38 protein-coding genes, 2 tRNA genes and 3 pseudogenes (2 of these 43 only partly in view) are annotated in these 57,671 nt (G+C 74.3%); 21 read left to right on the top strand and 22 right to left on the bottom strand.

All coding sequences use genetic code 11. The annotated features are described in order from the left end of the window. A protein-coding gene (locus ACZ5NW_RS04150) for a non-ribosomal peptide synthetase (protein WP_468742144.1) crosses the window boundary here: on the top strand, positions 1 to 1,403 show its 3' end. Its footprint begins 1,984 nt before the window's first position; the window shows 1,403 of its 3,387 coding nt (coding positions 1,985–3,387); the start codon falls outside the window, past its left edge; the stop codon is at positions 1,401 to 1,403. A 74-nt stretch (positions 1,404 to 1,477) separates the two neighbouring features. Here the strand turns inward: ACZ5NW_RS04150 and ACZ5NW_RS04145 are convergent, their stop codons facing one another. Next, on the bottom strand, positions 1,478 to 2,332 hold the full coding sequence (locus ACZ5NW_RS04145) for an ABC transporter permease (RefSeq protein WP_468742143.1): 855 nt from the start codon (positions 2,330 to 2,332) through the stop codon (positions 1,478 to 1,480). Then, a complete protein-coding gene (locus ACZ5NW_RS04140; RefSeq protein WP_468742142.1) occupies positions 2,329 to 3,345 on the bottom strand; it encodes an ATP-binding cassette domain-containing protein in 1,017 nt (338 codons plus the stop codon). The genes ACZ5NW_RS04145 and ACZ5NW_RS04140 overlap by 4 nt, the downstream gene beginning before the upstream one ends. A gap of 65 nt (positions 3,346 to 3,410) precedes the next feature. On the opposite strand from ACZ5NW_RS04140, the gene ACZ5NW_RS04135 reads away from it, so the two are divergent. Further along, on the top strand, positions 3,411 to 4,061 hold the full coding sequence (locus tag ACZ5NW_RS04135) for a TetR/AcrR family transcriptional regulator (RefSeq protein WP_468742141.1): 651 nt from the start codon (positions 3,411 to 3,413) through the stop codon (positions 4,059 to 4,061). Between the two features lie 206 nt (positions 4,062 to 4,267). On the opposite strand, the pseudogene ACZ5NW_RS04130 reads toward ACZ5NW_RS04135, so the two are convergent. From ACZ5NW_RS04130 to ACZ5NW_RS04120, 3 pseudogenes are all read right to left on the bottom strand, one after another. After that, positions 4,268 to 11,121: pseudogene (locus ACZ5NW_RS04130) on the bottom strand (SDR family NAD(P)-dependent oxidoreductase); the annotation flags it as partial. A 465-nt stretch (positions 11,122 to 11,586) separates the two neighbouring features. Next, positions 11,587 to 16,392: pseudogene (locus ACZ5NW_RS04125) on the bottom strand (SDR family NAD(P)-dependent oxidoreductase); the annotation flags it as partial. 141 nt (positions 16,393 to 16,533) lie between these two features. Continuing rightward, positions 16,534 to 25,947 (bottom strand): annotated as a pseudogene (locus ACZ5NW_RS04120) (type I polyketide synthase); the annotation flags it as partial. 77 nt (positions 25,948 to 26,024) lie between these two features. On the opposite strand from ACZ5NW_RS04120, the gene ACZ5NW_RS04115 reads away from it, so the two are divergent. Then, complete coding sequence (locus ACZ5NW_RS04115) at positions 26,025 to 26,696, top strand: 4'-phosphopantetheinyl transferase family protein (protein WP_468742140.1); 672 nt, start codon at positions 26,025 to 26,027, stop codon at positions 26,694 to 26,696. A 49-nt stretch (positions 26,697 to 26,745) separates the two neighbouring features. On the opposite strand, the gene ACZ5NW_RS04110 is transcribed toward ACZ5NW_RS04115, so the two are convergent. The 5 genes from ACZ5NW_RS04110 to ACZ5NW_RS04090 form a co-directional block, all read right to left on the bottom strand. Then, the gene (locus ACZ5NW_RS04110; protein ID WP_468742139.1) at positions 26,746 to 28,092 is read right to left on the bottom strand and encodes an NAD(P)/FAD-dependent oxidoreductase; all 1,347 of its coding nucleotides are present in this window, start codon (positions 28,090 to 28,092) and stop codon (positions 26,746 to 26,748) included. Between the two features lie 4 nt (positions 28,093 to 28,096). Continuing rightward, positions 28,097 to 28,369 (bottom strand): acyl carrier protein, encoded by a 273-nt coding sequence (locus ACZ5NW_RS04105; protein ID WP_468742138.1) that lies wholly within the window; start codon positions 28,367 to 28,369, stop codon positions 28,097 to 28,099. Positions 28,370 to 28,412: 43 nt separating this feature from the next. After that, a complete protein-coding gene (locus ACZ5NW_RS04100) occupies positions 28,413 to 29,894 on the bottom strand; it encodes an amino acid adenylation domain-containing protein (protein WP_468742137.1) in 1,482 nt (493 codons plus the stop codon). Continuing rightward, positions 29,891 to 31,036 (bottom strand): acyl-CoA dehydrogenase family protein, encoded by a 1,146-nt coding sequence (locus ACZ5NW_RS04095; RefSeq protein WP_468742136.1) that lies wholly within the window; start codon positions 31,034 to 31,036, stop codon positions 29,891 to 29,893. The genes ACZ5NW_RS04100 and ACZ5NW_RS04095 overlap by 4 nt, the downstream gene beginning before the upstream one ends. Positions 31,037 to 31,301: 265 nt before the next feature. Beyond that, positions 31,302 to 32,075 carry a thioesterase II family protein gene (locus tag ACZ5NW_RS04090; RefSeq protein WP_468742135.1) on the bottom strand — a complete coding sequence of 258 codons (774 nt, stop codon included), beginning with the start codon at positions 32,073 to 32,075 and terminating at the stop codon, positions 31,302 to 31,304. 201 nt (positions 32,076 to 32,276) lie between these two features. On the opposite strand from ACZ5NW_RS04090, the gene ACZ5NW_RS04085 reads away from it, so the two are divergent. Continuing rightward, positions 32,277 to 34,361: an acyl-CoA dehydrogenase family protein gene (locus tag ACZ5NW_RS04085; RefSeq protein WP_468742134.1), complete on the top strand. Its 2,085-nt coding sequence runs from the start codon at positions 32,277 to 32,279 to the stop codon at positions 34,359 to 34,361. A gap of 336 nt (positions 34,362 to 34,697) precedes the next feature. After that, positions 34,698 to 35,393: a class I SAM-dependent methyltransferase gene (locus ACZ5NW_RS04080; RefSeq protein WP_468742133.1), complete on the top strand. Its 696-nt coding sequence runs from the start codon at positions 34,698 to 34,700 to the stop codon at positions 35,391 to 35,393. Between the two features lie 81 nt (positions 35,394 to 35,474). On the opposite strand, the gene ACZ5NW_RS04075 is transcribed toward ACZ5NW_RS04080, so the two are convergent. After that, positions 35,475 to 35,548: transfer RNA gene (locus ACZ5NW_RS04075), tRNA-Pro, on the bottom strand. A 99-nt stretch (positions 35,549 to 35,647) separates the two neighbouring features. Between ACZ5NW_RS04075 and ACZ5NW_RS04070 the strand changes: the two genes are divergently transcribed. The 3 genes from ACZ5NW_RS04070 to ACZ5NW_RS04060 all read left to right on the top strand — a co-directional run bounded on the left by ACZ5NW_RS04070 (position 35,648) and on the right by ACZ5NW_RS04060 (position 39,165). Next, positions 35,648 to 36,166: a DUF309 domain-containing protein gene (locus tag ACZ5NW_RS04070; RefSeq protein WP_468742132.1), complete on the top strand. Its 519-nt coding sequence runs from the start codon at positions 35,648 to 35,650 to the stop codon at positions 36,164 to 36,166. 79 nt (positions 36,167 to 36,245) lie between these two features. Further along, the gene (cobF, locus tag ACZ5NW_RS04065; protein WP_468742131.1) at positions 36,246 to 37,019 is read left to right on the top strand and encodes a precorrin-6A synthase (deacetylating); all 774 of its coding nucleotides are present in this window, start codon (positions 36,246 to 36,248) and stop codon (positions 37,017 to 37,019) included. A 61-nt stretch (positions 37,020 to 37,080) separates the two neighbouring features. Next, the gene (locus ACZ5NW_RS04060; RefSeq protein ID WP_468742130.1) at positions 37,081 to 39,165 is read left to right on the top strand and encodes an MDR family MFS transporter; all 2,085 of its coding nucleotides are present in this window, start codon (positions 37,081 to 37,083) and stop codon (positions 39,163 to 39,165) included. A gap of 74 nt (positions 39,166 to 39,239) precedes the next feature. On the opposite strand, the gene ACZ5NW_RS04055 is transcribed toward ACZ5NW_RS04060, so the two are convergent. After that, a complete protein-coding gene (locus tag ACZ5NW_RS04055) occupies positions 39,240 to 39,986 on the bottom strand; it encodes a cobalt-precorrin-6A reductase (protein WP_468742129.1) in 747 nt (248 codons plus the stop codon). Between the two features lie 258 nt (positions 39,987 to 40,244). Between ACZ5NW_RS04055 and ACZ5NW_RS04050 the strand changes: the two genes are divergently transcribed. Both ACZ5NW_RS04050 and ACZ5NW_RS04045 read left to right on the top strand, forming a co-directional pair. Further along, positions 40,245 to 41,123 carry a methylenetetrahydrofolate reductase gene (locus tag ACZ5NW_RS04050; RefSeq protein ID WP_468742128.1) on the top strand — a complete coding sequence of 293 codons (879 nt, stop codon included), beginning with the start codon at positions 40,245 to 40,247 and terminating at the stop codon, positions 41,121 to 41,123. A gap of 40 nt (positions 41,124 to 41,163) precedes the next feature. Next, positions 41,164 to 41,955: an HAD-IIA family hydrolase gene (locus ACZ5NW_RS04045; RefSeq protein WP_468742127.1), complete on the top strand. Its 792-nt coding sequence runs from the start codon at positions 41,164 to 41,166 to the stop codon at positions 41,953 to 41,955. Here the strand turns inward: ACZ5NW_RS04045 and ACZ5NW_RS04040 are convergent. Both ACZ5NW_RS04040 and ACZ5NW_RS04035 read right to left on the bottom strand, forming a co-directional pair. Further along, positions 41,941 to 42,714: a sulfite exporter TauE/SafE family protein gene (locus ACZ5NW_RS04040; RefSeq protein ID WP_468742126.1), complete on the bottom strand. Its 774-nt coding sequence runs from the start codon at positions 42,712 to 42,714 to the stop codon at positions 41,941 to 41,943. The genes ACZ5NW_RS04045 and ACZ5NW_RS04040 overlap by 15 nt on opposite strands. Positions 42,715 to 42,815: 101 nt before the next feature. Beyond that, complete coding sequence (locus ACZ5NW_RS04035) at positions 42,816 to 44,003, bottom strand: thiolase family protein (RefSeq protein ID WP_468742125.1); 1,188 nt, start codon at positions 44,001 to 44,003, stop codon at positions 42,816 to 42,818. 167 nt (positions 44,004 to 44,170) lie between these two features. Here ACZ5NW_RS04035 and ACZ5NW_RS04030 point away from each other — a divergent pair, with 167 nt between their 5' ends. From ACZ5NW_RS04030 to ACZ5NW_RS04015, 4 genes are all read left to right on the top strand, one after another. Then, on the top strand, positions 44,171 to 44,980 hold the full coding sequence (locus ACZ5NW_RS04030) for an alpha/beta hydrolase (RefSeq protein WP_468742124.1): 810 nt from the start codon (positions 44,171 to 44,173) through the stop codon (positions 44,978 to 44,980). 112 nt (positions 44,981 to 45,092) lie between these two features. Continuing rightward, entirely contained in the window at positions 45,093 to 45,341 is a 249-nt protein-coding gene (locus ACZ5NW_RS04025) for a WhiB family transcriptional regulator (RefSeq protein WP_468742123.1), read from the top strand. Beyond that, a complete protein-coding gene (locus tag ACZ5NW_RS04020; protein WP_468742122.1) occupies positions 45,338 to 45,820 on the top strand; it encodes a Dps family protein in 483 nt (160 codons plus the stop codon). Before ACZ5NW_RS04025 ends, ACZ5NW_RS04020 begins: the two co-directional genes overlap by 4 nt. Positions 45,821 to 45,891: 71 nt before the next feature. Continuing rightward, on the top strand, positions 45,892 to 46,221 hold the full coding sequence (locus tag ACZ5NW_RS04015; RefSeq protein ID WP_468742121.1) for a DUF3140 domain-containing protein: 330 nt from the start codon (positions 45,892 to 45,894) through the stop codon (positions 46,219 to 46,221). Positions 46,222 to 46,251: 30 nt separating this feature from the next. On the opposite strand, the gene ACZ5NW_RS04010 is transcribed toward ACZ5NW_RS04015, so the two are convergent. Both ACZ5NW_RS04010 and ACZ5NW_RS04005 read right to left on the bottom strand, forming a co-directional pair. Next, a complete protein-coding gene (locus ACZ5NW_RS04010) occupies positions 46,252 to 47,496 on the bottom strand; it encodes an amidohydrolase (protein ID WP_468742120.1) in 1,245 nt (414 codons plus the stop codon). An 86-nt stretch (positions 47,497 to 47,582) separates the two neighbouring features. Further along, a complete protein-coding gene (locus ACZ5NW_RS04005; RefSeq protein WP_468742119.1) occupies positions 47,583 to 48,464 on the bottom strand; it encodes a Cof-type HAD-IIB family hydrolase in 882 nt (293 codons plus the stop codon). Positions 48,465 to 48,659: 195 nt separating this feature from the next. Between ACZ5NW_RS04005 and ACZ5NW_RS04000 the strand changes: the two genes are divergently transcribed. The 5 genes from ACZ5NW_RS04000 to ACZ5NW_RS03980 are packed head-to-tail and all read left to right on the top strand — an operon-like array spanning position 48,660 to position 53,028. After that, the gene (locus ACZ5NW_RS04000; RefSeq protein WP_468742118.1) at positions 48,660 to 49,469 is read left to right on the top strand and encodes an SAM-dependent methyltransferase; all 810 of its coding nucleotides are present in this window, start codon (positions 48,660 to 48,662) and stop codon (positions 49,467 to 49,469) included. A 16-nt stretch (positions 49,470 to 49,485) separates the two neighbouring features. Next, positions 49,486 to 50,886 (top strand): type I glutamate--ammonia ligase, encoded by a 1,401-nt coding sequence (locus ACZ5NW_RS03995; RefSeq protein WP_468742117.1) that lies wholly within the window; start codon positions 49,486 to 49,488, stop codon positions 50,884 to 50,886. A gap of 1 nt (position 50,887) precedes the next feature. Next, positions 50,888 to 52,027, top strand: coding sequence for an amidohydrolase family protein (locus ACZ5NW_RS03990; RefSeq protein ID WP_468742116.1), 1,140 nt, complete (start codon positions 50,888 to 50,890; stop codon positions 52,025 to 52,027). A gap of 15 nt (positions 52,028 to 52,042) precedes the next feature. Further along, a complete protein-coding gene (locus ACZ5NW_RS03985) occupies positions 52,043 to 52,582 on the top strand; it encodes an NUDIX hydrolase family protein (RefSeq protein WP_468742115.1) in 540 nt (179 codons plus the stop codon). A 5-nt stretch (positions 52,583 to 52,587) separates the two neighbouring features. Then, positions 52,588 to 53,028 (top strand): (2Fe-2S) ferredoxin domain-containing protein, encoded by a 441-nt coding sequence (locus ACZ5NW_RS03980; RefSeq protein ID WP_468742114.1) that lies wholly within the window; start codon positions 52,588 to 52,590, stop codon positions 53,026 to 53,028. A 92-nt stretch (positions 53,029 to 53,120) separates the two neighbouring features. On the opposite strand, the gene ACZ5NW_RS03975 is transcribed toward ACZ5NW_RS03980, so the two are convergent. Further along, positions 53,121 to 53,194: transfer RNA gene (locus ACZ5NW_RS03975), tRNA-Pro, on the bottom strand. Between the two features lie 137 nt (positions 53,195 to 53,331). Between ACZ5NW_RS03975 and ACZ5NW_RS03970 the strand changes: the two genes are divergently transcribed. Then, complete coding sequence (locus ACZ5NW_RS03970) at positions 53,332 to 54,039, top strand: transketolase (RefSeq protein ID WP_468742113.1); 708 nt, start codon at positions 53,332 to 53,334, stop codon at positions 54,037 to 54,039. A 46-nt stretch (positions 54,040 to 54,085) separates the two neighbouring features. Continuing rightward, complete coding sequence (locus ACZ5NW_RS03965; RefSeq protein ID WP_468742112.1) at positions 54,086 to 55,006, top strand: transketolase family protein; 921 nt, start codon at positions 54,086 to 54,088, stop codon at positions 55,004 to 55,006. 36 nt (positions 55,007 to 55,042) lie between these two features. Here ACZ5NW_RS03965 and ACZ5NW_RS03960 read toward each other — a convergent pair whose 3' ends face one another. From ACZ5NW_RS03960 to ACZ5NW_RS03940, 5 genes are all read right to left on the bottom strand, one after another. Continuing rightward, positions 55,043 to 55,402, bottom strand: coding sequence for an MmcQ/YjbR family DNA-binding protein (locus tag ACZ5NW_RS03960; protein WP_468742111.1), 360 nt, complete (start codon positions 55,400 to 55,402; stop codon positions 55,043 to 55,045). Between the two features lie 30 nt (positions 55,403 to 55,432). Then, positions 55,433 to 55,966, bottom strand: a complete 534-nt coding sequence (locus ACZ5NW_RS03955) for a GNAT family N-acetyltransferase (protein WP_468742110.1) — start codon at positions 55,964 to 55,966, stop codon at positions 55,433 to 55,435. Next, complete coding sequence (locus ACZ5NW_RS03950; protein WP_468742109.1) at positions 55,963 to 56,541, bottom strand: helix-turn-helix domain-containing protein; 579 nt, start codon at positions 56,539 to 56,541, stop codon at positions 55,963 to 55,965. Before ACZ5NW_RS03950 ends, ACZ5NW_RS03955 begins: the two co-directional genes overlap by 4 nt. A gap of 93 nt (positions 56,542 to 56,634) precedes the next feature. Then, the gene (locus ACZ5NW_RS03945) at positions 56,635 to 57,537 is read right to left on the bottom strand and encodes a LysR substrate-binding domain-containing protein (protein WP_468742108.1); all 903 of its coding nucleotides are present in this window, start codon (positions 57,535 to 57,537) and stop codon (positions 56,635 to 56,637) included. A 49-nt stretch (positions 57,538 to 57,586) separates the two neighbouring features. Then, positions 57,587 to 57,671, bottom strand: the 3' portion of a protein-coding gene (locus ACZ5NW_RS03940) for a glycine C-acetyltransferase (RefSeq protein WP_468742107.1). Its footprint extends 1,109 nt past the window's final position; only the last 85 of its 1,194 coding nucleotides appear in the window; its start codon lies beyond the right edge, outside the window; the stop codon is at positions 57,587 to 57,589.

Here is a 57,671-nt window from a genome sequence, read left to right as displayed (position 1 = left end):
CGGCCACCCCGCCCGCGACCGGGCCCGACCCGGCCGACCTGGCGTACGTGATCTTCACCTCCGGATCGACCGGTACGCCGAAGGGCGTCATGATCGACCACCGGGCGGCGGCCAACACGATCCAGGACCTCAACGAGCGCTACCGCGTCACCCCGGACGACCGCGTGCTCGCGCTGTCCGCCCTCAGCTTCGACCTCTCCGTGTACGACCTCTTCGGTTTCCTGGCCGCCGGCGCCGGTGTCGTCATGCCGGAGCCCGGCCGGGCACAGGAGCCGCGGCACTGGAGCGAGCTGGTGGACCGGCACCGGGTGACGCTCTGGAACACCGTGCCGGCCCTCGTCCAGGCGTGGATCGACGCGCACGACCCGGCCTCGCCCCCGCCCGGACACGGGCTGCGGCTGGTCATGATGAGCGGCGACTGGATCCCCGTGGCACTGCCCGACCGGATCCGCGCGATCTACCCCGAGGCCCAGGTGATGAGCCTGGGCGGCGCCACCGAGGCGTCCATCTGGTCGATCCACTACCCGATCGGCGAGGTGCCCCCGGAGTGGTCACGGATCCCCTACGGCAAGGCGCTCGCCAACCAGACCATGCACGTGTACGACCAGTGGCTCGAACCCAGCCCCGTCTGGGCGACCGGTGAGATCTACATCGGCGGCAGCGGGGTGGCCCGCGGCTACTGGGCCGACCCGGAGCGGACGGCGGAGCGGTTCATCGTGCATCCGCGCACCGGGGAGCGCCTCTACCGGACCGGTGACCTCGGGCGCTATCTCCCCGGCGGGGACATCGAGTTCCTGGGGCGCGAGGACTCGCAGATCAAGCTCAACGGCTACCGCATCGAACTCGGTGAGATCGCGGCCCCGCTGCGGCGGCACCCGGGCGTGCGGGAGGCGCTGGTCGCCGTGGACGCCAATCCCCGGACGGGCCGCCGCCAGCTGGTCGCCTACCTGGTGCCCGAGGACGGGGAGGCCGTCGCGGGGCGGCCACATCCCGACGCCGCCGCGCTGCGGGCCGTACTGGAGGAGGCCCTGCCGGAGTACATGGTGCCGCGCCACTACCTCGTCATCCCGAAGGTGCCGCTGAGCGCCAACGGCAAGGTCGACGTCTCGGCCCTGCCCGCCCCGAGGGAGGAGCAGGCACCCGGCAGGACGTCCGCGCCGCAGGACGATCTGGAGCGCACGCTGCTGCGGTTCTGGCAGGAGGTCCTGGAGCGCGACGACTTCGGGACGGAGGAGAACTTCTTCGAACTCGGCGGGGACTCGCTGCTCGCGATCGGCGTCCTGGAACGGATCGCCAAGGAGTTCGGCACGGCCGAGAGCCAGGACGAGGGCCTGCGCAGGCTCTTCGACCATCCCACGGTGGCCCGCCTGGCCGCCGCCATGAGGGCCGGGGACACGTCCTGACAGCTGGTACGCCCCCACCCGGAGCCGGTGGTCGCCGGTTCCGGGTGGGGGGGCGTGGTGTCGAGGAGCGCGGCTCAGCCCTGCTTGCTGTAGAGGCGCAGGGCGATCGGGGCGGTCACGAGGGTGATGACGGCGGTCGCGGCGAGGGACCAGGTGACCGCGCCGCCGGCGCTGCCGGTGTCGTTCATCAGGTCCCGGGCCGCCGTGGCTACATGGCTGAGCGGGTTGACGTCGACGAACGCCTCCAGCCAGTCGGGCATGGTGCTGGGCTGGACGAAGATGTTGCTGGCGAAGGAGAGCGGGATCAGCACGGCGTTGGCGATGCTGAGGACGACGGCCGGGTCGTGGATGACCAGAGCGAGCGTGGACCACACCAGGGACAGCGCGAGCCCGAAGGCGATGACCAGGGCGACCGCGGCGAGCACGCCCAGCGGACCGCCGTCGGGGCGGTAGCCCATGATCAGGCCGAGCACGATCACGATGGCGGACGCGAAGAGATAGCGGGCGGCGTCGCTGAGCAGGCCGCCGAGCACGAAGGCACCGCGCCACACCGGCAGGCCGCGGAAGCGGTCGAAGGCCCCGCTCTGCACGTCCTGGGCGAGCCGGGCCCCGCCGTACATGGTGACGATGGCGATGCTCATGCTGAGCACGCCGGGCAGCAGCGTCTTGAGGTACTCCCCGGTCGAACCGCTGATGGCACCGCCGAACAGGTAGGTGAACAGCACGGTGAACAGGATCGGGATGGCGGCCGAGTCCACCAGCTGCTTGGGGTCGTGCTTGATCTTGAGCATGGCGCGCCTGCCGAAGGTGACCGAGGCGGCGAGCGCCCCGGCACGGCGGCGGGAGCGTCCCGAGGCGAGCAGGGCGTCGATCGGGTCGGCGTCGGCCTCGGTCGCGGCGGGGCGCGTGGAGGCGGCAGGGGTGGTCATGCGTTCTGGTCCTCGTGGTCGGGGGTGGCCGGAGCGGTCCGGTGGCCGGTGAGTGCGAGGAAGGCCTCGTCCAGGCTGGGCTGGCCGAGGGAGAGGTTCTCGACGCCGACCCCGGCGTCGGCGAGTTGGGTCATCGCGCGCCCGACCAGCCGGCTGACGTCGGTCGCCTCGGCGGGCGTGGCGAGCAGCACGGACAGGGCGAGCGGGTCGGCGGCGGGCCGGACCGTCCCCTCCAGGGCGCCGGACAGGATCTGCAGCGCCCGGGGACGCTGCTCGCCGTCGAGGAGGCGCAGATGCAGGGTGCCCGAGCCGACGCGGGCCTTGAGCTGGGCGCTGGTGCCCTCGGCCACGATCCGGCCGTTGTCGATGACCGCGATCTGCTCGGCGAGCTGGTCGGCCTCCTCCAGGTACTGGGTGGTGAGCAGCACCGTCGTGCCGGCCGCGGCGATCCGGCGGACCAGCTCCCACACCTGGTTGCGGCTGCGCGGGTCGAGACCGGTGGTCGGCTCGTCGAGGAACAGCAGGTCGGGGGTGACGATCAGGCTGGCGCCGATGTCGAGCCGGCGGCGCATGCCGCCCGAGTAGCCGCCCACCGGGCGGTCGGCCGCGCGGGTCAGGTCGAACGCGACGAGCAGGTCGTCGGCGCGCTGTCTGCTGGCGGCCCGGGACAGACCCTGGAGCCGGCCGAGGATCAGCAGGTTCTCGTATCCGGTGAGGTCCTCGTCGAGCGAGGCGAACTGTCCGGTCACCGCCACCCGGGCGCGGATCGCGTCCGTCTCGGTCAGCACGTCGTGGCCGAGGACGCGGGCGGTGCCGCCGTCCGGCCGGGTCAGCGTGGCCAGGATGCGGATCGTGGTCGTCTTGCCCGCCCCGTTGGGGCCGAGGAACCCATAGACCTGACCGCGCCGGATCGTGAGGTCGATCCCGTCCAGTGCCCGGTTCTCTCCGTAGACCTTGACCAGACCGCGCGCCTCGATCGCCGGGTCGTCTCCGCCCGAGCTCTTCTTTGACATACCGTAAGAGTTAGCTATCTCTGACAGCTTGTCAAGGTTACGAACGACGGCATACCCTTCCTGAAATGGTCGACACGCAGCACACCGCCACGCCGCCCCGTCGCCGCCGGTCCGACGCCCGGCGCAGCATCGACGCCATCCTCAACGCGGCCCGGGTCGTGCTGGGCGAGCGGCCCGACGCGAGCATGGAGGACATCGCCGCGACGGCCGGCGTCACCCGCCAGACCGTCTACGCGCACTTCCCCTCACGCGACGCGCTGGTCGCCGCCCTCGTGGAGGCCGCGGCCGCCGAGTACGCGGGGCTGCTCGACGACGCGGCGCTGGACACCGCCCCGCCCGCCGACGCGCTGGTCCGGTTCCTGGACGCGAGCTGGCGCTTCCTCGGCCGCTATCCCCTGCTGCTGAACGCCACCGCGGCGCGGATCCCGCGGCCCGACAGCGACCCCCACGACGTCGTGCCCCCGCGGCTCGAACGGATCATCCGGCGGGGCCAGCACGCGGGCGACTTCGACCCGTCCCTGCCGGCGTCCTGGCTCGCCGCGGCCGTCATGGGCCTTCAGCACACGGCGGCCGCCCAGATCGCGACGGACCGCCTCACGCACGCCGAAGCGGAGGCGCTGTGCCTGGAGAGCACCCTGCGCCTCTGCGGAGGGACGGCACACCAGCAGGCCGGGGCCACCCGAACGGGCTCCGACGGGGGATCCCGGGCCGGCTGAGGAAGGGGCTCGGTCGGCGCATTCCCGGCCGGCTGATCATCGACCACCTGCGGCGGGCCCGACCGGGGATCTCCGACCACGTGAGCCGGCCCCGCCACATGAGCTGGACCCCGCCACATGAGCCGGGCCCCGACCGGCGGACCCGGGCACGGGGGCCCGGATGGGCCCGGTGTCCGTGGTGCGGGCCCGCCGGTCAGGGGGCCTCGTCACGGGGTGTCGGGCAAGTCCCCGTCGATGAGGGCGAAGAGCTCGTCGTCCGTGGCGGAGTCGAGGGCGGTCTCGTCGGCGTCCCGCGACGGCGTCCCGTTCGCCGGGCGGGTGTCGTCCCAGCGGCTCAGCAGGGTCTGCAGGCGCCGGGTGACCCTGCCCCGCAGCTCCTCCTCCAGCCCACCCCGCAGCAGCGCCTTCTCCAGGCTCTCGATCTCGTCCAGCACCGGTGCGGACCGCGGCGCCGCCTCGGCGGTGAGCCGGGTGCGCAGGTGCTCGGCGAGCGCGGCCGGGGTGGGATGGTCGAAGACCAGGGTCGCGGGGAACCGGCAGCCGGTCGCGGCGGCCAGCCTGTTGCGGACGTCGACGGCGGTGAGCGAGTCGAACCCGAGATCGCGGAACGGGGTGTCCGGGTCCATGCTCTCCGCGTCGCCTCCGCCCAGCGCGATCGCGGCGTGCGACCGGACGAGCTGGAGCAGGAACTGCTTCTGCTCGGCCTCCTTCAGCGACGCCAGCTGCCGCGTGAGGCCCTCGGCGGGATCGGCCGTGGCGACCCGGGGCTGGACCGGCGCGTTGATCAGCCCCCGCCAGAGCGCCGGGAGGGCACCGTCACGGGCGAGGGACCGGAGCCGGCCCGCGCGGACGGCGGACGCCAGCAGCACGGGCTCGGCGGACCCGCGCGCCGCGTCGAACAGGGTCAGCGCCTGCTCGGTCGGCAAGGGGGCGAAGTACCCGCCGATGCGGGCCCGGTGGGAGCTGGTGATGTCGGCGGTGAGCCCGCTGGTCTCCGCCCACAGGCCCCACGCGATCGACACCGCCGGCAGCCCCATGGCCCTGCGGTGGCCGGCGAGCGCGTCGAGGAAGACGTTGGCGGCGGCGTAGTTGCCCTGCCCCGGAGCACCGGTCAGCCCGGCGCCGGAGGAGAACATCACGAACTCGGCGAGGTCGGCCCCCGCGGTGAGCTCGTGCAGATGCAGGGCCGCGTCGACCTTGGGCCGCATCACCGTGTCGATCATGTCCGGGGTGAGGGAGGGCAGGATCCCGTCGTCGAGGGCCCCGGCGGCGTGCACCACCGAGGTCAGCGGGTGTGCGGCCGGAACCGCGGCGAGCGCGCGGGCGAGGTCGGCCCGGTCGGCGACGTCGCACGCGACGATCTCCACCTGGGCGCCCAGCCCGGTCAGCTCGGCGCGCAGCTTCTCCGCGCCGGGTGCCTCGGGACCGCTGCGGCTGACCAGCATGAGGTGCCGGGCACCCCGCTCGGCGAGATGGCGTGCGACGAGACCGGCGAGGGTCCCGGTGCCGCCGGTGATGAACACCGTCCCCTCGGGGTCCGGCGCCGGCGGAACGGTCAGCACGATCTTGCCGACGTGCCGGGCCTGGCTCATGAACCGGAACGCCGGGACGGCCTGGCGGACGTCCCACGTGGTCACCGGCGGCAGTTCGAGTGCGCCGGTGCGGAACAGGTCCAGGATCTCCGCCAGCATCTCCTTGACGCGGTCCGGCCCCGCCTCGCGCAGGTCGAAGGCCCGGTAGCCGACGCCCGGGTGGGCGCCGGAGACGGCCTCGCCGTCGCGGATGTCCGTCTTGCCCATCTCGATGAAGCGTCCGCCGGGCCGCAGCAGCCGCAGCGAGGCGTCGACGAAGTCCCCGGCGAGCGAGTTCAGCACCACGTCGACGCCCTGTGCGCCGGTGGCATCCGCGAACCGCTGCTCGAACTCCAGCGTGCGGCTGGACGCGATGTGCGCGTCGTCCAGCCCGGCGGCCCGCAGGACCGGCCACTTGGCGGGGCTCGCGGTCGCGAACACCCGGGCGCCGTGGTGCCGGGCGAGCTGGATCGCCGCCATGCCGACCCCGCCGGCCCCCGCGTGCACGAGCACGCTCTCCCCGGGGCGCAGTCCGCCCAGGTCGAAGAGGCCGAAGTGCGCGGTGAGGAAGGCCACCGGCACCGACGCGGCCGCCTCGTACGACCATCCCTCGGGGATCCTGGCCAGCAGCCGGTGATCGGTCACCGCCACCGGCCCGAAGGCGTTGGTCCAGAACCCGAGGACGCGGTCGCCGGGCGCCAGGTCGGGCACGTCGGCACCGACGGCGGTGACCACGCCCGCGCCCTCGCTGCCCAGCTCCGTCTCGCCGGGGACCATCCCCAGGGCGGTGACCACGTCACGGAAGTTGAGTCCGGCCGCCCGCACGGCCACGCGTACCTCGTGCGGGCCGAGCGGTCCGGCGGGCGCCGGGCACTCCGCGAGCGTTAGGCCCTCCAGTGTCCTGGCGCCGGTGGCCTCCAGGCGCCAGGCGGCGGCGCCGGCGGGCGGTGTCAGGCTGTCGCCGCTGTCGGCCTGGGCCAGCCGTGGCGCCAGCAGGTCACCGGACCGGGCCGCGAGCTGGGGTTCGTCGCAGTCCGCCAGCTCCGCCCAGGTCCGCGCCGTCGCGGCGTCGTCGGGGGACGTGCCGTCGTCGACGAGGACGAACCGGCCGGGGTGTTCGGTCTGCGCCGTGCGCACCAGCCCCCAGACGGCGGTCGCGGCCAGGTTCGCGGCGTCGTCCTCGGCGCGCGCGGTGACGGCGCCCCGCGTCCTGACGACCAGCCGGCCGGCGCCGAGGCTGTCGTCGGCCAGCCAGCCCTGCACCACCTGGAGCGCGGCGGCGGTGACCGTGCGGACCCGGGCGGCCAGGTCGGCGGCGCCGCTGCCGCCGTCGGACGCGGGGGCGCTCCACACCACCAGGTCGGGCGCGGGGGTTCCCGCCGCGATCGCCGCCCGCAGCGCGGCCAGGTCGCGGTAGGTGTCGACGCCCGCGCCCGTGGCGGCGAGCCCCTCGGGGACTCCCGTCCCGTCGGCGTCGAGCACCGCCCAGCGGTGCCGGTCGGCCGCCGGGCCGGACCCGGACCGGGTGACGGGTGCCCAGGTGAGGCGGAACAGCGCGTCGCGCGTCGCTCCCGCGGTCGCGGCGAGCGGTTGTCCGGCCGACGCCGGCCGCACGATGACGGTTCCCACCGACACGACGGGCCGCCCGTCGGGGTCGGCGGCGGTCAGCGCCACCCGGTCCGGTCCGATGCGCCGTACCTTGACCCGCAGGTCGGCCGCCCCGGGCGCCACCAGGGCCACGTCGCTGAACACGAACGGCAGCCAGATGCCCGCCTGCGCGTCCGCGTCCGGGCCGTCTCCGGAGACGAGGATGCCGGCCGCCTGCGCCGCCGCGTCCAGCAGCGCGGGATGGATGCCGTACCGGCCGGCCTGGTCGCGCTGCTGGGAGGGCAGGCCGACCTCGGCGTAGACGTCGTCGCCGAGCCGCCAGGCCTTGCGGATCCCGCGGAAGGCCGACCCGAAGCCGTAGCCGCGTTCGGCGTATCCCGCGTAGAGCCGGTCGGTGGGCAGCGGCTCCGCGCCGGCCGGGGGCCAGATCACGAGGTCGCCGAAGTCCTCCGCGCCGGGCGTGCCGGTCAGCGCGCCGGCCGCGTGGGAGGTCCACTCGCCGTCGAGGGAGGCCTCCCCGGGCCGCGAGTACACGGTCACCGGGCGCTTGCCCAGCTGGTCCGGGGCGCCGGCGACGACCTGGACCTGGACCGCGCCCGCCGGCGGGATCACCAGGGGGGCCTCCAGGGCCAGTTCCTCGATTCCCGGACAGCCGGCCTCGGTCGCGGCCCGCAGCGCGAGTTCGACGAACGCCGTGCCGGGAAGCAGCGCCCGGCCGTCGACCTGGTGATCGGCGAGCCACCGGTGGGTCTGGAGCGACAGGCGGCCGGACAGCACCACGGAGTCGCTGCCGGCGACGTCGATCGCGGCGCCGAGCAGGGGGTGCTCCCCGGCGCGCAGCCCCGCCCTGCCGAGGGCGTCGCCGGACGGGGCCGTGGGGTCCTGCCAGTAGCGGCGCCGCTGGAAGGCGTACGTCGGGAGGGTGACGTGTCCGCCCGGGCGGTGGCCGAGCAGGGTGTTCCAGTCGACCGGTACGCCGCCGACGTAGGCCTGCGCGACCGAGCCGAGGAAGTCGTCCAGGCCGCCGCGGTCGCGGTGCAGCGTGCCGAGGACGACCGCGGAGGCGTCCGCGTCGGCGACGGTCTCCTCCAGGCCGAGGGTCAGCACCGGGTGCGGACTGGCCTCCACGAACAGCTCGTACCCCCGGTCGAGGAGGGTCCGGGTGACCTCGTCGAAGCGCACCGGCTGGCGGAGGTTGCGGTACCAGTAGTCCGCGTCGAGTTCGGCGGTGTCCAGCTGTCCGCCGGTGACCGCCGAGTAGAACGGGATCCGCGAGGGGCCGGGGGTGATGCCCTTCAGCTGCCCGAGCAGCTCGTCCCGGATCCGCTCGACCTGCGGCGAGTGGGAGGCGTAGTCGACCGGGAGGCGCCGTATCCGGATCTCGGAGTCCTGGTGTTCGGCCAGCAGTTCGGCCACGGCGGCGCTGTCGCCGGACACCACCACGGATCCGGGCCCGTTGACGACGGCGATCGCCAGCCGGCCGTCCCAGCGGGACACCAGCGCCTCGGCCTCGTCGCGCCCCACGCCCAGCGACACCATCGCGCCCTGCCCGGACAGCGACGCCAGGGCGGCGCTGCGCAGCGCCACCACCCGCGCCGCGTCCTCCAGGGACAGCCCGCCCGCCACACAGGCGGCCGCGATCTCGCCCTGGGAGTGTCCGACCACGGCGGCGGGCACGATGCCCGCGTGCTCCCACAGCGCGGCCAGCGACACCATGACGGCGAACAGCACCGGCTGGACGACGTCCACGCGCTCCAGGTCCGGGGCGCCGGGAGCGCCCCTGAGCACGTCGCGCACCGACCAGCCGGTGAACGGGGCCAGCGCCTCGTCGCACGCGGCGAGCCGGTCGCGGAACACCGGAGCCGTCTCCAGCAGCCCGAGCGCCATCCCCTGCCACTGGGACCCCTGCCCGGGGAACACCAGCACGGCCTCGCCGGAACGGGTGCGGGCCACGCCCTGGACCGTTCCCGGCCCGGGTCGTTCGGCGGCCAGCGCGTCCAGGCCGGCGAGCAGCTCGGCGCGGGTGGTGCCGAGGAGGACGGCCCGGTGGGTCAGCGCCGACCGCCGCAGCAGCGCGGCCGCGACGTCCCGGGGGTCGAGTTCGGGCCGGGTCTGAAGGAACTCCGCCAGCCGCGCGGCCTGTGCGCGCAGCGCGGGCTCACCGCGCCCCGACAGCACCCAGGGCACCACGGCGGACCCGCCCGGTTCCGCGTCGGCGGCGGGCGTCTCCTCCGGCTCGGGTGCCTGTTCCAGGATGAGGTGGGCGTTGGTGCCGCTGATACCGAAGGAGGACACGCCGGCCCGGCGCGGCCGCCCGGTGTCGGGCCACGGCCGCGCCTCCACCGCCAGCTCCACCGCGCCCGCCGACCAGTCGACGTGCGGGGTCGGCTCGTTCACGTGCAGCGTCGCCGGAACCACTCCGTGCCGCATCGCCAGCACGAGCTTCATCACGCTCGCCGCGCCGGCGGCGGCCTGGGTGTGGCCGATGTTCGACTTCACCGATCCCAGCAGCATGGGCCGGTCCGCGGCCCGGGCCCGCCCGTAGGTCGCGAGCAGGGCCTGCGCCTCGATCGGGTCGCCCAGCGACGTGCCGGTCCCGTGCGCCTCCACGACGTCCACGTCCGACGCGGGCACACCGGCGCGCGCCAGGGCGGCCTGGATGACCCGCTGCTGCGACGGCCCGTTCGGCGCCGTCAGCCCGCTGGACGCGCCGTCCTGGTTGGTGGCCGAGCCCCGTATGACGGCGAGGACCTGGTGTCCGCGGCGCCGGGCCTCGGACAGGGTCTCCACGAGCAGCAGGCCGACGCCCTCCGCGAAGCCGAATCCGTCCGCGCCGGACGCGAACGCCTTGGACCGCCCGTCCGGCGCCAGCGCGCGCATCCGGCTGAACTCGACGAACACCTTCGGGCTGGACATCACGGCCACCCCGCCGGCGACCGCCATGGTGCACTCCCCCGACCGCACCGCCTGGCAGGCGTGATGCAGCGCCACCAGGGACGACGAACACGCCGTGTCGACGGTCACGGCCGGGCCCTCCAGCCCGAACACGTACGCCAGCCGCCCCGAGACCACGCTCGGCGTGGTGCCGGTGACGACGTACCCCTCCACGCCCTGCGGGTAGTCCGAGGGTCCGGCGCCGACGAACACGCCGGTGCGGCTTCCCTTCAGGCTCGCCGCGTCCACCCCGGCGTCCTCGAACAGCTCCCAGCAGGTCTCCAGCAGCAGCCGCTGGCGCGGATCCATGGACAGCGCCTCGCGCGGGGAGATCCCGAAGAACGCCGCGTCGAACTCGGCGGCCCGCTCCAGGAACCCGGCCTCGCGGACGTACGACGTCCCCGAGTGGTCCGGGTCGGGGTCGAACAGCCCCTCCAGGTCCCAGCCCCGGTCCTCCGGGAAGCCGCCCACCGCGTCGCGGCGCTCCATCAGCAGCCGCCACAGCTCCTCGGGGGAGGCCACCCCGCCCGGATAGCGGCACGCCATGCCGACGATCGCCACCGGCTCGCGGAGCTTGGCCTCCAGCTCGTCGTTGCGCAGGCGCAGACGCCGGGTCTCCTTGACCGATTCCCGCAGCGCGCTGGTGATTTTCTCGATCGATGTCGTCACTGGGACCCTCACTCTTCGGTGCTGTGCACGGCGCGGATGAGTTCGTCGACATCCATGGCGTCGACCGCGGTGATCTCGTCGTCGTCGCGGTCGGGGCGGCCGTCGTCGCCGTCGTCCGCGTCCGGCACGTCGTCCGCCGGGCTGATCTGCTCGTTCAGCCAGCGGGCGAGCTCCATGGGCGTCGGGCAGTCGAAGATGAGCGTCGCGGGCAGCCGCAGGCCGGTCGCCGCGGCGAGCCGGTTGCGCAGCTCGACGGCCGTCAGCGAGTCGAAGCCCATGTCCAGGAAGCCGCGGTCGGGGTCCAGCGCGTTCACCGAGCCGTGGCCCAGCACGGCTGCGCCGTGCTTCCTGACGAAGGTGACGAGCGCCTGGCGCCGCTCGGCCGGGGCGAGCCCGGCGAGCTGTTCGGCGAGTGCGCCGGAGGCGTTCTCCTCGCCCGTGTCGGCGGCCGGCCGGCCGCCGCGCGGCACCAGCCCGCGCATCACCGCGGGCAGCGACCCCTGCTCGGCCTGGGCGCGCAGGGCGCCCCGGTCGAGCCGGGCGGCCACCAGCAGCGGCTGCCCGGACCCGACCCCCTGGTCCAGCAGGGCGAGGGCCTCCGGGACGGACATGGCGGACGCGCCGGCCCGGGCGAGCCGGTCGCGGTCCTGGCCGCCCATGCGGCCCGTCATGCCGCTCTCGGGCGCCCACAGACCCCAGGCCAGCGAGGTGGCGGCCTGTCCGCGGGCGCGCCGGGCCGCGGCGAGCGCGTCGAGGAACACGTTGGCGGCGGCGTAGTTGGCCTGGCCGGCGTTGCCGGTCACGCCGGCGGCCGACGAGAACAGGACGAACATGCCGAGGTCGAGGTCGCGGGTGAGCTCGTCGAGGTGCGCGGCGGCGTCGACCTTGGGCCGCAGGACGGCCTCCAGACGCTCACCGGTGAGGGAGGTGAACACCACGTCGTCGAGCACGCCCGCCGTATGGACCACGGCGGTGAGCGGACGGTCCGCCGGTATCCCGGCCAGCAGGTCGGCCAGGGCCGCCCGGTCGGCCACGTCGCACGCGGCGAACGTGACGTCCGCGCCCAGCTCGGCGAGTTCCCCGGCCAGCCGGTCGGCGCCCGGCGCGGCGGCGCCCTGGCGGCTCGCCAGCAGGATGTGGCGCATCCCCCACGGGCCGGCCAGGTGCTTGGCCACCAGGGCGCCCAGGGTTCCGGTGCCGCCGGTGATCAGTACGGTGCCCTCGGGGTCGGGGGCGGGCGGGATCGTCAGGACGAGCTTGCCGACGTGCCGGGCCTGGGCCATGAAGCGGAAGGCTTCGGGCGCCTCGCGGATGTCCCAGTCGCGGGTGGGCAGGTGTGTCAGGGTGCCGTCGCGCAGCAGCCGGACGACCTCGGTCAGCATCGACCGCATCAGCTCCGGGCTCGTGTCCCGCACGAGGTCCACCTGGCGGTAGACCACCCCCGGGTGGGCGTCGGCGATCTGTTCCGGGTCCCGGGGATCGGCCTTGCCCAGCTCGACGAAGTGGCCGCCCTTGGGCAGCAGCCGCAGCGAGGCGTCGATCAGCTCGCCGGTCAGCGAGTTGACGACCACGTCGACTCCGGTGCCGCCGGTGGCGGTGAGCATCCGGTCGGCGAACCCGGCGTCCCGCGACGACGCGATGTGGTCGTCGTCCAGGCCCATGTCCCGCAGCACGTCGTGCTTGGCGGGGCTCGCGGTGGCGAAGACCTCGGCGCCCAGATGGCGGGCGATCTGGACCGCCGCCATGCCGACACCGCCGGTCGCCGCGTGCACCAGGACCCGCTGCCCGGCGCGCACGCCGACCGTTTCGACCAGGGCGAACCAGGTGGTCAGGAACACGGAGGGGACGGCGGCCGCCTGCTCGTAGGACCAGTCCTCGGGGATCGGGGCGAGCCAGCGGTGGTCGGTGACCGCTTCGGTGGCGAACGCGCCGGGGATCATGCCCATGACCCGGTCGCCGGGCTTCAGTCCGGTGACGTCGGGACCGACCGCCTGGATGACGCCGGCCCCCTCGCCGCCGATGAAGTCGCCGCCGCCCGGGGCCATCCCGAGCGCCACCATGACGTCGCGGAAGCTGAGGCCGGCCGCCCGCAGCCGCACCCGCACCTGGCCGGCGGCCGGCGGCTCGCCGGTCTCGGGGCAGGGCGCGAGGGACAGGGCGTCGAGCACGCCGGAGCGGTCCGGTTCGAGCCGCCACCGGCCGCCGAGCGGCGCGGAAAGCCCGGACCGGGTGGCGCCGAGGGCCGCCAGCCGGGGTATCAGCGCCGCGCCGTCACGGATCGCGAGCTGCGGCTCGTCACCGGCCAGCGCCTCGGCCAGCGTGGGCACGCCGTCCGGGCCGTCCAGGTCGGCGAGGACGATACGGCCCGGGTTCTCCGTCTGCGCCGAGCGGAGCAGGCCCCACACGGGCGCCGCGGTGAGGTCCTGGACCTCGCCGGCCTCGCCGGCGGCGACCGCCAGATGGGTCACCACGACGAGCCGGGCGTCCGCCGTCCGGTCGTCGGCCAGCCAGGCCTGGACGTCGCGCAGCACCGCGGCGGTCAGGTCGGAGGCCGAGCCGGGCAGCTGGGCGCCGGCCGCCGCCGTACAGGGCAGCACCACGAGGCGGGGGCACGGCGCGCCCTCGGCCAGCTCGGCGAGCAGGTCGGCCATGCCGGGACGGGGGTCCGTGGAGATCCCGGACGCCCGCAGCCCCTCGGCCAGGCCGAGCGTGTCCTCGCCGAGGAGCGCCCAGCCGTCGCCGGCGTCGCCCTCGGGCTTCGGCGGCGCGATCCAGTCCAGCGCGAACAGGGAGCGGTCGGCCGGGGTCGCGGACCGGGCGAGCTGTTCGGCGGGGACCGGCCGGGAGACCAGGCGTTCGATCACCAGGACCGGGTCGCCGGTCTCGTCCGCCGCGCTGATCGTCACCGTGTCCGGTCCGGCCGGCGCGACCCGCACCCGCAGGTCCCGGGCACCGGGCGCGTACAGCGACACCCCGGTCAGGCTGAACGGCAGCAGCACCGTCCGGCCCTGGTCGTCGCCGCGCGCGGTGGCCGGGGCGAGCAGCATGGTCTGCAGCGCCGCGTCGAGCAGCGCGGGATGGACGCCGTAGCGGCCCGCCTCGTCGCGCACCGGGGCGGGCAGCGACACCTCGGCGTACACCTCGTCGCCCTTGCGCCACGCGCGGCGCAGCCCGCGGAAGGACGGCCCGTAGACATAGCCGCCGTCCGCCTCCGCCGCCGCGTAGAAGGCGTCGGGGTCCAGCTCCAACGGCTCGGCGCCGGGCGGCGGCCACGCGGCCGCGCCGGCGGGGACGGGGCGGTCGTCCGCCGCCAGGAGCGCCGACGCGTGGCGCGTCCACTCCCCCGGCTCGCCGTTTCCGGTGTCCGGCCGGGTGTAGACGGCCAGCGGCCGGTGTCCGGCGTCGCCGGGCGGGCCCACGACCAGCTGGACGCCGACCGGGGTGTCGCCGTCGAGGAACAGCGGTGCTTCCAGGGTGAGTTCCTCGATCCGGGGGCGGCGCGCCTCGGCGCCGGCCCGCAGGGCCAGCTCGGTGAAGCCCGTCGCCGGCAGCAGGCAGACCCCGTTGACGCCGTGGTCGGCCAGCCACGGCCGGGTGTCGGCGGACAGCCGCCCGGTGAGCACCAGGCCGCCGGTGTCCGCCAGCTCCACCGCGGCGCCGAGCAGCGGATGGTCCTGCGTCGCCACGCCGAGGGCCGTCGGGTCCACGGCGGCCCGCTCGTGGTTCTTCCAGAAGCGCTGCCGCTCGAAGGCGTAGCGGGGGAGCTCGACCCGCTTGCCGCCGGGGATCAGGCGGGCCCAGTCCAGGTCCGCGCCGTTCACCCACGCCTCGGCCAGCGAGGCGGCGAAGCGGGCCATGCCGCCCTCGTCGCGGCGCAGCGAGCCCACCGTCACCGGCTCGGCGGAGTCGTCCGCCGAGGTGGCGGTGTCCATGACGGCGGCGGTCAGCACGGGGTGCGGGCTGGCCTCGACGAAGAGGGTGAAGCCGTTGTCGAGGAGCGCCCGGGTGACGCGTTCGAACAGCACCGGCTCGCGCAGGTTGCGGTACCAGTACTCGGCGTCCAGCCCGGTGGTGTCGGCCGGCTCTCCGGTGACCGCCGAGTAGAAGGGGATCCGCGCGCGCTGCGGGGTGATGCCGTCCAGCGTCGCCAGGAGGTCGTCGCGCATCTGCTCGACCTGCGGCGAGTGCGAGGCGTAGTCGACGTCGATGCGCCGGATCCGGATGCCCTGCCGTTCGCACTCGGCGGTCAGTTCGTCCAGCGCGTCGGTGTCGCCGGCCACGACGAGCTGCGAGGGGCTGTTGACGGTCGCGATCGACACCCGGCCCCGCCACGGGCCGAGCAGGGCCGCGACCCGCTCCTCGCCGGCCTGCACCGACGCCATGCCCGCGGAGCCGGTCAGCCGGGTCAGCGCCGTCGCGCGCACGGCCACCACCTTGGCGGCGTCCTCCAGCGACAGCGCGCCGGCCACGTACGCGGCGGCGATCTCGCCCTGGGAGTGACCGACCACCGCCGCGGGGCTCACGCCGTAGTGCTGCCAGAGGCGCGCCAGCGAGACCATCACCGCGAACAGGGCGGGCTGCACCACGTCGACCCGGTCCAGTCCGGGCGCCCCCTCCGACCGGCGCAGCACCTCGGTCAGCGACCAGTCGGTGTACGGCGCCAGCGCCCGCTCGCACTCGTCGACGTACGCGGCGAACTCCGGGGAGCTGTCGAGCAGTTCGGCGGCCATACCGGCCCACTGGCTGCCCTGTCCGGGGAAGACGAAGACGGCGCGCGGCTTGCGCTGCGCGGTGCCGTGCACCACGCCGGGGTCCGGCTCGCCGTCGGCCAGCCGGGCCAGGCGGGCGAGGTAGTCGTCGCGCTCGGCGCCGAGCACCACCGCGCGGTACGGCAGCGCGGCTCGCGTGGAGGCCAGGCTCCAGCCGATGTCGCGCGGCCGCGCCTCCGGGTCGTCCGCGAGCAGTCGGCGCAGCTTGCCGACCTGCCCGCGCAGCGACACCGGGGAGGCGGCCGAGACGGGCCATGGGACGGTCGTGCCCGCGTCCACCGCCTCGGTGGGGGCCGGACCTGGTTCCGTCTCGGGTACGTGGTCCGGCTCCGGCGCCTGTTCGAGGATGATGTGGGTGTTGGTGCCGCTCATGCCGAACGCGGACACGCCGGCCCGGCGCGGCCGCCCACTGTCGGGCCACGGCTGCGCCTGCACCGCCAGCTTCACGGCGCCCGCCGACCAGTCGACGTGCGGGCTCGGCTCGTCCACGTGCAGCGTCGCCGGCACCAGCCCGTGCCGCATCGCCATCACCAGCTTGATCACGCCCGCCGCGCCGGCGGCCGCCTGGGTGTGGCCGATGTTCGACTTCACCGACCCGAGCAGCACCGGCCGGTCCGCGGGACGGCCCTGGCCGTAGGTCGCCAGCAGCGCCTGCGCCTCGATCGGGTCGCCCAGCGACGTGCCGGTCCCGTGCGCCTCCACGACGTCCACGTCCGACGACGTCATGCCGGCGCGCGCCAGGGCGGCCTGGATCACCCGCTGCTGCGACGGGCCGTTCGGCGCCGTCAGCCCGTTCGACGCGCCGTCCTGGTTGACGGCGGAGGCCCGGATCACGGCGAGCACCTCATGGCCGTTGCGCCGCGCCTCGGAGAGCCGCTCCACGAGGAACAGCCCGACGCCCTCGGCGAGGCTCATCCCGTCCGCGGCGGCGGCGAACGCCTTGCACCGCCCATCCGGCGCGAGCGCGCCCAGCCGGCTGAACTCGATGAACTCCTTCGGGCTCGACATCACCGCCGCGCCACCGGCCACCGCCATGGTGATCTCGCCCGACCGCAGCGCCTGGCAGGCCAGGTGCAGCGCGACCAGGGACGACGAGCACGCGGCGTCGAGCGTCATCGCCGGGCCCTCCAGCCCGAACACGTACGACAGCCGCCCGGACATCACACTGCCGGTGCTCCCGGTCGCGGCGTAGCCCTCGGCCCACTCCGGGACCTGCGGCGCGCCCGTCACGTAGTCGGTGGGGTTGGCGCCGATGAAGACGCCGGTGCGGCTTCCCTTCAGGGTCGCCGCGTCGACCCCGGCGTCCTCGAACAGCTCCCAGCAGGTCTCCAGCAGCAGCCGCTGGCGGGGGTCCATGGCCAGCGCCTCGCGCGGGGAGATCCCGAAGAAGCCCGCGTCGAAGTCCGCGACCCCGTCGAGGAAGCCGCCCTCGCGGACGTACGCGGTCCCCGGGTGATCCGGGTCCGGGTCGAACAGGGTGAGGTCCCAGCCCCGGTCCTCCGGCAGCCCGGCCACGGCGTCACGGCCCTCCATCAGCAGCCGCCACAGGCCCGCCGGGGACACCACGCCGCCCGGATAGCGGCACGCCATGCCCACGATGGCCACCGGCTCGCCGTCGTCGGCCGGGAGGTCCAGGGGCTCGGCGGCCGGCGCGGCCAGCTCACCGAGGGCCAGTTCGAGCAGGTGCCCGGCGACGGCCGTGGCGGTGGGGTAGTCGAACGCGAGGGATGTGGACAGGCGCAGCCCGGTGGCCGTGTTCAGCCGGGTACGGAACTCGACCGCGGTGACCGAGTCGGATCCCATGTCCGTGAACGGGCGGTCGGGGTCGACGTCGGCGGCGCGTTCGTAGCCGAGGACGGCCGCGGCCTCGGTGCGGACCAGGTCGAGCACCGCCCATTCGCGTTCCGACTCGGCCAGGTCGGCCAGCAGCCGGCCGAGGGCCGTCGCCCCGTCCGCGCCCCGGCCGGACGCCCCGTCGGCGGCGGCCCGTACCTCGGGCAGGTCGTCGAGGAGCGGCCGGGGACGGGCCGCCGCGAAGAGCGAGGCGAACCGGTCCCACTCCACGTCGGCGACCACCACGGAGGTGTCGTTCTGGTCGAGCGCGCGCCGCAGGGAGCGCAGCGCCTGGTCGGTGTCCAGCAGCGGCAGCCCCTGCCGTTCCGACTGGCCCGCGAGCATCTCCAGCACCGCCGGGTCGTCGTCCTCGTCGTCGACGTCCCCGAACGGGTTCCAGACGCCCCAGGCCACGGAGGTGCCCGCCAGGCCCCTGGCGCGGCGGCGGACGGCCAGCGCCTCCAGGTACGCGTCGGCGGCCGCGAAGGCGCCGTGGTCGGCCGCGCCCCAGACGCCCGCGACGGACGAGTACAGGACGAAGGAGTCCACGGTGTCCGCGGCGTCCTCGCCCAGCAGCTCGTCCAGGACGCGCGCCCCGGTCGCCTTGGCGCGCAGCGCGTCGGCGAGCCGGGCCGGTGGGGTCTCCGTCATCGGCGCGCGCTCGGGAACGACGGCCGTGTGGACGACGGTGCGGACCGGCCGTCCGGCGGCCCGGGCCTCGCCGAGCAGGGCCTCCATCGCGGCGCGGTCGGCCACGTCGCAGGCCGTGATGGTCACCGAGGTGCCGGACCGCGCGAGTTCCGCGCGCAGCGCGGCGGCGCCCGGGGCGTCCGGGCCCCGCCTGCCGGTGAGGATGACGTGCTCCGCTCCCGAGGCCGCCAGCCACCGGGCCAGGCGCCTGCCGAGCCGGCCCGTACCGCCGGTGATCAGCACGCTGCCGCCGTCCGGCTGCCAGGTACGGGGCGCGGGCCGGTCGGCCACCGCGTCCCGCACCAGCCGCCGCACGTGCACCCCGCTGTCGCGCACGGCGACCTGGTCCTCCGCGCCCAGCCCGCCGGCCAGCACCGAACACAGCCGCTGTAGCGCGTCCTCACTGGGGGAGGCGGTGGAGCCGGGCAGGTCGATGAGCCCGCCCCAGCGCTGCGGGAACTCCAGGCCGGCGACCCGTCCCATGCCCCACACCTGGGCCTGCGCCGGCGATCGCAGGTCTGCGCCGTCCGCGCCGTCCACACAGACGGCACCGCTGGTCACCAGCCACATCGGGATGTCGGCCGCCACGTCGGCGAGTGCCTGGACGAGGGCCAGCGTGCCGGCGGTGCCCGCCGGAACGTCCGGGAACTCCTCGTGCGGGCGCTCGTCCATCGCCAGCAGCGACAGCACACCGGCCGCGTCCGCCGCCGCCCCGTCGCGGAGCAGTCCGGCGAGGTGCTCCCGGCCGTCGCGCGCCGGGTCCAGGGTGAGCCGCTGGGCGTCCGCGCCGCGCTCGGCGAGGGTCCGGCACACGGCGTCGGCGCAGTCGTGTCCCGGGCCGGTGGGGGGCGCCACGACCAGCCAGGTCCCGCTCAACCCCGGCTCGTCCGTCTCGGCGGCGGGCCGCCAGTCGACGCGGTAGCGCCAGGCGTCGAGTTCCTCGCCCGCGAGGTCCGGGATCGCGGTCGGCTCCGCGTCGTGCCCGGCGAAGACCGGCCGCCAGTCCACGTCGGCGCCGTGGGTGTACGCCTCGGCGAGCGAGGTCAGGAAGCGGCCGGTGCCGCCGTCGTTCCTGCGCAGGGTGCCCTGGGCCCGGGCGTCGCCGCCCGTGTCCTCGACGGTCTCCTCGATCGCCGGGGTGAGCACCGGGTGCGGGCTGGCCTCGATGAACAGGCCGTGGCCGTCGGCGAGCAGCGCGCGCACCGCGTCCTCGAACCGGACGCGCTCGCGGAGGCTGCGGTACCAGTACTCCGGCCCGAGTTCGCCGGTGTCCAGCAGGCCGCCGGTGGCCGAGGAGTAGAACGGCACCTTCCCCGGCCGGGGCGTGATCCCCGCGAGGACATGGCCGAGCCGGTCACGGAGCTGCTCGACGTGCGGCGAGTGCGAGGCGTAGTCCACGTCGACGCGCCGGAACCGGACGCCGTCGCGCTCGCAGACGTCGGCCAGTTCCTCCAGGGCGCCGACGTCACCCGCCACGACGACGCTGCCGGGCCCGTTGACCGCGGCGATCGACAGACGGCCGTCGAAGCGGCGCAGCAGCGCGGTGACCGCCTCCGCGCCGAGGGCGATCGAGGCCATGCCGCCCTGTCCGGACAGGCGGGTCAGTTCGGCGCTGCGCAGCGCCACGACCCGGGCCGCGTCCCGCAGCGAGAGCGCGCCGGCGACGTACGCGGCGGCGATCTCGCCCTGCGAGTGACCCGCCACGGCGGCCGGTGTGACGCCGTAGGAGCGCCAGAGCTCGGCCAGCGAGACCATCACCGCGAAGAGCGTGGGCTGGACGACGTCGACCCGGTCGAGCGAGGCGGCGCCGGGCTCCCCGGCGATCACCGCGGCGAGCGACCAGTCGGTGAACTCGGCCAGGGCCTCCCCGCACGCGCGCATCTGCTCGGCGAAGGCCGGTTCGGCGGCCATGAGGTCGGCGGCCATGCCGGGCCACTGGGCGCCCTGGCCCGGGAACACCAGGGCGGTCCTGAGGTCGTCGCCCGCGGTGCCCTGGATCAGGTGGGCCGAGGTCCTGCCCTCCGCGAGCGCGGTCAGCGCGTCGTCGAAGGCTCCGGTGTCGCCGGCCAGGACGACGGCGCGGTGTGCGGCCCGGCCCGGCAGCGCGGCCAGGGACGATCCGACGTCGAGGGGGCCGAGTTCCCGGTCGCGGGCCGTGAAGTCCCGCACCGCGGCGGCGCGGGCCCGCAGGCCGGTGGCGCTGGCGGCGGACAGCACCCACGGGACCGGCGGCCGGTCGTCGGGGAGTTCGGGCGCCTCGCGGTACCAGAAGCGGCGGTGCTGCCACGGGTAGGCGGGCAGGCTGACGGGCCGGCGCGCGGCCTCGGGGGGTGCGGGGACGGCGCCGGTCACGAACAGTTCCGCGGCGGTGGCGGCGAGCCGGTCCAGCGGGTCGTCGGCGTCCACCGCCACCCCGAACCGGGCGGCCGGCGCGTCGGGCAGGTCGCGCGGCAGGACGTCGACGAGCGTGTCCACGCCCGCGTCCGCGAGGTCGTCGGCCAGGTCCTGCGACCGGTCGGCGGGCGCCTCCCGGCGGGCGCGCAGCGCCAGGTCGTCGGGCGACAGGGCGGGGCCGTCGCCGTCGGCCGGCACCTCGGGTACGCGTCCGGGCCGCAGGACGACGCCGGACGTCCGCCCGGCGGCGAGGCGCAGCGCGTCGTCGAGGTCCAGCCGTCCGGCCGCCCAGGCGGCGCCCACCTGGCCCGCGCCCTCACCGATCACGGCCTGCGGCGCCAGTCCGACGCCGGCCCACAGCCGGGCCGCCGCGACGTGATGGCACAGCAGGTACGCGGCCGGCAGCTCGGCCGACGGCTCGGCGAACGGGTCGACGGTCGCGCCGGTGAGCGCGGTGAGGCGTTCGGCGCAGGAGCGCAGGGTCGCGGCGTACTCCGGCAGCTCGGCCAGCCGCTCGCGCAGGGCGGCGGACGGCGGCTCGGCACCGTAGCGGAATCCGACGGTGCGTCCGGTCCCGTCGGGGACCTGTCCCGTGCGGGCGGCCGGTGTGCCGGTGCCTCGCGCCGCCGCCTCCAGGGCCGCCGCGAGGGCGGCGGCGTCCCGGCCGGTGACGGTGAGCCGGTGGCTCAGCCAGGTGCGGCGGTAGGCGGCGGTGAAGACGATGTCGTCCACGTCGTCCGGGGTCCGGCGCAGCCGGGCGGCGAGGCGTCCGGCGGCCTGGCGCAGCGCCGGCTCCGACGCCGCGGTGACCATCAGGACGTACGGGGCCCGGCGGGGCGCGGCCGGAGCCGGCTGCGGAACCTCCGGTGGCTGCTCCACGACCACGTGGGCGTTGCTGCCGCTGAACCCGAACGAGCTCACGCCCGCGCGCCGCGGGTGGTCCCGGCGCGGCCACTGCCGCCGCTCGGTGACCACCGAGACCGGCAGTTCCTCCCAGTCGATGTGCGTGGAGGGCCGGTTCAGCGGGTGGGGCGGGAGCTCGCCGTGGTGCAGCGCGAGGATCACCTTGAGCAGCCCGGTGACACCGGCGGCGGCCTCCAGGTGCCCGATGCCGGCCTTGGCGGCGCCGATCAGCAGGGACTCGTCCGCCGTGCGGCCCGGTCCCAGTGCCTCGGCGAGGGCGCGGACCTCGATCGGGTCGCCCAGGGGCGTGCCGGTGCCGTGGGCCTCGACGTAGTCGACGTCGCGGGGTGCCCAGCCCGCGGCCTCGATCGCCCGCTGGATGACGGCGACCTGCGCGGACGCGTTGGGCACGGTCATGCCGCCGCTGGCGCCGTCCTGGTTGACGGCGGTGCCGCGGATGACCGCGTAGACGCGGTCGCCGTCCCGGCGGGCCGCGCCGAGCGGCTTGAGGATGACCGCCGCCGCTCCCTCGCCGCGGCCGTAGCCGTCGGCCGCGTCGTCGAACGTCTTGCACCGTCCGTCGGGGGCCAGGGCGCCGGCCCCGGACATGGAGACCGACACGGTGGGCGCGACGATCACGTTGGCGCCGCCCACGACGGCGATCTCGCAGTCCCCCTGGCGCAGGCCCTGGCACGCCAGGTGGACCGCGGTCAGGGACGACGAGCACGCGGTGTCGACGGCGATGCTGGGGCCGCTCAGCCCGAGGAAGTACGACAGGCGTCCGACGGCCGCGGCGAATGTCGTGCCGGTCCCGTAGAAGTGGTCGACGTCGGCCATGTCCCGGGTGAGCAGCTGCGCGTAGTCGGTGGTGTTGAGGCCGAAGTAGACGCCGGCGTCCCGGCCGTCGCGCGCGGGCTGGCCGGCGTCCTCCAGCGCCTCCCAGGCGACCTCCAGCAGCAGGCGGTGCTGCGGATCGAGCGACTTGGCCTCGCGCGGCGAGACCCGGAAGAACTCCGCGTCGAAGCCCTCGACGTCGTCGAGGAAGCCGCCGCGCAGGGGGACGTCGGGTCCTGCCTCCGCCCAGATGGGGTCGGCGCGGCGGGCCGCCGGCATGTCGCGGACCGCGTTGCGGCCCTCCGCCAGCAGCTCCCAGAACTGCTCCGGCGAGCTCGCGCCGGGCAGCCGGCACGCGATGCCGATCACCGCGACGGCGTCGTCGTCCGGCCCGTCGTCGTCCGCGGGGCCGCCGGACGCGACGGCCCGCGCGGCCGTTCCGCTCGCGCCGTCCGCCACCGGGGCGGCCTCCGCCAGGAACGCGCTGAGCTGCTCGATCGTCGGGTGCTCGAAGACGATCGTGGTGGGCAGTTCCAGGCCGAACTCGGCGGACAGGCGGTCCCGCAGCTCGACGGCGGTGAGCGAGTCCAGGCCCTGGTCGAACAGGCCGCGCCGCCGCGCGAGCGGCTGGTAGCCGGAGAGCCCGAGCACCGCCGCGACCTGCTCCTCGACGCGCCGCAGCGCACCGCCGACCGCGCGCGACAGCCCGGCCGGGGCGGGCCCAGGCGGCGCGGTCATGGGGGCGGGTACGGAGACGGGTACGGCCTGCGCGCCACTGGGGCTCGGTACGGAGACCCCGCCGGGTGCGCCCGGTACGCCCGCTGTGCCGTTCGTGCCCGGGGCTGCCGCCGTGTCGTCGATACCCGGGGCTGCCGCCGCGCCACCCGTGAGCGGGGCCGAGTCGGCCGTCGGGTGGGCCAGCATCTCGCCGATCACCTTGCCGTCGCCGTCGAGCAGGCTCAGGCGCACCCGGGCCGGCGCCGTGGCCTCCGCCGGGCCGCGCCCCTGCTCGCCGGGCTCGACCCCCGGCAGCCAGTACGTGTCGCCGCCCCAGGAGGGCACCGGCAGCGTCCGGTACCGGCCCGGCGTTCCGGTGATCTTCGTCCAGTCCACGTCGACACCGCTGACGTGGAGCCGCGCGACCGTCTTGTGCAGCACGAGCAGCCCGGACTCGTCGCGGCGCAGGGTGGCCGTCACCGGCCCCCGGCGGTCACGGCGGCGGACGGCGTCCGCGAGCGGCCGGACCAGCGTGGGGTGCGGGCCGATCTCGACGAGCGCCCGGTCGCCCTCGGCGAGCAGCCGGTCGATCGCGGGCCACAGGAGGACGGGGTCGGTGAGGTTGCGTTCCCAGTAGACGGCGTCGCGGCGCACGTACGGGTCGTCGGGGAGCACGCTGGAGAGCAGCCGCACCGAGGGCGCGGCGGCGGTGAGACCGTCCAGCGCCTCCCGCAGCAGCGGGCCGCACTCGGCCACCACGGGGCTGTGGAAGGCGTAGTCGCCGGACAGCCGCTTGCATCGCAGGCCGCGCCCCTCGACCGCCGCCGCGGCCGAGTCGATGGCGTCCGCGGGGCCGCTGAGGACGACCGCGTCGGGCCCGTTGACGGCGGCGACCACCACCGGCAGGCCGGTGTCGGCGATCATCGCCTGGACGGTGTCGTGGTCCGCGCGGACCGCGAGCATGGCACCCCGGCCCGCCGTCTCCTGGAGGATCCGTCCTCGCAGGACGGCCAGCCGTACGGCGTCGACGCGGGAGAGAGCGCCCGCCGCGTGGGCGGCGGCGATCTCGCCGACGCTGTGGCCGACGACGGCCTCGGGCCGGACGCCGCAGTCGGCCAGCCAGCCCGTCAGCGCCATCTGCACGGCGAACAGGGCGGGTTGGGCGATGTCGGTCCGGTCGAGCCGGCCGTCCGCGCCGCGACGCAGCTCGTCGATCAGTGACCAGGGGGCGTCCCGCCGGATCAGGGCGTCGCACTCGTCGAGGGTCTCCCGGACCACGGGCGAGGCGTCGTACAGGTCCATCGCCATGCCGGGCCACTGCGCGCCCTGGCCGGAGTACACGAACACCGTGCCGGGGGCGCCCTCGGGGTCCACGGCGCCGACGTACGCGCCGTCCGGCGATTCGTCGGACTCGGCCAGCGCGGCGGCCAGTTCCTCCGGTCCGGCCGCGACGGCGGCGAACCGGTGCCGTTCGTGGGTGCGCCGCGTGGCGGCGGAGGCGACGAGGTCGCCGAGCCCGTCGGCCTCGGCGGTCACCCGCTCCCCCATCGCGGCGATCTGGTCGGCCAGGCCGGCCCGGTGGTGGGCCGAGGCGAGCAGCACGTAGGGGCCGGCCGGGCGGTCGGCCGCGGGTTGGGTCGCGGCGGGCTCGACGCCTTCGGCGATCACATGGACGTTGGTGCCGCTGAGTCCGGACGAGCTCACGCCGACGCGCAGCGGCCGGTCGGTGTCGGCCAGGCTGACGGTGCCGAGCGGCACCTCCAGGGTGCCGCGGTCCCACGGGACGGCCGAGGTGAGCCGGTCGAGGCCGGGCTGGGCGGGCACCTCGCGCGCGTTGACGACCCACAGGCCCTTCAGCAGGCCGGCGATCCCGGCCGCGCCGTCGGTGTGTCCGAACACCGCCTTGTTGGAGCCCACGTAGAGGGGCCGGTGGGCGGGGTCGCGGTCCTTGCCGAAGACCTCGTCCAGCGCCATGAGTTCGACCTGGTCGCCGAGCGGGGTGCCCGTGCCGTGGGCCTCCACGTAGTCGAGGTCGGACGGGCCGAGGCCGGCGCCGCCGAGGGCGGAGCGCAGCAGGTCGGCCTGGGCGAGGCCGTTGGGCGCGGTGATGCCGAGGCTGTGGCCGTCGTGGTTGGCCACCGACGCGCGGATGACGCCGTAGATCCGGTCCCGGTCGGCGACGGCGTCGGACAGGCGCTTGAGGACGAGGACGCCGCATCCGTCACCGCGCAGGATGCCGTCGGCGTCGGCCGCGAAGGGCCGACATCGCCCGGTCGGCGAGATCGCGCCGATCCGGCTCATGAAGACGCTCAGCTCGGGCGTGATCATCAGGCTGACGCCGCCGGCCAGGGCGATGTCGGACTCGCCGGACCGCAGGCTCTGACTCGCCAGATGCACGGCGAACAGCGAGGAGGAGCAGGTGGTGGTGAGCGAGGCCATCGGGCCGTGCAGGTCGAAGGTGTAGGCCAGCCGGCCGGCCGCGAAGCTGAACTCGGTTCCGCTGGCGTAGTGCGGCCCGATGCCGCGGATGCCGAGCGTCTTGGTGTGCAGCGTCGCGTAGTCGTGGGCGAACATGCCGAAGAACGCGCCCGTGCGGGTGCCGCGCCAGGCGTCGGCGGGCCGCCCGGAGTCGCTCATCGCCTCCCAGGCCACCTCCAGCATCAGCCGTTGCTGGGGGTCCATCGCGTTCGCCTCGCGCGGCGCGACCCCGAAGTAGGAGGCGTCGAACCGGTCGATCTCCTCCAGGAAGCCGCCGACATGGCTGGCGGTGCCCTGGCCGGTGCCGTCCGGGTCGGTGTGGGCGCGGTCCCAGCGGGTCGCGGGGACGCTCCGGAAGACGGGGGTCGCGGACCTGAGGGCCGCGCCGAAGGAGTCGAGATCGCGGGCGCCGCCGGGGAACCGGCAGCCGACGCCGACGACGGCGATCGGTGTGGCGTACGGGCTCGTCAGCGGTCGTTCTGCCATTGAAGATTGTCCTTGCTCTACAATGATCTTCCGCAATGTCGGCATCGGGATCCCGTGGGATACCGGGAGGGCGACCGATGGGTGAGCCGCACCTCGGAGGGGTCGGCCACGTCGCCGTCTGGGTGGCGGTGGGCGCGGCGCCCGGGGGCGAGCCGCTCGGCCTGGACCAGCGCGCGGGGAGATTTCGCCGGACGCGGGCCACCGCGCATCGGGTCGGCCGGCATCTGGTCGAGGCGTACACATCGTGTCCGCCGGACCGCCAGGCCTGGGAGCGCGACGAACGGGGGCGCCCGCTGGTCGTCGACCCGGGCGGCCTGCACGTCAGCCTCAGTCACGCCGAGGCCGTGGTGGCGGCGGCCCTGTCGTGGGACGCTCCGGTGGGTGTCGACGTCGAGCGGCTGCGCCCGGTGGCCGACCGCGACGCGCTGGCCCGGACCGCGCTGTCCGAGACCGAGCGGCGGGCGGTGGACGAGCTGCCGGAGGCGCTCAGGGACGCGCAGCTGCTCCGTTTCTGGACGCGCAAGGAGGCCGTGGCGAAGGCCCTCGGTACGGGCCTCGCCACGGACCTGCGCGGCATCGTCACGACGGTCCACGGCGCTGTGGTGTCGCTTCCCGACGAGTGCGGCGACATCTCCGCGTGGTCGCTGACCGATCTGCCCGTGCGGGACGGGGTGATCGCCTCCGTCACGGTGCGGGCGCCGGGCGCCCGGGTGCTGACCCGGACGCTCGCGCTCCCGGACGAGGGCTGAACCGGCCGCAGCGGTCACGACCCGGAGCTCCTCGCGACGTCCACCGGGGCTAGAAGGCCGGGGCCAGGACCGGGGCGCGGAGCGTGCCCAGGTACGAGTGCCACAGGTGGGACGGGTCCTCCTCGACGGCGGTCACCGTCTCCCGCATGACCCGCAGGACCTCGGGCTCCTCCTCGTCGTAGAGGTCGCCCTGGAGGAGGCGGATGATGTCCAGCCGGTAGCGGGGGTCCTGCACGAAGGTGGTGAACAGGATGTTCAGCCGGTAGTAGACCGAGATGAACTCGTACCAGTTGCGGACGCCGTTGCGGATCGTCTTCTCGAAGGTGGCGAAGCGGGCCCGGGAGAAGTCGTCGGCCTCGGCGGCCTGGACGATGTCGTGGCAGGCGAGGCGCGCGCTGTTGAGCGCGACGCTCACTCCGCTGGAGAAGATCGGGTCGACGAAGCGCGCGGCGTCGCCGATCAGGACGTACCGGTCGCCGCAGACCTGCTTCATGGCGTAGCTGTAGTCGCCCTCGACCTTGAAGTCCGTGACCTGCTCGGTCTTCTTCAGCGCCTCGTACAGGTCCGGGCGGCTCTCCACGAAGCTCCAGAAGAACTTGTCCCGGTCGAGGTTGGCCTCGGCAAACCGGTGCTTCTGGGTCACCACGCCGACGCTGGTGACGGTGTCGGTGATGGGGATCTGCCAGACCCAGGTGTCGCTGATCGGCAGGAAGTGGATGTAGATGTAGTCGACCTTCTCGGCGGTGTTGGCGACCGCGGACCGGTCGAGGCCGTCGAACCAGGCGTGGATGGCGTACTGGTTGAAGACCGGGTCGGCCTCCTTGATCCCCAACTGCCGGCCCAGCAGGGTCTGGCGGCCGGAGGCGTCGACGACCATCTTCGCCGTGATGTCGACCTCGCTGGAGCCCACCCGGCAGGTCAGGGTGACCTTGTCGGGGTCGCCGAAGTCGACGCGCGCGGCCCGCATCCCCTGGTACACCTTGGCGCCCAGGCTCTCGGCGTGCTTGAGGAGGATCAGGTCGAACTTGCTGCGGTCGACGTGGAACGTGTAGTCCCGGTCGACGCCCGGCTGGTCGCGCTCGCTGAACAGGATGTCGGCGGCGCCGAGTTCATGCGTCAGCTTGCTGGCCTGGGTGGCGGTGACGTTGAGCGACTGGGACGACGTCCAGGCCGCGCCGTACTTGCGGGGGAAGCCGGCCGCCTCGATCTTCTCCATCGCCCCGGTCTCCAGCAGCACCCGGGTGGTGGCCGGGACGAGGGACTCGCCGACGTGCGGGCGGGGGAAGTTCTCGCCCTCGAACACGGCCACCTTCAGGCCGGCCTTGGCGAGGTAGGCGGCGGCGCTGGAACCGGCCGGGCCACCGCCGACGATCACGACGTCATAATCGACACTCACGTTCTCAGGCACCTTCCGCGGGGACGGCCATCAGGCCGCAGACGAGCTTGCTGATCGCGGCGATGTCTCGGAAGTTCGCCGCGTTGATCGACGCCAGGGGCACTTCGACCCGCAGTTCCTCCCGCAGGAAGTTCAGCAGGAGCGCGCTGTTCATCGAGTTGAGGACCTCCCACTCGAGCAGCGGTGTGGTCTCGGTGAGTTCGCCTTTCGGGTCACCGTCGAGAAAGCTCTCGCTGATGAACTTCGTGATCCGCGGTGTGACCTCATCGAGGGTCATTCGCCGCCCCTTTCCATTGGGAGGTGGTTGTCACGGCTGCGGTTCATGAGCCGCTCGAAGCGGACGCGCCGGCGCGCGCCTTCAGCACCGGCCGGTCGATCTTGCCGTTGCCGTTCCTGGGCAGCGGGGAGAGAATCCGCACCTCGTCCGCCACCATGTAGCGCGGCAGGCGCTGGCTGAGGTACTGCCGCAGGGAGAGGACGCCGAGCTCGCTGCCGGAGCGCGGGGCCACGAACACCACCAGGCGGGTGTCGACCCCCTCGCCCACCGCCACCGCGGCGGCCTCCGCGACGTCGGGGTGGTTCTCCAGCACGGACTCGACCTCGCCGAGCTCGACGCGGTGGCCCCGGATCTTCACCATGTGGTCGTGGCGCCCGAGGTAGTCGAACGCGCCGTCGGCGAGGACCCGGACCAGGTCGCCGGTGCGGTACGGGCCGCTGCGCGGCGGATGGCCCCAGTAGCCGGACATCACCGTGGGGCCGTCGACGACGAGCTCGCCCTCCTCGCCGGGGGCCGCGAGACCTCCGTCGTCCCGCACCGCCCAGACCCGGTCGCCGCTCGCGGGGATCCCGATCGGCACCGGCCGGTCGCGGTCCAGGTCGGCCTTGGTGACCTCGTGGAACGTGCACACGTTGGTCTCGGTCGGGCCGTAGAGGTTCATCATCCGCGCGCCGGTCCAGCCGGCCAGGTCGCGCAGCTGGGTGATGGGGAACGGCTCGCCCGCGAACAGCACCGTGTGCAGCGACTCCGGTGCCGGACGGTCGAGGAGCCCGCCGTAGCGCATCATCACGGCGAGGGCGGACGGCACCGAGTACCAGACGCTGATCTTCTCCAGGTGCAGGAACTCGACGAGCTGCATGGGCGCGAAGGACAGCTCCGGCGGGATGAGATGCACCGACGCGCCGGCGCGGAACGCCACGTACAGGTCGAGCACCGACAGGTCGAAGGCGAAGGGCGCGTGGTTGGCGAACCGGTCGTCCTCGCCGGGCGCGAGCAGGTCGTGGGCCCAGTCGACGAACGCGCGCGCGTTGCCGTGGCTCAGGCACACCCCCTTGGGCGCGCCGGTCGAACCCGAGGTGTAGAGGATGTACGCCAGGTCGTCGTCGGCCGTGGCGGTGTCGACCGGGGGTGCCGGGTCGTAGGGGCCGTCCAGCTCCTGGTAGCCGGTGTCCTCGCCGAGCTCGGCCGAGATCCGCGGGATCCGCGCGGCGTTCGTCACGACGACGCGTGCCCCGCAGTCCCGGGCGATGGCCGCGACCCGGGCGACCGGGCTGCTGCCGTCGACCGGCACGTAGGCGGCGCCGAGCCGGAGGATCGCCTGCATCGCCGCCACCGTCGCGGGGCTCTTGCCCGCCCAGAGCACGACCCGGTCGCCGCGTCCGACGCCCTGGCGGCCGAGCCGGGCGGCGATCGCGTCGGCCGCGGCGTCGAGTTCGCCGTAGGTGAAGGAGCCGGAGGGCCCGCTGACGGCCTGGGCGTCGGGCCGGCGTGCGGCCGCCTCGATGACGAGTTGATGGAGGGTCACAGCAGCCCTGCCTCCCTCGCGATGAGTTCGAGCTGGATCTCGGTGGTCCCGGAGAAGATCGTGGTGGGCAGGCTGTCGCGCAGCTGCTCCTCGATGCCCGCGCCGGCCAGATAGCCGGTCGCGCCGAACAGCTGCATGGCGTCGAGGCTGTTGGCGACCGCGGCCTCGGACACGCTGGTCTTGGCCATGGCGATCGCGCCGACGTCCGTGCGGCCCTGGTCGAGCAGCCAGCAGGCGCGGTACAGCAGCAGGCGCGCGCTCTCCAGCCGCTGCCGCATCCGGGCGATCTTGTGCGAGACGGCCTGGAACCCGGCGATCCTCCGGCCGAACTGGCGCCGGTCGGTGGTCCGGGTCACGCACTCGGCGATCTGGCGCTCCATCAGCCCCAGGTAGGCGGCGAAGAGACAGCCGCGCTCCCACGCCATGGAGTGCTGGAAGATCGTCCCGCCGGCGCCCTCGGCCCCGAGCCGGTAGCGCGCCGGTACGACGCAGTCCTCGAACCGCACCCGGGCCGCCAGGCAGCCGTTCAGGCCCATCTTCTGGAGCGGCGGACCGACGACGACACCGTCGAGGTCGCGCGGCACGGCGAACGCCGAGACGCCCAGGAACCCGGCGGACGGGTCCGTGACGGCGTACGTCACGAACACATCGGCGATCGGGGCGTTGCTGACAAAGGACTTCTCGCCGGCGAGCACATACGCCTCGCCGTCGTCCGTGCGCGTCGCGGTGGTCCGGATCCGCCCGACGTCCGAGCCCGCCTCGTCCTCGGTCATGGCGTTGCCCGCGACCAGGTCGCCCGCCGCCAGGCCCGTCAGCAGTTCCTTGGCCGCGTCCGACCCGAACTCCCAGATGGGCACGGCACACGACAGCAGGTGCGCCGCGACGCCGAAGACCAGGCCCATGTCGTTGCAGGAGCGGCCGAACGCCTCAAGGCCCAGCGCCGTGTCCAGCGCGCCCAGGCCCGCCCCGCCGTGCCCCGTCGGCAGGCACAGTCCCGTCAGGCCGATGCTCGCCGCGTCCTTCCAGGCCAGCCGGGCCAGTTCCGGGTCGGTGCTCGTCTCGTGCTCGGCGAACCGCTCGGCCACGGCCGTGCTGATGCCGGCGTACCGTTCACGCTGAATCGGCGACAGTTCGAAGTCCATCAGTCGTTTTCCGGTGTGTATTCGACCGTTGTCAATTCGATCCCACCCTCGATGGCCGTACTCGGAAAGGGACGGTGCCGCGACATTTTCTTCTCTTCGGGTCGGACACACTCGGGTAACGTTAGATTCCTTTACGGGCCGCCCCCAACCCTTACCGCACCCCTTATGTGAAAAGCCGTGCTGCTAGGGGTGAGATAGGGGTGTCGACCGGAGCGAGAGGGCCGTATTCTCCGTTACTCTCCGGGGGCACCCGCCGCGCTGCGGGCTACGCGCGGCCCGCGTCCTGCCGTACTCCCGAGAGCACCGTCGAGATCGCGTCGAGCACCCCGGGGCGGCACTCGTCCAGGTAGAAGTGGTCGCCGGGGAAGACGCGCAGATCGAAGCGGCCCAGCGTGTGCCGCTCCCAGGCCGCCGCCTCGTCGACCGAGGCCTTCGGGTCGCGGTCGCCGATCAGCGCGGTGATGTCGCAGGCCAGCGGCGGCGCCGAGTCGAAGCGGTACGTCTCGATGGCCGTGTAGTCGGCGCGGATCGTCGGCAGGACCATGTTCAGCAGGGTCTCGTCCGCCAGGACGCGCGGGTCCGTGCCGCCCAGCTCGCGCATCTCCGCGACGAACGCGGCCGTGCTCGCCCGGTGCAGCTCCTCGTGCCGGGTCAGGGAGGGGGCCCGCCGGCCGGAGACGAACAGATGGGCCGGGCCGGCCCCGTCCTCCCGGGCGATCCGGGACGCCACCTCGAAGGCGAGGACCGCTCCCATGCTGTGGCCGAAGAACGCGTACGGCCGCGTCAGCCGCGGCCGGATCGCCGCGTGGATCCGGTCGGCCAGCTCGGGGACGGACAGCACGCACGGCTCACCGCGGCGGTCCTGGCGGCCCGGGTACTGCACCGCCAGCACCTCGATGTCCCCCCGCACCGCCGTCGACCACGGGTGGTAGAAACTGGCGGCGCCGCCCGCGTGGGGGAAACAGAAGAGGCGTACGCCCTCCGGCACCGGGCGGTAGACGCGGATCCAGCTGTCGCTGTCGGTATTTCCCACTGCCATCACCTTTCTGAGCGCAGCACAAAAACCGATTTCTCGGTCGCGTACGACCCTATCCGCCGCCCTGATGGGGCGAACCCCTATCCGGCCCCTATTTTCCCGGTCCGGCATTGCCCCGCAAAGGCGCCGTCTCTACGCTCGCGTCCATGGTGCGGCAGCGGACATCGCGAGCGGGACGGGCGAATTCTCGGCATGGCTGACAGCATGGCTGACACGGATGAAATCACCGGGCTTCTGGCCCGGGAATGGCATTTCCCCGACCTGGCCGACGATGCCGCCCTGGCCCGGCTCTGGAGGTCGGCGGCGGCCCGGGGCTGGTTCGGCTCCCGCGGTCTGACCGAGACCGTCGCGCTGGTCCGGGCCACCGGGGCGGCCGGATGCCCGCTGCCCGTCATGGACGGCTTCGTCGCCGCGGGCCTGCTGAGCGGGGCCCCGGAGACCGTGGCCCGCATCGCGTCGGGCGACGTACGGATCCTGGTGGCGCCTGGAGAGCCGACGACCGAGATCGTGCCCCTGGCCGAGGCCGGGACGGCCGCTTCCCACGTGCTGGTCCTGCCGCCCACGGGCGGACGGGCGTCGCTACGACCCGTGGAGTTCGCCGTTCCGCAGCCGGGGCTGGCGTCGCCCTCCTGGGCGCGGCCCCACCTCGGCGGCCCCGAGTTCGCCGTCGAGGTCGGACCCGAGTCGGCCGACCGGGCGTTCTCCCTGCTCAGACTGGGCCTGGCGGTACGGGCGATGGCGGCGGCGCGGCGGACCCACGACCGGTCCATCGCCCATGCGAAGGTCCGCAAGCAGTTCGGCCGGGCGATCGGCGGGTTCGGCGCGGTCCAGCAGCGCGCGGCGTCCCGCGAGATCGAGCTCGTCGCGGGCGAACTCCTCATCGACGACGCCGTCCGCCGGCACGTCGACGGTGCAGACGACCGTGTCCTCGCCACCGAGCTGGCGGTGTCCCACGCGGCGGCCGTCGCACCGCGCGCCCAGATCAGCGCCCATCACACCCTCGGCGCGGGCGGGTACTTCGAGGAGCATGACGCCCCCTGGCTCTTCCGCCGGGTCCATGCCGACATCGCGCTGCTGCCCACCTGTCCGCCGCCGCATGGCACGGTCGCCGACGTCCTGATCGCGAGCACGACCGGCCTGCCCGCCGTGGACGCCGGTCCGGCGGCGGCGCGGATACGGGAGCAGGTCCGCTCCTTCAGCGCCGAACAGCGCTCCGCGGCGCGCGTGTTCGCCAAGGGCGACGACCCCGGCGTGGTGGCGGCGATGGCAGCACGGGAGTGGTTCGGCATGGCCTGGCCCGCCGCCGACGGCGGCCGCGACGCCACCCTCACCGAGCAGCTGGCGCTGCAGGGCGAGACCGCCTACCACCAGCTGCCGGTGGCCCACGCGATGGCCGCCGTCTCGGTGGTCGGCGCGCCCGTCGTCAAGTACGGGACCGACGAGCAGAAGGCCCGCTATCTGCCGCGGGTCCGCGGCGGCGGGCTGACCTTCTGCCTGGGCTACAGCGAGCCCGAGGCGGGCTCCGATCTGGCGTCGCTGACCACGACCGCGGTCCGGGACGGCGACGACTGGGTGATCAACGGGACGAAGTCCTGGATCACCAACGCCCATACGGCGGAGTACATCTGGCTCGCCGTGCGCACGGACGTGGACGCGACGCTGCCGATGGCCGGGATCAGCATGTTCATGGTGCCTATGGCCACCGCCGGCATCAGGACCGAGCCGCACCAGGCCCTGTCCGGGCAGATCTGCTGCACCGTGACCTTCGACGACGTCCGGGTGAGCGACTCCGCGCGCATCGGCCCGGTCAACCGGGGCTGGCAGGTCATCACCGACACGCTCACCGGCGAACGGCTGCTGCTGGCCAGCGATCTCGCCGGTATCTCCCGCCGGCAGTTCGACGAGGTGCTGGCGGCCGTCCGCGCCGATCCGGACGGCGTCGCCGGGGCCTTGGGTTCGGAGAAGCGGGCCAGGCTGAGCGAGATGGCCGTCCAGGTGCAGGCGGTGGAGCTGCTGCTCACCGCGGCGGCGGCGCGGGCCGAGTCCGGTCCGGCGCACCTGGCGCGCCTGACCTCGGCGATGGCCGGTGTGCTGGCGGCGGAGGTCGGGGAGCGGCTGAGCCGTGACGCCCTGGAGATCCTCGGCCCCACGGCGGCCCTCGGCACACCGGACGCGCCCGGCGGAGGCCTCTTCGAGCAGGGCCTGCGCCTGTCCGTCCTCGCCTTCCTGGGCGGCGGGACGAACGACGTACAACGCGGCCTGATCGCCCGCGGCCTCGGCCTCCTCTGACCGCCCGCCCGGGGCGGTCGGGCCACACCAGCAGCCGGAGGCGCGGCACCCCGGCGGGGGGCCTGGCGCTGGGCTCACTGCACCCCGGCCGACACCGACCGCCGACCCGGGGCGGGGGGCCTGGCGCTGGACTCGCTGCACCCCGGCCAGCGCCGACGGCCCGGGCCTGCCGGGCCATCCGGAACCGGACGCGCGGCACGCCGGTCGGAGTCCGGATGGACCCCAAGACCCCGGCTCTCGGCCACCCCGGCCGGGGCCGATCCGCCCCCATGGCGCCCATGGCGCCTTCCGCACACGCGCCCCGCGCGGCGCCCCACCGTGAAAGAGTGATCTCCCGTGGACGCCGAGAGATACCGCTCCGCCCGAGATCTGCCGCCCGAGAGCCTGACCGGGTGGCGGGACGCGCTGGCCCCGTATCTCCCACCCGGTCCGACGATCCTGGACGTCGGGGCCGGGACGGGTGGGTTCGCCGCGGCGTTCACCGGCTGGTTCGGCGCGCGGGTCCTCGCCGTGGAGCCGGACGCCGCCCGCCGCGCGCTGATCCCTCCCTGGATCCAGGCCCTGGACGGCGTGGCCGAGCGTCTGCCCGTCCCCGACGCGTGCGCGGACCTCGCGTGGTTCGGGTCCGTCCTGCACCACCTCGACGATCTGGAGGCAGCCGCCCGGGAAACCCGGCGAGCCCTCCGCCCGGGCGGACGCGTAGCCTTCCGCAACGCCTTCCCCGGGCACAGCGCCGCCGACATCCGCGTCCGCTACTTCCCCGAGACCGAGCGGGCGATCGACGCGTACCCGACCGTCCAGCGGGTCGAGGAGGCCTTCGCGGAGGCCGGTTTCTCCCGGCTCGCCCTGCGGACGGTCCAGCACACGGCGGCACCCACCCTGGCCGAGTACGCCGCACGCCTGGACCGCGCGTCGGACTCCAAGCTCAGCGCCCTCACCGACGAGGCGTACGAACGCGGCCGGGACCGTCTGCGCGCCGCCGATCCCCACGCCCCGGCCCTCAGCGGCATGACCCTGCTGCTGCTCGGCTGAACCGCCTCAAGAATGATCGAAGGCCGGTTTCGGATGTCTCCGAAACCGGCCCTGACCTGCGACTACGTAGTTCTCTAGTAGTCGGGACGACAGGATTTGAACCTGCGACCCCTTGACCCCCAGTCAAGTGCGCTACCAAGCTGCGCCACGTCCCGATGCGCGACGCGGAGAAGCCCCGCGTGATCGCGCGAACAGAACTCTACCCCACCCGGGCCGGTGCTCCGAAGGGGACGGCCTCGCGCGACAATCGCCGTATGGGCAGCACAGGGCGTTCGGACCAGGACCGCTCCCCCGGCACGCGGGACCGGGACGACGAGGGGCGGGCCCGCAACGCCCGGCCACGCGACGGGCTCGGCCGGCCGCTGCCGTACGGCGCGGCCGGCGTGGAGCGGCAGCCCGAGGGGGTCGTCCGCACGCCGGAGGAGACCGTCACCGAGGCGCGGGCCCTGCTCGGCGCGGGCAGGCCGTTCCACGCGCACGAGGTCTTCGAGGACGCCTGGAAGTCGGGCCCGGAGACGGAGCGCGCGCTGTGGCGGGGGCTCGCCCAGCTCGCGGTCGGCCTCACCCACGCGGCTCGCGGCAACACCACGGGCGGCCCCCGGCTGCTGCGCCGGGGCGCCGGCGCGGCGGAGGAGTGGGCGACGGACACGGGCCGGTGGAGCCCGTACGGCATGGATCTGCGCGGCCTCACGGCCTGGGCCCGCGCCCTGGCGGACGAGGTCGAGCGCACCGGCACCCCGGTGGACGCCCGCGCCCGGGCACCCCAGCTCTGACCGGCCCGGCGAGGCCCGGCCGTCACCCCCTGCCGGGACCGGTGCCCTCACCCTGCGTGGGGTACGGCAGACTCGGGGTGTGCGAAAGATTCATGTCATCGGCATCGGCGCGGGCGACCCGGACCAGCTGACCCTCCAGGCCGTCAGGGCGCTGCGCGGCACGGACGTGTTCTTCGTCCTGGACAAGGGCGAGGTGAAGAGCGATCTCACGCGGCTGCGCCACGACATGCTTCAGGCGCACGTACCGGAGGGCACGTACCGCGTGGTCGAGGCCCGCGACCCGGAGCGGGACCGCCGGGCGGGCGGCGCCGCGTACTCCCCGGCGGTCGGCGACTGGCGCAGCGCACGCGCGGACATCTACGAGCGGCTCATCACCGAGGAGCTCGCCGACGGCGAGAGCGGCGCGTTCCTGGTGTGGGGCGACCCCGCGCTCTACGACAGCACGATCGCGATCCTGGAGGAGGTGCTGGCCCGTGGGACGGTGGCGTTCGACTACGACGTGGTGCCCGGCATCAGCAGCGTCTCCGCGCTGGTCGCCCGGCATCGCACGGGACTGAACCGGGTGGCGCGCCCGGTGCAGATCACCACGGGCCGGCGGCTCGCGGAGGGCTTCCCGGCGGACGTCGACGACGTGGTGGTGATGCTCGACGCCCAGCAGACGTTCCGTCAGTACGCCGACCAGGACATCGACATCTACTGGGGCGCCTACATCGGCACCCCGGACGAGATCCTCGCCTCCGGTCCGATCGCCGAGACCGCGCCCCGCATCGAGCGCCTGCGCGCCGAGGCCCGCGAGCGCAAGGGCTGGATCATGGACACGTATCTCCTGCGCCGCAACCCGGGGACCGACTAGCACTCCACCGGAAGGAGTTCCTCCGCATGCGGGGCGGGAGCGCTGGTGTGATCGTGGCCTCGTGACTGCCACCGAGGAATCCACCGGCCCCGCGCCGGCCGCCGCGCAGCCTCCGGTGCTGGACGCGCGCCGCCGCAACGTCGTCTTCGTGACCATCGCGCTGGGCATCCTGCTCGCCGCCCTGGACCAGACGATCGTGGGCACGGCCCTGCCGACGATCGTGTCCGACCTGGGCGGTGCGCAGCACATGTCGTGGGTGGTCACGTCGTACCTCCTCGCGGAGACCGTCGCGACCGCGCTGGTCGGCAAGTTCGGCGATCTGTTCGGCCGCAAGGTGGTCTTCCAGGTCTCGGCGATCGTCTTCATCACGGGCTCGTTCCTGTGCGGACTGGCCACCGACATGTCGCTGCTGATCACCTGGCGGGCGATGCAGGGCGTCGGCGCGGGCGGGCTGATGGTGACGGCGATGGCGCTGATCGCCGACGTCATCCCGCTGCGCGAACGCGGCAAGTACCAGGGCGCGATCGGCGCGGTCTTCGGGGTGGCGACGGTCATCGGCCCGCTGCTCGGCGGCCTGTTCACCGACCATCTGACCTGGCGCTGGGCGTTCTACGTCAATGTGCCGATCGCGATCCTCGTGGTGGCAGCGGCCGCCCGCACCATCCCGGTGGTCAAGTCGGCGTCCCGGCCGGTCATCGACTATCTCGGGATCGCGCTGGTCGCGGTCGGCGCGAGCGCGCTGATCCTGGCGACCAGTTGGGGCGGCAACGAGTACGCGTGGGGATCGGGCGTGATCATCGGCCTGTTCGTCGGCGGTGTCGTCGCCCTCGGGCTGTTCTGCTGGGTCGAGACCCGGGCGAAGGAACCGACGCTGCCGATGCGGCTGTTCGGCAACCCCGTGTTCACGGTCTGCTCGGTCCTCAGCTTCATCGTCGGCTTCGCGATGCTCGGCGCGATGACCTATCTGCCGACCTATCTGCAGTACGTCGACGGCGACTCGGCCACGATCTCCGGGGTACGCACGCTGCCGATGGTGGTCGGCCTGCTCATCGCGTCGATCTTCAGCGGCAACGTGGTGAGCCAGACCGGCCGTTACCGACTCTTCCCGATCGTCGGCTCGCTGGTCATGGGCGTGGGCCTGTATCTGATGTCGCTGATGGACGCGTCATCGGGCGCCTGGCTGGAGTCGCTGTACATGTTCGTGCTCGGCACCGGCATCGGACTGAGCATGCAGGTGCTGACGATCGCCGTGCAGAACACCGTCGACTACGCCGACCTCGGCACCGCGACCTCGGGCGTCACCTTCTTCCGTACGCTGGGCAGTTCGTTCGGCACAGCCGTCTTCGGCACGATCTACACCAACTCGCTGGCGCCCAACCTGAGGGAGGGCATCGCGTCCGCCGCCCAGGTGAGCCGGCTGGATCCGGCGACCCTCACCCGGGCCGCGACCAGTCCCGAGGGCCTGCACCGGCTGCCCTCCGATGTGGCCGCGCCGATCGTCGACGCCTATGCCGAGACCATCCAGACGGTCTTCCTGTGGACCGTGCCGGTCGCCGCCCTCGGCTTCGTCGTCGCCCTGTTCCTCAAGCAGGTCCCGCTGCGGGACAGCGCCCGCCTCGGCTCCACCGACATGGGCGAGGGCTTCGCCTCACCGCACGGTGCCGACTCGCAGCGGCTGCTGGAGGCGTCCGTCGCGAAGATCATCGGCGGTACGGACCTGGACACCGGGCGCCGGATCGTCCAGGACTCCGACACCCGGCTCGATGTGGCCGGGGCGTGGGCGGTGATGCAGGTCGAACTCTTCACCCGGATGGTCGGCCACGCGGGCCTCGGGCTGATCGCCGCGCGCCGTCATCTGCCGCCGGAGGTGCTGCTGCCGGTGTTCGACCGCATGGTCGACGAGGGCTATCTCACCCGGGAAGGCCATCTGCTCAGTCATACGCCGGCGGGCGCCCGCGAGGCCGCGGTGATCACCGAGGCGTGGAAGAACTGGCTGGAGGAGCGAGTCCGGGAGGACATCGGCCGCCCACCGGGCACGGACCTGCGCGCCGCCGTCGACACCATCGCCAAGCGCCTCCTGGTGGAGGACCTGAACACGGGCCTGCCCCAACGACACCCGGAACGGGCCCTGGCGGAAGCGACCTGATCCACCGGAACGGGGCCCAACGCCCGCGCGCCGTCGACCGGACACGCGCCGTCGGCCGAACGCGTGCGCCTCGGTCACGGTCCGCCGAGGCCCAGCCGCGCCAGGGCCCCCGCCACGTCCGGTACCGCCGCCACCCCGTCCGGCAGCGGGGGACGTCGTACGACGACCACGGGCAGCCCCAGCTCGCGCGCGGCCGTGAGTTTCGCCGCCGTGGCCGCTCCCCCGCTGTCCTTGGTGACCACCACGTCGAGCCGATGCGTCCGCAGCAGCGCCAGCTCGTCGGCGACGGTGAACGGGCCGCGCGCGAGGACGACTTCGGCGTCCGGTGGCATCGGCGGTGACGGCGGCTCCACGGACCGTACGACGAAGTGCAGGTCCGTCAGGTGCGCGAAGGCGGCCAGACCGAGCCGGCCGGTCGTGAGGAAGACGCGGCGGCCGAGCGACGGCAGCAGCGCGGCCGCTCCTTCCAGCGAGGCGGCCTCGTGCCACCGGTCACCCGGCCCGGCGCTCCAGCCCGGCCGGCGCAGCACCACCAGCGGCAGTCCCGTGTCCGCCGCGGCCCGTGCCGCGTTCGCGGTGATCCCGGCGGCGAAGGGGTGGGTGGCGTCGGCCACCGCGTCCACGGCGTGCTCCCGCAGCCACGCGGCCAGCCCCTCGGCTCCGCCGAACCCCCCGATCCGCACCTCCCCGTCGAGCGCGCCCGGCCGGCCCACCCGGCCCGCGAGCGATGTGGTGACCCGGACTCCGGGGCGGGCGGCGAGGGCGGCGGCCAGGGCGCGGGCCTCGGTGGTGCCACCGAGGACGAGGACGTGCGGGGACATGCCGTCGAGAGTACGGCGCCCCGTCGGCACCGCCGTGTCCGACGCCAGGTGAGGCCGGGACAGCCCGGCCGACCGCCTCGCGGGCCCCGCGTCCAACGTCACCAAGGCCCGGGACGGCCGCCCAAGGCGCCCCCGTGTCCGACCTCACCCCCACCCGGGAAGGCCCGACCAGCCGTGCTTGTTAGCCTGTCCGGCGGATCGATTCGGCCGGGCCGCGGCGCGGCGCACGACTACACGAGGGACGGGGCAGGCACACCGATGGACGTCGTCCCCACCCTGCCCCGCACGCCCGCCCACCGCCTCCTCGACGACTTCTCGCTGGAGATGACCGGCAAGGACGTGTCCCGCCTGGAGGAGGCGCACGGCACGATCCCGCCCGGCACCCGCGTCAACGTCACCTTCCTCGGCAACGAGGACCTGGAGCTGCGGCTGGCCGCCGCCCGGGCCGTGCGGCGGCTCGGCTTCGTGCCCGTGCCGCACATCTCGGCCCGCCGGCTGCGCTCCCGCGTGGAGCTGGAGGAGTTCCTGGCGGGCCTCGCGGACGCGGACGCGATCGACGAGGTGTTCGTCGTCGGCGGCGACCCGGCCGAACCGCTCGGCCCCTACGAGGACTCGCTCGCCGTCCTGCGTTCCGGACTGCTGCGGAAGTACGGCGTCCGGCACGTCGGCATGAGCGGCTACCCGGAGGGACATCCGGCGATCGCCGGGCCGGCGCTGTGGTCGGCGCTGGAGGAGAAGGCCGCCGTCCTGCGCGAGGAGGGCCTGTCCGGCAGTGTGATCACCCAGTTCGGCTTCGACGCCGACCCGGTGCTCGACTGGGTCGAGGCGGTGCGCGGGCGGGGCCTGGACCTGCCGGTGCGGGTGGGGGTGCCGGGCCCGGCGGGGATCCGGCGGCTGCTGACGTACGCGACGCGCTTCGGCGTGGGGACCAGCGCGGGCATCGCGAAGAAGTACGGGTTCTCCCTGACGAACCTGATGGGCACCGCGGGTCCCGACCGCTTCCTGCACGCCCTGGGCGACCGCTACGACCCGGCGCGGCACGGCCGGCTGGCCGTGCACTTCTACACGTTCGGCGGGCTGCGGGCGACGTCCGACTGGGTCGCCGCCTTCCGTGGCGACACCGCTCGCCGGGGCTGACCCGCGGGCGCGAGGAGCGGCGGCCCGTTATGGTCCCGGTATGGATGTGCGGGCCGTCCTCATCGACATCGACGGGGTCCTCACCGTCTCCTGGAAGCCGATCCCGGGCGCGGTCGAGGCGCTTCGCGCGCTGCGGGAGGCCGGGCTCGGGATCGCCCTGGTGACCAATACGACGTCCCGTACGCGCGCGTCGATCGCGGGCACCCTCGCCGAGGCGGGGTTCCCGGTGACCGCCGAGGACGTCCTCACCGCGCCCGCGGTCACCGCGGCCCATCTGGCCGAGCACTACCCGGGTGCGCGGTGCGCGCTGCTGAACAGCGGTGACGTCCGGGAGGACCTGGGCGACACCACGATCGTCGAGGACGGGGACGACGGAGACGTCGACGTGGTCGTGCTCGGCGGCGCCGGGCCCGAGTTCGGGTACGAGGCGCTGGACCGGGCCTTCGGGCAGGTACGGCGGGGTGCGCGGCTGGTGGCCATGCACCGGAACCTGTACTGGCGTACCGACGCGGGGCTGCGGCTGGACTCGGGCGCGTTCGTGGCGGGGCTGGAGGCGGCCGCGCGGGTGGAGGCCGAGGTGACCGGGAAGCCGTCGCCGGCGTTCTTCGCGGCGGCGCTCGGACGGGTCAGCGCGGAGGCCGGGCAGGCGCTGATGGTGGGCGACGACGTCGAGTCGGACGTCCTGGCCGCGCAGCGGGCCGGCATCATCGGGGTGCTGGTCAGGACGGGCAAGTTCCTGCCGGAGACCCTGACGTCGGCATCCGGCACGCCCGACCACGTGGTGGACTCCTTCGCGGACGTGCCCGCGCTGCTGGGGCTAGCGCAGGAGTAGTTGCAGGCCGCCCACCACCGTCGCCGCGATGACGAGTTGTTCGAAGAGCCGCTGGTTGATGCGGCTCACCGCCCATTTGCCGAAGAACGCGCCGGGGACGACGAACACGGCGAGTGCGGCGTCGAGGAGGAGCGAGTCGCCGTCGATCAGGCCGAGGCCCGCGCTGAAGGGCACCTTGGAGATATTGACGATGAGGAAGAAGAAGGCGGACGTGCCGAGGAAGCCGAGCTTGCGGAAACCGGCCGACAGCAGGTACATCGACATCACCGGGCCGCCGGCGTTGGCGACCATGGTGGTGAAGCCGCCGAGCACCCCGTAGGAGCGGGCCTGGAGGCGGCCGGCCCGGGTGGTCACCGCGTCCGGTTCGGCGGCCTGGTCGGCGGTGCGCCGCCGCACCACCGTGACCGCCGCCATGAGCAGCAGGATCGCGCCGATCGAGGTCCGTACGACCGCGTCGTCGGCCCAGATCAGGAACACCGTGCCGACCACCACGCCGACCGCGACCGCCGGGAACAGCCGGCCCAGGGTGGGCCAGTGGGCGTGCCGCCGGTAGGTGAGGACGGCGAGAATGTCCCCGGCGATCAGGATCGGCAGCAGCACGCCCGTGGAGGCGCGGGCGGGCAGGACGGCCGCGAAGATCGCGAGGCTGACCGTGTTGGCCCCGCTCACGGCCGTCTTGGAGAAGCCGACGAGCAGGGCCGCGAAGGCGAGCGCCGCGAACTCCCAGCCGGTGATGTGCCACAGAGTCATCGTGTCCATGCGGACACCGATGTTATGCACACGCATCCGCCCGGCGTCGCGGCGTCTCGCCTGCTGGGCCCGCACGCGGAGTGGCGCCGGCCGCGCAGGACCGCCAAGAGCTAGTGCCGTTCGACCAGGATCGCGCTGCCCTGGCCCACGCCCACGCACATCGTGGCCAGTCCGCGTTCCGCGCCCGTGCGGCGCATGCGGTGCAGGAGGGTGGTCAGGATGCGGGCGCCCGAGCAGCCCAGCGGGTGGCCCAGGGCGATGGCGCCGCCGCTGGGGTTCACCAGGTCGGGGTCGATGCCCAGTTGGTCCACGCAGGCCAGGGCCTGGGCGGCGAACGCCTCGTTGAACTCGGCCTCCTGGATGTCGCCGATGGTCCACTCGGCGCGGGCCAGCGCCTTCCGGGTCGCCGGGACCGGCCCGATGCCCATCACGTCCGGGTGCACCCCGGCGGAGGCGCCGGCGACGTACCGGCCCAGGGACTCCAGGCCCAGGTCGTTCAGGGCCTCCTCGCTGACCAGGAGGAGGCCCGCGGCCCCGTCGTTCATCGGCGAGGCGTTGCCCGCGGTGACGGTGCCGCCCTTGCGGAACACCGGCTTGAGGGCCGCCAGCTTCTCGTAGGAGGTGTCCTCGCGGATGGACTCGTCGGCGTCGACGACCACCCCGTCGGGGCGTTCCACCGGCAGGAGCTCGTCGTCGAAGTGGCCGTCCTTGCGGGCCCGCGCGGCGCGCTGGTGGCTGCGCAGGGCGAAGTCGTCCTGCCGTTCGCGCGCGATGCCGTACCGCTCGGCGACCTCCTCGGCGGTCTCGCCCATGGGCAGCAGGCCGTGCAGCTCCTTCATCGCCGGGTTGACCAGCCGCCAGCCGAGGCGGGTGTCGAAGGTCTCCATGCGGTGCGGCAGGGCCTCGTCGGGGCGGGGCAGCACGAAGGGGGCGCGGCTCATGGACTCGCTGCCGCCGGCCACGACGATGTCCGCCTCCCCGGCGGCGATCGCGCGGGCGGCGGTGGTGACCGCCTCCAGGCCGGAGGCGCACAGGCGGTTGACCGTGGCGCCCGGCACGGTCTCCGGGAGGCCGGCGAGGAGGGCGGCCATGCGGGCGACATTGCGGTTGTCCTCGCCCGCCTGGTTGGCGGCGCCCCAGTAGACGTCGTCGATGCGGGCCGGGTCGAGCGCCGGCACGTCGGCGACCAGTCCGCGGATCACGGTCGCGGCGAGGTCGTCGGGCCGCACGGAGGACAGGGCTCCGCGCAGTCGGCCGATGGGGGTGCGGCGGGCGGCCGCGAAGTGGACGGGACGCACGAGAGGACTCCTGGACGACTCGGTGAGGCGGAGCTGACGCGGTGCGGACCCGCGTCGGATGCGCGGGACCCACCTTAATTAGCACTGCTAGTTTTGGACTATAGACCGCCGCCCGGGTCCCTGGGAAGATCCCCCCGGGAAACCCCGCCGACGCAGCTGGAGGACCGATGGCCGACGCGCGCGAGCACACGCTCACCGGAACCCGGGGCACGCTCTCCGTCCGCGCCTGGCCGGGCGAGCGCCCCCGGTACATCGTCCTCGTGGCGCACGGCTACGGCGAGCACATCGGCCGCTACGAGGGACTGGCCGACGTCCTCGTCGCGCACGGCGCCGCCGTCTACGGGCCCGACCACACCGGACACGGCAGATCCTCGGGCGAACGCGTGGTCGTACCGGACTTCGAGGACGTCGTCACCGATCTGCGCACCGCCGCCGACCTGGCGCGGGCCGCGCACCCCGGCCTGCCCGTCGTCCTCGTCGGCCACTCCATGGGCGGCCTGATCGCGGCCCGCTACGCCCAGCGCCACGGCGACGAGCTGACCGCCCTCGTGCTGTCCGGCCCGGTCATCGGCGCGTGGGAGACGCCGGGGCGGCTGCTCGCGCACGACGAGATCCCCGACATCCCGATCCATCCGGCGGCGCTCTCCCGCGACCCGGCGGTCGGCGCGGCCTACGCGGCGGATCCGCTGGTGTGGCACGGGCCGATGAAACGGCCGACGCTGGAGGCCTTCGTACGGACCCTGGAGGCGGTGGAGAAGGGCGGTGACATCGGCCGGCTCCCGCTGCTGTGGCTGCACGGCGACGACGACCGGCTGGTCCCGCTGCCGGGCAGCCGGATCGGCGTGGAGCGGCTGAGCGGCGGCGACCTGACCGAGCGGATCTATCCGGGCGCCCGGCACGAGGTGTTCCACGAGACGCACCGCGCGGAGGTCTTCGCGGACCTCACGGCCTTCCTGGACCGGGTCCTGCCCGCCTGACCCGGCGACGCCGACCCGCGGGTGCCGCCCGCCTGACTCGGCTACGCGCACCGGCGATGGCCCGGGCAGCGGTGGGGTTTGCCCCCGTTCCGCCCTGGGCACCCGCGCCGGCATGGAGTGGTTGCGCCGTGCCGCCTGCGTGGGCGAGGACCCCGAGATGTTCTTCCCCGTGGGCACGACCGGACCGGCGCTGCGGGACATCGCGGCCGCCAAACGCGTCTGCGCCCGCTGCCCGGTCACCGCCGACTGCCTGGCCTACGCCCTGGCCCTCGGCCAGACCTCAGGGGTGTGGGGCGGGACCTGCGAAGAGGAACGCGCACGGCTGCGCCGTTCCGTGCCACAGAGAGGAGGCACCGTATGACTGTCGTCAAGAGCCCGCTTCCCGAGCCGGCCCGCCGCGTCACGTTCGAGGCTCTGCAGAGCACGCTCGTGGATCTGATCGGGCTCTCCCTCATCGGGAAGCAAGCCCACTGGAACATCGTGGGGCCCCGGTTCCGCTCGATCCACCTCCAGCTCGACGAGGTCGTCGCGGCGGCCCGGTCGTACGCCGACACCGTCGCCGAGAGGGCCGCGGCGCTCGGCATGCCGCCGGACGGACGCCCGGAGACGATCGCCACCCAGTTCACGCTGCCGGAGCCCAAGGACGGCTGGCTGCGGGACGCGGACGTGGTCCAGCTCATGGCCGACGCGCTGGAGCGTGCCATCGGCCGGCTGCGCGAACGCGTCGACGCCACGGCGGAGCCCGACCCGGTGACCCAGGACCTGCTGATCGGCCTCACCGCCGAACTGGAGAAGCAGCGCTGGATGTTCGAGGCGGAGAACATGCCCCACGAGAGCTGACGGACCCGCCGAGAGCTGACGGACAGGCTGCCGAGCGACGCGCGAGCCGAACGACACGGAAGGGGCACGCCATGGCCGACGCCCTCGAACTGGAGACGCTGTGGGAGGACTTCCACCGCGTGGTGAACATGACCTCGCAGGAACTGGCCGCCTGGCTGCGGGTGAGCGACGCCGGCGAGGAGACCGAGCCGCTGCCGGACCAGGCCGGCACCGAGACCGGACAGCATGTGCTGGCCATCCTGCGCAAGCGGCGCACCGATCTGACCGACGACGACGTCCGGGTGATGTACCAGGTCGTGGACACGGTGACCGAGCAGACGGACATCGCCGACGAGCCCCAGGCCGAGGAGACGCGCCGCCACCGTCTGATGACCATCGGCCACGACCCGCTCAAACCCTGACCTGACCGTCTCGGACGGCCCTGAGCCGGCTCACACCACGAGCCGGCTCAGGGCCGCCGACGCCAACGCCCGCACGCCGGGCAGCAGTACGGACAGGTCGGGAGCGAACAGGGGGCTGTGGTTGCCGGGCACGGCGTCGAGCTTCTCCGCCAGCTGCTCCCCCGGCGCCGCGTCCCACACCGCGGCCGGGGTCGAGGTGACGAACCAGTAGTCGTACGGCACGCCCGGCGGCGCGAGCAGGGAGAAGTCCTCGCTGCCCATCGCCGGACCGAAGTCGAAGACCGTGTGCGCGCCGAAGAGTTCCCGGTGCACGGCCGCGATATCGGTGTCCAGGGCGGCGTCGTTGACGGTGTTGGGATAACCGGACCCGACGGTGACCTCGGGCGGCGCCGGGCAGCCCGCGGCGGCGCACTCCCCCTCGACGATGCGCCGGATCGCGGCGAGGATCCGCTCGCGCACCCGGGGGTCCTGGGTGCGCAGGTTCAGCGCGAGGCGCGCCTCGGCCGGGATGACGTTGTGCTTCGTACCGGCGTGGAACTGCCCCACCGTCAGCACCGCCGACTCCTTCGCGGCGACCTCGCGGGCGACCACGGTCTGCAGCCGCGTGACGATGTACGCGGCCGTCACCACCGGGTCGACCGTCGACTCGGGGCGCGAACCGTGCCCGCCGACGCCGCGCACGACCACGTCGAGGTCGTCGGAGGCCGCCAGGATCAGGCCCGGGGTGTGCGGGAAGAACCCGGCGGGCCCGGGTGCCGCGTGCTGGCCCAGGACCGCGTCGGGGCGCGGAAAACGCTCGTGCGCCCCGTCCGCGACCATCGCCGCCGCTCCCCCGCCGGACTCCTCGGCGGGCTGCCCGACCACGACCAGCGTGCCGGACCAGACGGCCCGGGCGGCGGCGAGCGCCTCGGCGGCCCCGGCCAGCCAGGTGACGTGCAGATCGTGACCGCAGGCGTGCATCACGCCGGCGACGGCGGAGGCGTAGGGCAGGCCGGTCTCCTCGGCCACGGGCAGCGCGTCCATGTCGGCGCGCAGCCAGACCACCGGTCCGTCCCCGTTCGCGAGCACCCCGGCGACTCCGGTGCCGGCGACGCCCTCGGTCACCGTGTACCCGGCGGCCCGCAGCCGTCCGGCGAGCCGGGCCGCCGTGCGATGCTCCTGGAAGGCCAGTTCGGGGTGGCGGTGCAGGTCCCGGTAGAAGTCCTCCAGGTCCTCCGTCTTCACCCCGGAGGTCACCTCCCGGGCGAGTCGGGCGACAACGGACGCTTCGGCCATCCCGCATCCCTTCTTCGGCAGACGACCATCGACCGGCGGTGCTCGGCACGCTCACGATCGCGTACAGGACGTTCCGAAGGAAGGCTTCAGTGCGCGTCGAGCGGCAGATCCAGGACCCGGGCGATCGTGCGCAGTACGCCGTTGTCGTTGTTGGACGGGGCGAGGTGGCGGGCCCGGCGTACGACCTCGGGGTGGGCGTTGGCCATGGCGAACGACCAGTCGGCGGCGTCCAGCATCTCCAGGTCGTTGAGGTAGTCGCCGAAGACCATGGTCTGGGCCGGGCCTATGCCCAGCTCCCGCTGGAGGCGGCGCAGGGCGGCGCCCTTGTTGGCGGTGCGGTTCATCACGTCGACCCAGTGCTCGCCGGAGACGACGACCTGGTGCGTCGCCGTGAAGGGCGCGAGCGCGGGGGCGGTCGTCGCTTCGGCCGACCCGAAGTCGAAGAGAGCGACCTTGATCACCTCGTCGTCGACGGCCGTGACGTCGTCGACGATCCGGTGCCGCAGGTAGTACTTGCGGACCTCGGCCAGGAAGGGCTCGTCGGCGCGCTCGACGTAGGCCGACCGCTTGCCGCAGACCACGGCCCCGACGTCGACGCCGTCCGCCGACAGCCGCCGTACCGTACGCACGACGTCCGCGGCGACGGCACGGTCCATCGGGTCGGAGCTGAGTTCCCGCCCGTCACGCACGACGTACGTGCCGTTCTCCGCGATGAACACCATCCCCTCGGCCACCGCGGCGAACTCCCGCTCCAGGCTGGCGTACTGGCGTCCGCTCGCCGGGCTGAACAGCACCCCGCGCTCCCGCAGCCGGGCCAGCACGTCCCACAGGCCGGCGGGGGGCCGCTTGTCGTCGTCGAGGAGCGTGCCGTCCATGTCGGTGACGATCAGACGGATGTCCGCGCCGGGGCCCGAGGGCGGGGCCGGGGACGGCGCGGGCTCGGTCAGGGGCGAGGAGGAGTAGGGCATGTCCTGCCTTCTGTACGGGTGCGGGCCGCTCCTCACCCTAACGGGGACCGTCTCCGGCTCTTGGCGCGCGGACGGGGCTCTCCGCGCGCGGGCGTGCGTTCGTGCGTGCGTCGGCCGCCGCGATTCCCGGGACATCCCGATCTTCGCGGGGCAGAATGACCGCGTGACCCGCAGGGACGTGGAGGGGACGACAAGGTGAGCGACGGCGGCACCCCGGGGCAGGCCAAGGCGCGGCTGAACACCACCGTGGCGCACAACGCGCGGGTGTGGAACTACTGGATCGGCGGCAAGGACAACTACGAGGTCGACCAGCGGGTCGGCGAGCAGGTCGCCACGATGTTCCCGGTGATCCGCGACGTGGCCCGCGCGGACCGCGACTTTCTCGGCCGCGCGGTGACGCATCTGACCGCCGAGCGCGGGATGCGGCAGTTCCTGGACATCGGCACGGGGCTGCCGACCGTGGACAACACCCATGAGATCGCCCAGCGCATCGCGCCGGACGCGCGGATCGTGTACGTCGACAACGACCCGATCGTGCTCTCCCACGCCCGCACCCTGCTGACCGGGTCGACGGAGGGCGTCACGGACTACATCGACGCCGACGTCCACGACCCGGACGCCATCCTCGAACGGGCCGCGGGCACCCTGGACCTCACCCGCCCGGTCGCGGTGATGCTGCTCGGCATCCTCAACTTCGTGCTGGACACCGAGAAGGCGCGGGACATCGTGCGCCGGGTGATGGCCGCGGTGCCCTCCGGCAGCTGTCTCGTCCTGACGCATCCGACGTACGACGACGCGGTGGGCGGCGCGGGCCAGATCCCGGCGATGGAGTTCTGGAACGAGAACGCCACTCCGCCGATCACGGCGCGCGGCGGCGCGGAGATCGCGGCCTTCTTCGAGGGGCTGGAGCTGCTGGAGCCGGGCCTGGTCTCGTGCTCGCGGTGGCGCGCCGAGGACGGCGCGCCGGCGGTGCCGCAGTACGGTGCGGTGGCCGTGAAGCCCTGATCCCGGAGGACGACGGATGACCACCCTTGCCGATCCGGTGCCCGGCGGGCGCCCCGGTGATGTCGAGCGGGCGACCGCGCTGAGCGGGGAGCTGTCCGGGCGGGGCGTGCACGGCGTCGTCCTGTCGTACGTCGACACCGCGGGCGTCGGCCGGGTGAAGACGGTCCCCACGGGCCGGCTGCCCTCGGTCGCGGCCTGGGGCGTCGGGATGTCGCCGGTGTTCGACACGTTCCTGTCCGACGACGCGATCGTCACCACCGACGTGCTCGGCTCCCCGGACGGCGATCTGCGCCTCTACCCGGACCTGGACCAGCTGACCGTGCTGGCCGGGCAGCCCGGCTGGGCGTGGGCGCCGGTGGACCGGATCACCCAGGACGGCACGCCCCACCCGGGGTGCGCGCGCACGTTCCTGCGCCGCACGGTCACGGGCGCCGCCGGGCGCGGGCTGTCGTTCCGGGCGGCCGTGGAGATCGAGTGGTCGGTGGGCCTGGACTCCGCGCCCGCCGGGGAGTTCGTCCCGGCGACCACCGCCCCGGCGTACGGGGCGGCCCGGCAGGTGGAGCTGAGCGACTACCTCGCCGATCTGCTGGCCGCCTGCGCCGCCCAGGGCGTGGACGTCGACCAGGTCCATCCCGAGTACGCGGCGGGGCAGTTCGAACTGTCGGCGGGCGCGCTGGACCCGGTGGCGGCGGCCGACCGGAGCGTGCTGGTGCGTCAGACGATCCGCGCGGTGTCCCACCGCCACGGCCTGCGGGTGTCCTTCTCCCCCGCCGTGTCCGCGCAGGGCGTCGGCAACGGCGGCCACCTCCACCTCTCCGCCTGGCGCGACGGCCGCAATCTGCACACGGGCGGGACCCGCCGCCACGGCATGACCGCCGACGCGGAGTCCTTCGCGGCCGGCGTCCTCGCCCGGCTGCCCGCGCTCACGGCGGTGACCGCGCCCAGCCCCGCCAGCTATCTGCGCCTGCGGCCCTCCCAGTGGGCGGGGGTGTTCACCGCCTGGGGCCTGGAGACCCGGGAGGCCGCGGTCCGGCTGGTCCCCGGCACGGCCGGGCACCGCGACGAGCAGGCCAACCTGGAGGTCAAGCCCGTCGACCTGGCCGCCAACCCGTATCTCGCCCTCGGCTGCGTGATCGCCGCGGGCCTCGACGGTCTGGCGGCGGGCGCGGCCCTGCCCGAGGAGACGACCGGTGACCCGGCGCGGCTGACGGCCGCGCGGGCGGAGGCCCGGGGGGTGCGCCGGCTGCCGACGTCGCTGGGCGAGGCCGTCGCGGCCTTCCGGGCGGACGAGGTGCTGCGGGCCGCGCTGGGGCCGGTCCTCGCGGACGCGGTGACGGCCGTGCGCGAGGGGGAGATCGCGGCCGTGGCGGGGCTGGACGACGAACGGGTGGCGGCCGCCTACCGCTGGCGGTACTGAGATGGGCACCGCCCGGGGGCCGGTCCACGAGGCGCTCGAGGAGCTGGAGCTGGTGGACCACCACTGCCACGGCGTGGTCGCCACCGACCTGGCGGCGCCCGCCTTCGAGGCGCTGCTGACGGAGGGCGACCGGTGGCCGGACGTCTCCCCCTTCGACACCCCGGCGGGTGTGGCGGTACGACGCCACTGCGCGCCCCTGCTCGACCTGCCCCGGCACGCCCCGGCCGAGGACTACGTGGCCCGGCGGGCCGAACTCGGCGCGCGGGAGGTCAACCGGCGGTTCCTGACGGCAGCCCGCACCGGCGTGTTCTGCGTGGACACCGGCTACGCCCCGCACCCGCTGACCACCCCGGCCGAGCTCGCCGCCGACGCCGGCGGCGCCGCGCACGAGGTCGTACGGCTGGAGGGCGTCGCGGAGGCCGTGGCGGCGCGGGGCGTCGACGCGGGGGCGTACGCGGACACGTTCCGGGCGGCCGCGCTGGACGCGGTGCGGCGGCCCGGTGTCGTCGCGGTGAAGTCGGTGGCCGCCTATCGCACCGGCTTCGACCTCGACCCCGCGCGCCCCTCCGACGCCGAGGTCACCCGGGCGGCCCGGCGCTGGCTCGCGGCCGGCGGCCGCCTCGCCGACCCGGTGCTCGTACGGCATCTGCTGTGGACCGCCGTGGATCTCGGGCTGCCGCTGCAACTGCACACCGGCTTCGGCGACCGCGATCTGCGGCTGCACCGGGCGGACCCCGCCCTGCTGACGGACTGGCTGCGCCTGACCTCCGGCACGGTCCCGGTGCTGCTGCTGCACTGCTGGCCGTACCAGCGGCAGGCGGCCTATCTGGCGGCGGTGTTCGAACAGGTCTACCTGGATGTGGGCCTGACCCTGCATCATGTGGGTCCGGTGCGGGCGCGGACCGTCCTGGAGGAGGCGCTGGAGATCACACCGTTCCGCAAACTGCTGTACAGCTCCGACGCCTACGGTGTCGCCGAGTTCTACCGGCTCGGCGCGCTGGCGTTCCGCCGGGGCCTGGGGGATCTCCTCCAGGACCGGGTGGACGCCGACGAACTGGGCCTGTCCGACGCGCTGCGCCTCGCGCGCTGGGCGGGCGCGGACAATGCCCGCCGGGTCTACCGGCTCATCCCCCGGGACTGAAAGTATGATCAAGCAATGTCTGACATGACCGAGACCACGCCCGGTTGGCTGAGCCAGGACGAGCTGGAACTGGCCCGTGCCCGCATGCCGATCCTGTACGTCGAGGCCGTGCCCGTGCGCGTCGACGACAGCGGCGAAGTGACCAGCATCGGCCTGCTGCTGCGCATCGGACCGGACGGCAATGTCAGCCGGACCCTGGTCTCCGGCCGGGTCCTGCACCACGAGCGCGTCCGGGACGCCCTGCTGCGGCACCTGGAGAAGGACCTGGGCCCGGTGGCGCTGCCCCGCCTCCCCGCCTCCCTCCAGCCGTTCACCGTCGCGGAGTACTTCCCGACGCAGGGCCTCACGCCGTATCACGACCCGCGCCAGCACGCGGTGTCGCTCGCCTACATCGTGCCGGTCAGCGGCGACTGCCAGCCCCGGCAGGACGCCCTGGACCTGGTGTGGTTCGACCCGCAGGAGGCGGCGTCGCCGGCGGTGCAGAGCGAGATGCCGGGCGGGCACGGGTTCCTGCTGCGGCAGGCGCTGGCCCACGTCGGCCTGTCGGCCTCCTGACCGGGATGGACCGGACCACCCCGGTGCCGGGGCAGCGCGCGGCGGCCTCCCGGTTCTCCGTCGGCGCCGCCGCCCGCCGGCCCTGCACGCTGGTCGTCTGCCGGGGCTGCTGCTGCGGCGACGCCCGCAAGCAGCCCGGCTACGACCACGCGTGGCAGGTGGAGCGGCTGCGCGCGGGCGCCCTGGAACACGGCTTCCAGGTCCGTACGACGGACTGTCTCGGCCCGTGCGACCAGGCGAACGTCATCGTCGTACAGCCCTCCGCCGAGGGGCGCCGGGCGGGCGGCCGGGCCACCTGGGTCGGTTTCGCGACGGACGACGACTGCACGGAGGAGCTGGTGCGCTGGGCGGCGGCCGGCGGCCCGGGCCTGGCCGATCCCCCGCTCGCCCTGGAACTCCAGTTCATCAGCCCACCCCGGGACGCCCGGGTACGCTCACGCCGCTGACGGCCCGACAGGTTCGGCGGCCCGTCCGCCCGACACGCGCACAAACGACCAGCGGGCCTGCCTCTGTCGGCAGACCCGCTGGTTCGACACCGTCGGGACGACAGGATTTGAACCTGCGACCCCTTGACCCCCAGTCAAGTGCGCTACCAAGCTGCGCCACGTCCCGGTGCCGTCTGACCTGGGGTTTCCCCTGGCCGAACGCGCAGGAGAACAATACCGCACTCGGGTCGGTGATCGCGCATCCCTTTACCCCGCTGGGCGCCGGTTGACCTCAAGTTTGGTCGAGGTTGCACGATCGTCCGCATGACGATCACCGAGGAACGCACGCTGACGTACACGTACGCCGAACTGCCGCGGCTGATGGGCCTGATGACGGGCGACGAGAAGCACGGCCCGGCCGCCACCTCCACGCTGGACGTGCTGTGGGTGCTCTACGACCGGATCCTGCGGGTCGAGCCGGGCCGCGCCGACGCCCCCGACCGGGACCGGTTCCTGCTGTCGAAGGGGCACGGCCCGATGGCGTACTACGCGGTGCTCGCCGCGAAGGGCTTCCTCCCCGTGGAGTGGCTGCCGGGCTTCGGGTCCTACGACTCGCCCCTCGGCCACCATCCCGACCGCACCTTGGTCCCCGGCGTCGAGATCGGCAGCGGCTCGCTGGGCCATGGGCTGCCGATCGCCGTGGGGACGGCCCTGGGACTGCGCGCACAGGGGCTCGACGGACCCCGGGTGTGGGCGTTGATCGGGGACGCGGAGCTGGACGAGGGCAGCAACCACGAGGCCATCGCCTTCGCCGGTCCGGCCGGCCTGGACCGGCTGCACACGGTCGTCGTCGACAACTCCTCCGCCAGCCATGCCCGGCCGGGCGGGATCGCCGCCCGGTTCGCGGCGGCCGGCTGGTCCACGGCCACCGTCGACGGCCGTGACCACGAGGCGCTGTACGCCGCGTTCACCGCGCCGCACCCGGGCCGGCCGCACGCGGTCGTCGCCCGCGTGGAACCGAAGAACGCCTGAACCGCCGGCAGAAGCCCACAGAAGAGACAGAAGAGGGAGACATCCGATGGAAACCATGCGTGACCGCTTCGCCCCCGTGGTCACCCGGCTGCTGGACGAGGACCCGAGGGTCGCGGTGGTCCTCGCCGAGATCGGCAAGGACGGCTTCGCGGAGGCGATGCGCCGGCACCCCGACCGGGTGATCAACGTCGGCATCCGGGAGCAGTTGCTGGTGGGTGCGGGGGCGGGGCTGGCGCTGGCCGGGCTGCGGCCGGTCGTGCACACCTTCGCGAGCTTTCTGGTGGAGCGGCCCTTCGAGCAGATCAAGCTGGACCTCGGCCACCAGGACGCGGGCGCGGTGCTGGTGAGCGCGGCCGCGTCCTTCGACTGGCCGGCGGGCGGGTTCACGCACATGGCGCCCGGGGACGTGGCGCTGCTGGACACCCTGGACGGCTGGACCGTGCACGTGCCGGGGCATCCTGAGGAGGCGGAGACACTGCTGCGGCACGCCGTGGCGGCGGGCGACGACAAGGTGTACGTCCGGCTGTCGGTGCAGGCGAACCGGGCGGCCCTGCCGGTGGACGGCGAGCGGTTCCTGACCGTCCGCGAGGGCCGCGCGGGCGTGGTCGTGGCCGTCGGGCCGATGCTGGACGCGGTGCTCACGGCCACCGAGGGCCTCGACGTCACGGTGCTCTACGCGACGACCGTGCGCCCCTTCGACGCGGCGGCCCTGCGCCGGGCCGTCTCGTTCGCGGGTCCGGACGTCGTGCTGGTCGAGCCGTATCTGGCGGGGACGTCGACGGCCGCCGCGAACGACGCCCTCGCCGAGGTGCCGCACCGGATCCTGGGGCTGGGCGTGGGCCGGCGCGAGCTGCGGCGGTACGGCACCGTCGCGGACCACACGGCGGCCCACGGGCTGGACGCGGGATCCCTGCGGGAGCGGATCGGGGGATTCGTCGGGGCCGGGCGGGCACTGGACCGCGTCTGAGCGGGGGTGAGCCCCTTCACTCCCCGCTCGGCAGCTTCACTCCCCGCCGGGCAGCCCCAGCTCCGGGTGGGCGTCCAGGAGTCTCGGCGGGGCCGCCTGGCGCCATGAGTCGGCCAGGATGTCGCGCAGCTCGCCCTCGTCCTCCAGGGCGGCGAGCCGGACCCGCACCCAGGCGAACTGCGCCTCGTGGTCGGCGATCCAGAACTTCTCCGGCTCGGCCAGCACGAGTTCGTCGCGCTCCTCCTTGGGGCAGCGCACGGCGATCGAGGTCTCCTCCTCGGGCAGCGTGGCGAACATCTTGCCCGCGACCCGGAACGTGGGCATGCTCCAGGCGATCTTCTCCGTCGTGTCCGGCAGGGACAGGGCGATTCTGCGTACGTCTTCGGCGTCCTGCATGCCTCGCACCGTAACCGCTCCCACTGACAGTCACCCCGTGGCCGGCCCCACCCGCTTGTAGTAGAGGGTCGTCGGGCGCAGCGCTCCGTCGGGGGCGGCCGCGTAGTCGGGGATCACCCCGGCCCTGGTCCATCCGGCGGCGCGGTACAGGCGCTCGGCCGGGCTGTCGGTCTCGGTGTCCAGGTGCAGCAGGGTGACGCCGGCCGCGGCGGCGGCCTCCTCGGCGGTGGTCAGCAGGGTGCGGCCGAGTCCCCGGCCTCGGGTGTCGCGGTGCACCATCAGCTTCACGAGTTCGGCGCGGTGCCGGCTGTTGGGCTTGTCCGGGAAGACCAGGCTCACCGTGCCGACGACGCGCCCGCCGTCGTAGGCGCCCCAGACGGCGAGTCCTCCGGCGGAGAGGGCGGTGGCGCGCTCGCGCCACCAGGCGGTGGCCTCCGCGCGGTCGAGCGGTCCGAGGAAGCCGACGGACGCCCCGCCGGCCACGGTGTCGACGAGGAGGCCGGCGAAGTCCCCCGCTTCGGCGAGGAGCCGGGCGGAGTCGAGGCGGGTCACGGTCGCGGTCACGGCAGCACCACCGCCAGCGCGTAGCGGGCGTCGGTGTCCCCGGCACAGCGGAAGCGGGTCGGCCCCCAGACCCGCAGGCGCAGGCAGTCACCGGTGGAGAGGCGGTGCGTGGTGCCCTCGGCGGTCACGTCCAGGGCACCTTCCAGGACCCAGATGTGCTGTTCCAGGCCGGGTACGGGCGGACGGTCGTAGGCGATGTCGGCGCCGGTGGCGAGCCGTCCCTCGACGAGTTCGCCGCGCAGTCCGGAGTGCGGCGGCGACACGGAGCGCCGTAGGAAGCCGGAGGCACGGTCCTCCCACACGGCCTGGTCGGCGGCGCGCACGACCGGGGCGGGTCCGGCCTCGACCTCGCTGAGCAGCTGGGACATGGTCCGGCCGTAGACCGCGCAGAGCCGGTTCAGCATCGAGGCCGTGGGGCTGATCTCGGCCCGTTCGGCCCGCGACAGCGTCGACCGGCTCACCCCGCTGCGCTCCGCCAACTCCCCCAGGGACCAGCCGCGTTCACCGCGCAGTTCGGCGAGACGCGCACCGAGCCGGGTGTCGACGGGGTCGGGGACCTCCGCTTCGTTTCTCACATCCGGGAAGCTATCCCATATATGAAACAGACGTGTTTCCGCGACCTCTCAGCCGATCCGGCGTCCGCGTCGGCGCCCAGGGACGGTGGTCCCTCAGGCCCGCGCGACCTCCTCCAGCGCCTCCAGCACCGGGCGGATCAGGGGATGGGCCTCCGCGCCCCGGCGTACGGCCGCGAAGACGCGTCGGGTCGGGGCGACGCCGTCCACCGGGCGGACGACCACGCCGGTGAGGTCCATGCCGCGCAGCGCCGAGCGCGGTACGAGGGCCACGCCCGCGTCGGCCGAGGCGAGGGCGACGACCGCGCGGAAGTCGTCGGAGGAGTGCTCCAGACGGGGCTGGAAGCCGGCGCTCTCGCAGGCCAGGACCACCACGTCGTGGCAGGGGTTGCCGGGGTAGGGGCCGATCCAGGCGTCCTTCGCCAGCTCGGCGAGGGGGACCTCGGCGGAGTCGGCCAGCCGGTGGCCGACCGGGACGACCGCGTCGAACGGTTCGGCGTAGAGCGGGAGGTGGGTCAGACGCGGGTCGTCGGCGGGCGGCGCCCCCCGGTACTCGACGGCCACGGCGACATCGACCTGCCGGTCCAGCACCATCGGCAGACTGGCGTCGCCCTCCGCGTCCCGCACCCGGATCCGTATGCCCGGCGCCGTCCGGGCGAGGTGCGCCAGGGCGGGCGCCACGACCAGGGCGATACCGGTCGCGAAGGCGGCCACCGTGACCGTGCCGGCCTGTCCGGAGCCGTAGGCGGCCAGCTCGGCCTCGGCCCGCTCCAGCTGGGCGAGGACGGCATGGGTGTGGCCGAGCAGGATCTCGCCGGCCGGGGTGAGCCGTACGCCCTTCGCGCCGCGCTCCACCAGGCGGTGACCGGTCTCCTGCTCCAGGGCCGTCAGCTGCTGGGAGACCGCGGAGGGCGTGAGATACAGCGCGGCGGCAGCCGCCGTCACCGTACGGTGGTCGGCCACCGCACGGAGGATGTGGAGCCGCCGCGCCTCGATCATGGCATCGATTGTCTCAAATGCCCCCGTGTGCTGAGGCCTGCCCGGCGGCTCAGGCCTCCAGCTCGGCCCGGGCCGCGACGAAGGCGTCCACCGCGCGGTCGACGTCCTCGGTGGAGTGCGCGGCCGACAGCTGG

The organism is Streptomyces sp. NPDC032126 (genome assembly GCF_055580085.1).
The sequence above is the reverse complement of the archived record's forward strand: the minus strand, read 5'-3'. Positions and strand labels throughout refer to the sequence as shown.

Excerpts from the sequence above, each read along its gene's own strand:
- ACZ5NW_RS03945 (WP_468742108.1), bottom strand. The coding sequence starts at position 57,537 with ATGATCGAGGCGCGGCGGCTCCACATCCTCCGTGCGGTGGCCGACCAC.
- ACZ5NW_RS04040 (WP_468742126.1), bottom strand. The coding sequence starts at position 42,714 with ATGGACACGATGACTCTGTGGCACATCACCGGCTGGGAGTTCGCGGCG.
- ACZ5NW_RS04085 (WP_468742134.1), top strand. The coding sequence starts at position 32,277 with ATGGCTGACACGGATGAAATCACCGGGCTTCTGGCCCGGGAATGGCAT.
- ACZ5NW_RS04115 (WP_468742140.1), top strand. The coding sequence starts at position 26,025 with ATGGGTGAGCCGCACCTCGGAGGGGTCGGCCACGTCGCCGTCTGGGTG.
- ACZ5NW_RS04015 (WP_468742121.1), top strand. The coding sequence starts at position 45,892 with ATGGCCGACGCCCTCGAACTGGAGACGCTGTGGGAGGACTTCCACCGC.
- ACZ5NW_RS04050 (WP_468742128.1), top strand. The coding sequence starts at position 40,245 with ATGGACGTCGTCCCCACCCTGCCCCGCACGCCCGCCCACCGCCTCCTC.
- ACZ5NW_RS03960 (WP_468742111.1), bottom strand. The coding sequence starts at position 55,402 with ATGCAGGACGCCGAAGACGTACGCAGAATCGCCCTGTCCCTGCCGGAC.
- ACZ5NW_RS04020 (WP_468742122.1), top strand. The coding sequence starts at position 45,338 with ATGACTGTCGTCAAGAGCCCGCTTCCCGAGCCGGCCCGCCGCGTCACG.
- ACZ5NW_RS04135 (WP_468742141.1), top strand. The coding sequence starts at position 3,411 with ATGGTCGACACGCAGCACACCGCCACGCCGCCCCGTCGCCGCCGGTCC.
- ACZ5NW_RS04105 (WP_468742138.1), bottom strand. The coding sequence starts at position 28,369 with ATGACCCTCGATGAGGTCACACCGCGGATCACGAAGTTCATCAGCGAG.
- ACZ5NW_RS04095 (WP_468742136.1), bottom strand. The coding sequence starts at position 31,036 with ATGGACTTCGAACTGTCGCCGATTCAGCGTGAACGGTACGCCGGCATC.
- ACZ5NW_RS04005 (WP_468742119.1), bottom strand. The coding sequence starts at position 48,464 with ATGCCCTACTCCTCCTCGCCCCTGACCGAGCCCGCGCCGTCCCCGGCC.
- ACZ5NW_RS03980 (WP_468742114.1), top strand. The coding sequence starts at position 52,588 with ATGGACCGGACCACCCCGGTGCCGGGGCAGCGCGCGGCGGCCTCCCGG.
- ACZ5NW_RS04025 (WP_468742123.1), top strand. The coding sequence starts at position 45,093 with ATGGAGTGGTTGCGCCGTGCCGCCTGCGTGGGCGAGGACCCCGAGATG.
- ACZ5NW_RS04045 (WP_468742127.1), top strand. The coding sequence starts at position 41,164 with ATGGATGTGCGGGCCGTCCTCATCGACATCGACGGGGTCCTCACCGTC.
- ACZ5NW_RS03990 (WP_468742116.1), top strand. The coding sequence starts at position 50,888 with ATGGGCACCGCCCGGGGGCCGGTCCACGAGGCGCTCGAGGAGCTGGAG.
- ACZ5NW_RS04030 (WP_468742124.1), top strand. The coding sequence starts at position 44,171 with ATGGCCGACGCGCGCGAGCACACGCTCACCGGAACCCGGGGCACGCTC.
- ACZ5NW_RS04145 (WP_468742143.1), bottom strand. The coding sequence starts at position 2,332 with ATGACCACCCCTGCCGCCTCCACGCGCCCCGCCGCGACCGAGGCCGAC.
- ACZ5NW_RS04090 (WP_468742135.1), bottom strand. The coding sequence starts at position 32,075 with ATGGCAGTGGGAAATACCGACAGCGACAGCTGGATCCGCGTCTACCGC.
- ACZ5NW_RS03965 (WP_468742112.1), top strand. The coding sequence starts at position 54,086 with ATGGAAACCATGCGTGACCGCTTCGCCCCCGTGGTCACCCGGCTGCTG.
- ACZ5NW_RS03970 (WP_468742113.1), top strand. The coding sequence starts at position 53,332 with ATGACGATCACCGAGGAACGCACGCTGACGTACACGTACGCCGAACTG.
- ACZ5NW_RS04055 (WP_468742129.1), bottom strand. The coding sequence starts at position 39,986 with ATGTCCCCGCACGTCCTCGTCCTCGGTGGCACCACCGAGGCCCGCGCC.
- ACZ5NW_RS03995 (WP_468742117.1), top strand. The coding sequence starts at position 49,486 with ATGACCACCCTTGCCGATCCGGTGCCCGGCGGGCGCCCCGGTGATGTC.
- ACZ5NW_RS04010 (WP_468742120.1), bottom strand. The coding sequence starts at position 47,496 with ATGGCCGAAGCGTCCGTTGTCGCCCGACTCGCCCGGGAGGTGACCTCC.
- ACZ5NW_RS03985 (WP_468742115.1), top strand. The coding sequence starts at position 52,043 with ATGTCTGACATGACCGAGACCACGCCCGGTTGGCTGAGCCAGGACGAG.
- ACZ5NW_RS04140 (WP_468742142.1), bottom strand. The coding sequence starts at position 3,345 with ATGTCAAAGAAGAGCTCGGGCGGAGACGACCCGGCGATCGAGGCGCGC.
- ACZ5NW_RS04070 (WP_468742132.1), top strand. The coding sequence starts at position 35,648 with ATGGGCAGCACAGGGCGTTCGGACCAGGACCGCTCCCCCGGCACGCGG.